The 56,718-nt window shown below is 41.9% G+C and carries 57 protein-coding genes, 20 tRNA genes, 1 rRNA gene and 1 riboswitch (1 of these 79 only partly in view); of the genes, 19 read left to right on the top strand and 59 right to left on the bottom strand.

The window, feature by feature from the left end:
* Positions 1-439 carry the start of an N-acetyl-gamma-glutamyl-phosphate reductase gene (gene argC / locus NRI27_RS04525; RefSeq protein ID WP_371389734.1) on the bottom strand. 596 nt of this gene lie to the left of the window's left edge, so the window shows 439 of its 1,035 coding nt (coding positions 1-439); it begins with the start codon at positions 437-439; its stop codon lies off the left edge, out of view.
* Positions 440-638: 199 nt separating this feature from the next.
* Here argC and NRI27_RS04520 point away from each other — a divergent pair, with 199 nt between their 5' ends.
* The 4 genes from NRI27_RS04520 to NRI27_RS04505 all read left to right on the top strand — a co-directional run bounded on the left by NRI27_RS04520 (position 639) and on the right by NRI27_RS04505 (position 4,777).
* The gene (locus tag NRI27_RS04520) at positions 639-1,418 is read left to right on the top strand and encodes an enoyl-ACP reductase FabI (RefSeq protein WP_317941911.1); all 780 of its coding nucleotides are present in this window, start codon (positions 639-641) and stop codon (positions 1,416-1,418) included.
* A gap of 285 nt (positions 1,419-1,703) precedes the next feature.
* Entirely contained in the window at positions 1,704-2,612 is a 909-nt protein-coding gene (locus tag NRI27_RS04515) for a DoxX-like family protein (RefSeq protein ID WP_371389733.1), read from the top strand.
* A 7-nt stretch (positions 2,613-2,619) separates the two neighbouring features.
* Positions 2,620-3,228 (top strand): DUF4166 domain-containing protein, encoded by a 609-nt coding sequence (locus NRI27_RS04510; protein WP_371389732.1) that lies wholly within the window; start codon positions 2,620-2,622, stop codon positions 3,226-3,228.
* The gene (locus NRI27_RS04505; RefSeq protein ID WP_371389731.1) at positions 3,221-4,777 is read left to right on the top strand and encodes a YndJ family protein; all 1,557 of its coding nucleotides are present in this window, start codon (positions 3,221-3,223) and stop codon (positions 4,775-4,777) included. Before NRI27_RS04510 ends, NRI27_RS04505 begins: the two co-directional genes overlap by 8 nt.
* Before the next feature lie 61 nt (positions 4,778-4,838).
* On the opposite strand, the gene argH is transcribed toward NRI27_RS04505, so the two are convergent.
* Positions 4,839-6,167 (bottom strand): argininosuccinate lyase, encoded by a 1,329-nt coding sequence (gene argH, locus NRI27_RS04500; protein ID WP_371389730.1) that lies wholly within the window; start codon positions 6,165-6,167, stop codon positions 4,839-4,841.
* Positions 6,168-7,390: 1,223 nt separating this feature from the next.
* Here argH and NRI27_RS04495 point away from each other — a divergent pair.
* The 3 genes from NRI27_RS04495 to NRI27_RS04485 all read left to right on the top strand — a co-directional run bounded on the left by NRI27_RS04495 (position 7,391) and on the right by NRI27_RS04485 (position 9,887).
* Positions 7,391-8,296, top strand: coding sequence for a cation diffusion facilitator family transporter (locus tag NRI27_RS04495; protein ID WP_371389729.1), 906 nt, complete (start codon positions 7,391-7,393; stop codon positions 8,294-8,296).
* 74 nt (positions 8,297-8,370) lie between these two features.
* Positions 8,371-8,934 carry a branched-chain amino acid aminotransferase gene (locus NRI27_RS04490; protein ID WP_371389728.1) on the top strand — a complete coding sequence of 188 codons (564 nt, stop codon included), beginning with the start codon at positions 8,371-8,373 and terminating at the stop codon, positions 8,932-8,934.
* A gap of 53 nt (positions 8,935-8,987) precedes the next feature.
* Positions 8,988-9,887 carry a TRM11 family SAM-dependent methyltransferase gene (locus NRI27_RS04485; protein WP_371390049.1) on the top strand — a complete coding sequence of 300 codons (900 nt, stop codon included), beginning with the start codon at positions 8,988-8,990 and terminating at the stop codon, positions 9,885-9,887.
* Between the two features lie 43 nt (positions 9,888-9,930).
* On the opposite strand, the gene NRI27_RS04480 is transcribed toward NRI27_RS04485, so the two are convergent.
* From NRI27_RS04480 to NRI27_RS04470, 3 genes are all read right to left on the bottom strand, one after another.
* Positions 9,931-11,307 (bottom strand): leucyl aminopeptidase family protein, encoded by a 1,377-nt coding sequence (locus NRI27_RS04480; protein ID WP_371389727.1) that lies wholly within the window; start codon positions 11,305-11,307, stop codon positions 9,931-9,933.
* 70 nt (positions 11,308-11,377) lie between these two features.
* The gene (locus NRI27_RS04475; protein ID WP_371389726.1) at positions 11,378-11,533 is read right to left on the bottom strand and encodes a hypothetical protein; all 156 of its coding nucleotides are present in this window, start codon (positions 11,531-11,533) and stop codon (positions 11,378-11,380) included.
* Positions 11,534-11,546: 13 nt separating this feature from the next.
* The gene (locus NRI27_RS04470) at positions 11,547-11,993 is read right to left on the bottom strand and encodes a hypothetical protein (RefSeq protein WP_371389724.1); all 447 of its coding nucleotides are present in this window, start codon (positions 11,991-11,993) and stop codon (positions 11,547-11,549) included.
* Between the two features lie 167 nt (positions 11,994-12,160).
* Here NRI27_RS04470 and NRI27_RS04465 point away from each other — a divergent pair, with 167 nt between their 5' ends.
* The 5 genes from NRI27_RS04465 (at position 12,161) to NRI27_RS04445 (ending at position 16,006) form a co-directional block, all read left to right on the top strand.
* Positions 12,161-12,484 carry a PadR family transcriptional regulator gene (locus NRI27_RS04465; RefSeq protein ID WP_371389723.1) on the top strand — a complete coding sequence of 108 codons (324 nt, stop codon included), beginning with the start codon at positions 12,161-12,163 and terminating at the stop codon, positions 12,482-12,484.
* Complete coding sequence (locus NRI27_RS04460; protein ID WP_371389722.1) at positions 12,477-13,505, top strand: DUF4097 family beta strand repeat-containing protein; 1,029 nt, start codon at positions 12,477-12,479, stop codon at positions 13,503-13,505. Before NRI27_RS04465 ends, NRI27_RS04460 begins: the two co-directional genes overlap by 8 nt.
* 226 nt (positions 13,506-13,731) lie before the next feature.
* Positions 13,732-14,184 (top strand): YaiI/YqxD family protein, encoded by a 453-nt coding sequence (locus NRI27_RS04455; RefSeq protein WP_317941920.1) that lies wholly within the window; start codon positions 13,732-13,734, stop codon positions 14,182-14,184.
* A 199-nt stretch (positions 14,185-14,383) separates the two neighbouring features.
* On the top strand, positions 14,384-15,463 hold the full coding sequence (locus NRI27_RS04450; protein ID WP_371389721.1) for a type III polyketide synthase: 1,080 nt from the start codon (positions 14,384-14,386) through the stop codon (positions 15,461-15,463).
* A gap of 15 nt (positions 15,464-15,478) precedes the next feature.
* Positions 15,479-16,006: an isoprenylcysteine carboxyl methyltransferase family protein gene (locus NRI27_RS04445; protein WP_371389720.1), complete on the top strand. Its 528-nt coding sequence runs from the start codon at positions 15,479-15,481 to the stop codon at positions 16,004-16,006.
* A gap of 328 nt (positions 16,007-16,334) precedes the next feature.
* Here NRI27_RS04445 and nhaC read toward each other — a convergent pair whose 3' ends face one another.
* The 16 genes from nhaC to NRI27_RS04365 all read right to left on the bottom strand — a co-directional run bounded on the left by nhaC (position 16,335) and on the right by NRI27_RS04365 (position 30,129).
* Positions 16,335-17,714 carry a Na+/H+ antiporter NhaC gene (gene nhaC / locus NRI27_RS04440; RefSeq protein WP_371389719.1) on the bottom strand — a complete coding sequence of 460 codons (1,380 nt, stop codon included), beginning with the start codon at positions 17,712-17,714 and terminating at the stop codon, positions 16,335-16,337.
* Positions 17,715-18,087: 373 nt separating this feature from the next.
* Complete coding sequence (locus NRI27_RS04435) at positions 18,088-18,249, bottom strand: hypothetical protein (protein WP_317941924.1); 162 nt, start codon at positions 18,247-18,249, stop codon at positions 18,088-18,090.
* A 271-nt stretch (positions 18,250-18,520) separates the two neighbouring features.
* On the bottom strand, positions 18,521-19,564 hold the full coding sequence (locus tag NRI27_RS04430; RefSeq protein WP_371389718.1) for an aminoglycoside phosphotransferase/kinase family protein: 1,044 nt from the start codon (positions 19,562-19,564) through the stop codon (positions 18,521-18,523).
* Between the two features lie 151 nt (positions 19,565-19,715).
* Positions 19,716-20,339 (bottom strand): putative zinc-binding metallopeptidase, encoded by a 624-nt coding sequence (locus tag NRI27_RS04425; protein ID WP_371389717.1) that lies wholly within the window; start codon positions 20,337-20,339, stop codon positions 19,716-19,718.
* Between the two features lie 56 nt (positions 20,340-20,395).
* Complete coding sequence (locus tag NRI27_RS04420) at positions 20,396-20,740, bottom strand: hypothetical protein (protein ID WP_371389716.1); 345 nt, start codon at positions 20,738-20,740, stop codon at positions 20,396-20,398.
* Between the two features lie 478 nt (positions 20,741-21,218).
* Positions 21,219-21,329, bottom strand: coding sequence for a putative holin-like toxin (locus NRI27_RS04415; protein WP_371389714.1), 111 nt, complete (start codon positions 21,327-21,329; stop codon positions 21,219-21,221).
* Positions 21,330-21,526: 197 nt separating this feature from the next.
* Positions 21,527-23,587, bottom strand: coding sequence for a catalase (locus NRI27_RS04410; RefSeq protein ID WP_371389713.1), 2,061 nt, complete (start codon positions 23,585-23,587; stop codon positions 21,527-21,529).
* A gap of 72 nt (positions 23,588-23,659) precedes the next feature.
* Positions 23,660-24,019 (bottom strand): fluoride efflux transporter FluC, encoded by a 360-nt coding sequence (locus NRI27_RS04405; RefSeq protein ID WP_371389712.1) that lies wholly within the window; start codon positions 24,017-24,019, stop codon positions 23,660-23,662.
* Complete coding sequence (locus NRI27_RS04400; protein ID WP_371389711.1) at positions 24,016-24,393, bottom strand: fluoride efflux transporter FluC; 378 nt, start codon at positions 24,391-24,393, stop codon at positions 24,016-24,018. The genes NRI27_RS04405 and NRI27_RS04400 overlap by 4 nt, the downstream gene beginning before the upstream one ends.
* Entirely contained in the window at positions 24,390-26,546 is a 2,157-nt protein-coding gene (locus NRI27_RS04395) for an ATP-dependent helicase (RefSeq protein WP_371389710.1), read from the bottom strand. Before NRI27_RS04395 ends, NRI27_RS04400 begins: the two co-directional genes overlap by 4 nt.
* A 148-nt stretch (positions 26,547-26,694) precedes the next feature.
* On the bottom strand, positions 26,695-26,880 hold the full coding sequence (locus tag NRI27_RS04390; protein WP_317946488.1) for a hypothetical protein: 186 nt from the start codon (positions 26,878-26,880) through the stop codon (positions 26,695-26,697).
* A gap of 57 nt (positions 26,881-26,937) precedes the next feature.
* A complete protein-coding gene (locus tag NRI27_RS04385) occupies positions 26,938-27,480 on the bottom strand; it encodes a GNAT family N-acetyltransferase (protein WP_371389708.1) in 543 nt (180 codons plus the stop codon).
* A gap of 20 nt (positions 27,481-27,500) precedes the next feature.
* Complete coding sequence (locus NRI27_RS04380) at positions 27,501-28,058, bottom strand: nucleoside/nucleotide kinase family protein (protein ID WP_371389707.1); 558 nt, start codon at positions 28,056-28,058, stop codon at positions 27,501-27,503.
* Positions 28,059-28,586 (bottom strand): signal peptidase I, encoded by a 528-nt coding sequence (gene lepB, locus NRI27_RS04375; protein WP_371389706.1) that lies wholly within the window; start codon positions 28,584-28,586, stop codon positions 28,059-28,061.
* A gap of 154 nt (positions 28,587-28,740) precedes the next feature.
* Entirely contained in the window at positions 28,741-29,316 is a 576-nt protein-coding gene (locus NRI27_RS04370) for a histidine phosphatase family protein (protein WP_371389705.1), read from the bottom strand.
* Positions 29,317-29,340: 24 nt separating this feature from the next.
* Positions 29,341-30,129 (bottom strand): alpha/beta hydrolase, encoded by a 789-nt coding sequence (locus NRI27_RS04365; RefSeq protein WP_371389704.1) that lies wholly within the window; start codon positions 30,127-30,129, stop codon positions 29,341-29,343.
* Between the two features lie 108 nt (positions 30,130-30,237).
* On the opposite strand from NRI27_RS04365, the gene NRI27_RS04360 reads away from it, so the two are divergent.
* Positions 30,238-30,750, top strand: coding sequence for a gamma carbonic anhydrase (locus tag NRI27_RS04360; RefSeq protein ID WP_371389703.1), 513 nt, complete (start codon positions 30,238-30,240; stop codon positions 30,748-30,750).
* 312 nt (positions 30,751-31,062) lie between these two features.
* On the opposite strand, the gene metK is transcribed toward NRI27_RS04360, so the two are convergent.
* Entirely contained in the window at positions 31,063-32,268 is a 1,206-nt protein-coding gene (metK, locus tag NRI27_RS04355) for a methionine adenosyltransferase (RefSeq protein ID WP_371389702.1), read from the bottom strand.
* A 320-nt stretch (positions 32,269-32,588) separates the two neighbouring features.
* A riboswitch (SAM riboswitch) is annotated at positions 32,589-32,704 on the bottom strand.
* 173 nt (positions 32,705-32,877) lie between these two features.
* Here metK and pckA point away from each other — a divergent pair.
* Positions 32,878-34,464, top strand: coding sequence for a phosphoenolpyruvate carboxykinase (ATP) (gene pckA, locus NRI27_RS04350; RefSeq protein WP_371389701.1), 1,587 nt, complete (start codon positions 32,878-32,880; stop codon positions 34,462-34,464).
* A gap of 644 nt (positions 34,465-35,108) precedes the next feature.
* Entirely contained in the window at positions 35,109-35,423 is a 315-nt protein-coding gene (locus NRI27_RS04345; protein WP_317946461.1) for a hypothetical protein, read from the top strand.
* Positions 35,424-35,623: 200 nt separating this feature from the next.
* Here NRI27_RS04345 and NRI27_RS04340 read toward each other — a convergent pair whose 3' ends face one another.
* The 11 genes from NRI27_RS04340 to NRI27_RS04290 all read right to left on the bottom strand — a co-directional run bounded on the left by NRI27_RS04340 (position 35,624) and on the right by NRI27_RS04290 (position 43,676).
* Positions 35,624-37,192, bottom strand: coding sequence for an ABC transporter permease (locus NRI27_RS04340; RefSeq protein WP_371389700.1), 1,569 nt, complete (start codon positions 37,190-37,192; stop codon positions 35,624-35,626).
* A 32-nt stretch (positions 37,193-37,224) separates the two neighbouring features.
* Positions 37,225-38,112 carry an ABC transporter ATP-binding protein gene (locus NRI27_RS04335; RefSeq protein WP_371389699.1) on the bottom strand — a complete coding sequence of 296 codons (888 nt, stop codon included), beginning with the start codon at positions 38,110-38,112 and terminating at the stop codon, positions 37,225-37,227.
* A gap of 1 nt (position 38,113) precedes the next feature.
* Positions 38,114-38,740, bottom strand: coding sequence for a TetR/AcrR family transcriptional regulator (locus NRI27_RS04330; RefSeq protein WP_371389698.1), 627 nt, complete (start codon positions 38,738-38,740; stop codon positions 38,114-38,116).
* A gap of 135 nt (positions 38,741-38,875) precedes the next feature.
* Complete coding sequence (locus NRI27_RS04325; protein WP_371389696.1) at positions 38,876-39,547, bottom strand: GNAT family N-acetyltransferase; 672 nt, start codon at positions 39,545-39,547, stop codon at positions 38,876-38,878.
* A 23-nt stretch (positions 39,548-39,570) separates the two neighbouring features.
* Complete coding sequence (locus NRI27_RS04320; RefSeq protein ID WP_371389695.1) at positions 39,571-40,239, bottom strand: GNAT family N-acetyltransferase; 669 nt, start codon at positions 40,237-40,239, stop codon at positions 39,571-39,573.
* Positions 40,223-41,119 (bottom strand): carbon-nitrogen hydrolase family protein, encoded by an 897-nt coding sequence (locus NRI27_RS04315; protein WP_371389694.1) that lies wholly within the window; start codon positions 41,117-41,119, stop codon positions 40,223-40,225. The genes NRI27_RS04320 and NRI27_RS04315 overlap by 17 nt, the downstream gene beginning before the upstream one ends.
* A gap of 114 nt (positions 41,120-41,233) precedes the next feature.
* Complete coding sequence (locus NRI27_RS04310; RefSeq protein WP_371389692.1) at positions 41,234-42,028, bottom strand: alpha/beta hydrolase family protein; 795 nt, start codon at positions 42,026-42,028, stop codon at positions 41,234-41,236.
* On the bottom strand, positions 42,018-42,482 hold the full coding sequence (locus NRI27_RS04305) for an NUDIX domain-containing protein (protein WP_371389691.1): 465 nt from the start codon (positions 42,480-42,482) through the stop codon (positions 42,018-42,020). The genes NRI27_RS04310 and NRI27_RS04305 overlap by 11 nt, the downstream gene beginning before the upstream one ends.
* 56 nt (positions 42,483-42,538) lie before the next feature.
* The gene (locus NRI27_RS04300; RefSeq protein ID WP_317946443.1) at positions 42,539-42,868 is read right to left on the bottom strand and encodes a transposase; all 330 of its coding nucleotides are present in this window, start codon (positions 42,866-42,868) and stop codon (positions 42,539-42,541) included.
* A 116-nt stretch (positions 42,869-42,984) separates the two neighbouring features.
* Positions 42,985-43,170: a putative motility protein gene (locus NRI27_RS04295; protein ID WP_371389690.1), complete on the bottom strand. Its 186-nt coding sequence runs from the start codon at positions 43,168-43,170 to the stop codon at positions 42,985-42,987.
* A gap of 56 nt (positions 43,171-43,226) precedes the next feature.
* The gene (locus NRI27_RS04290) at positions 43,227-43,676 is read right to left on the bottom strand and encodes a Dps family protein (RefSeq protein ID WP_371389689.1); all 450 of its coding nucleotides are present in this window, start codon (positions 43,674-43,676) and stop codon (positions 43,227-43,229) included.
* Positions 43,677-43,770: 94 nt separating this feature from the next.
* Between NRI27_RS04290 and yidD the strand changes: the two genes are divergently transcribed.
* Together yidD and NRI27_RS04280 are read left to right on the top strand one after the other, a co-directional pair.
* Positions 43,771-44,004 (top strand): membrane protein insertion efficiency factor YidD, encoded by a 234-nt coding sequence (gene yidD, locus NRI27_RS04285; RefSeq protein ID WP_317946438.1) that lies wholly within the window; start codon positions 43,771-43,773, stop codon positions 44,002-44,004.
* A 113-nt stretch (positions 44,005-44,117) separates the two neighbouring features.
* Positions 44,118-45,236, top strand: coding sequence for a metal ABC transporter solute-binding protein, Zn/Mn family (locus tag NRI27_RS04280; RefSeq protein WP_371389688.1), 1,119 nt, complete (start codon positions 44,118-44,120; stop codon positions 45,234-45,236).
* A gap of 203 nt (positions 45,237-45,439) precedes the next feature.
* Here the strand turns inward: NRI27_RS04280 and NRI27_RS04275 are convergent, their stop codons facing one another.
* The 5 genes from NRI27_RS04275 to NRI27_RS04255 form a co-directional block, all read right to left on the bottom strand.
* Positions 45,440-46,873 (bottom strand): o-succinylbenzoate--CoA ligase, encoded by a 1,434-nt coding sequence (locus tag NRI27_RS04275; protein WP_371389687.1) that lies wholly within the window; start codon positions 46,871-46,873, stop codon positions 45,440-45,442.
* A gap of 100 nt (positions 46,874-46,973) precedes the next feature.
* On the bottom strand, positions 46,974-47,792 hold the full coding sequence (gene menB / locus NRI27_RS04270; RefSeq protein WP_317946432.1) for a 1,4-dihydroxy-2-naphthoyl-CoA synthase: 819 nt from the start codon (positions 47,790-47,792) through the stop codon (positions 46,974-46,976).
* Between the two features lies 1 nt (position 47,793).
* A complete protein-coding gene (menH, locus tag NRI27_RS04265; protein ID WP_371389686.1) occupies positions 47,794-48,633 on the bottom strand; it encodes a 2-succinyl-6-hydroxy-2,4-cyclohexadiene-1-carboxylate synthase in 840 nt (279 codons plus the stop codon).
* Positions 48,626-50,338, bottom strand: coding sequence for a 2-succinyl-5-enolpyruvyl-6-hydroxy-3-cyclohexene-1-carboxylic-acid synthase (menD, locus tag NRI27_RS04260; protein ID WP_371389685.1), 1,713 nt, complete (start codon positions 50,336-50,338; stop codon positions 48,626-48,628). Before menD ends, menH begins: the two co-directional genes overlap by 8 nt.
* Positions 50,331-51,716 carry an isochorismate synthase gene (locus NRI27_RS04255; protein ID WP_371389684.1) on the bottom strand — a complete coding sequence of 462 codons (1,386 nt, stop codon included), beginning with the start codon at positions 51,714-51,716 and terminating at the stop codon, positions 50,331-50,333. The genes menD and NRI27_RS04255 overlap by 8 nt, the downstream gene beginning before the upstream one ends.
* A 148-nt stretch (positions 51,717-51,864) precedes the next feature.
* Here NRI27_RS04255 and NRI27_RS04250 point away from each other — a divergent pair, with 148 nt between their 5' ends.
* Together NRI27_RS04250 and NRI27_RS04245 are read left to right on the top strand one after the other, a co-directional pair.
* On the top strand, positions 51,865-52,812 hold the full coding sequence (locus NRI27_RS04250; protein WP_371389683.1) for a 1,4-dihydroxy-2-naphthoate polyprenyltransferase: 948 nt from the start codon (positions 51,865-51,867) through the stop codon (positions 52,810-52,812).
* Between the two features lie 225 nt (positions 52,813-53,037).
* Positions 53,038-53,772: a TraR/DksA C4-type zinc finger protein gene (locus tag NRI27_RS04245; protein ID WP_317946423.1), complete on the top strand. Its 735-nt coding sequence runs from the start codon at positions 53,038-53,040 to the stop codon at positions 53,770-53,772.
* A gap of 553 nt (positions 53,773-54,325) precedes the next feature.
* Here the strand turns inward: NRI27_RS04245 and NRI27_RS04240 are convergent.
* The 21 genes from NRI27_RS04240 to rrf form a co-directional block, all read right to left on the bottom strand.
* Positions 54,326-54,397 (bottom strand) — tRNA-Glu (locus tag NRI27_RS04240).
* A gap of 7 nt (positions 54,398-54,404) precedes the next feature.
* Positions 54,405-54,495: transfer RNA gene (locus NRI27_RS04235), tRNA-Ser, on the bottom strand.
* Between the two features lie 9 nt (positions 54,496-54,504).
* Positions 54,505-54,579: transfer RNA gene (locus tag NRI27_RS04230), tRNA-Asn, on the bottom strand.
* Positions 54,580-54,582: 3 nt separating this feature from the next.
* Positions 54,583-54,659 (bottom strand) — tRNA-Ile (locus NRI27_RS04225).
* A gap of 1 nt (position 54,660) precedes the next feature.
* Positions 54,661-54,734, bottom strand: a tRNA-Gly gene (locus NRI27_RS04220).
* Between the two features lie 6 nt (positions 54,735-54,740).
* Positions 54,741-54,816, bottom strand: a tRNA-Phe gene (locus NRI27_RS04215).
* 79 nt (positions 54,817-54,895) lie between these two features.
* Positions 54,896-54,971 (bottom strand) — tRNA-Asp (locus tag NRI27_RS04210).
* 2 nt (positions 54,972-54,973) lie between these two features.
* A tRNA-Met gene (locus NRI27_RS04205) sits at positions 54,974-55,048 on the bottom strand.
* Between the two features lie 200 nt (positions 55,049-55,248).
* Positions 55,249-55,341 (bottom strand) — tRNA-Ser (locus tag NRI27_RS04200).
* Positions 55,342-55,360: 19 nt separating this feature from the next.
* Positions 55,361-55,437: transfer RNA gene (locus tag NRI27_RS04195), tRNA-Ile, on the bottom strand.
* A 7-nt stretch (positions 55,438-55,444) separates the two neighbouring features.
* Positions 55,445-55,518: transfer RNA gene (locus NRI27_RS04190), tRNA-Met, on the bottom strand.
* A 22-nt stretch (positions 55,519-55,540) separates the two neighbouring features.
* Positions 55,541-55,616 (bottom strand) — tRNA-Ala (locus NRI27_RS04185).
* 7 nt (positions 55,617-55,623) lie between these two features.
* Positions 55,624-55,700 (bottom strand) — tRNA-Pro (locus tag NRI27_RS04180).
* Positions 55,701-55,713: 13 nt separating this feature from the next.
* Positions 55,714-55,790 (bottom strand) — tRNA-Arg (locus NRI27_RS04175).
* Between the two features lie 28 nt (positions 55,791-55,818).
* Positions 55,819-55,907, bottom strand: a tRNA-Leu gene (locus NRI27_RS04170).
* Between the two features lie 11 nt (positions 55,908-55,918).
* Positions 55,919-55,993, bottom strand: a tRNA-Gly gene (locus NRI27_RS04165).
* 8 nt (positions 55,994-56,001) lie between these two features.
* Positions 56,002-56,083, bottom strand: a tRNA-Leu gene (locus tag NRI27_RS04160).
* Between the two features lie 28 nt (positions 56,084-56,111).
* Positions 56,112-56,187 (bottom strand) — tRNA-Lys (locus NRI27_RS04155).
* Positions 56,188-56,192: 5 nt separating this feature from the next.
* Positions 56,193-56,268 (bottom strand) — tRNA-Thr (locus NRI27_RS04150).
* A 22-nt stretch (positions 56,269-56,290) separates the two neighbouring features.
* Positions 56,291-56,366: transfer RNA gene (locus NRI27_RS04145), tRNA-Val, on the bottom strand.
* Between the two features lie 131 nt (positions 56,367-56,497).
* Positions 56,498-56,613 (bottom strand): 5S ribosomal RNA (gene rrf / locus NRI27_RS04140).
* Positions 56,614-56,718 lie beyond the last annotated feature (105 nt).

Raw genomic sequence — 56,718 nt, 5'->3', positions numbered from 1 at the left:
CCGGATTTGCGAGGAGACGAGCTTGTCGGATTGCATCCCTGTTCCACTCCGTTAATCCATATGTCGCTTGTTCAATCACTTCGATCGGCGCAGGCTCTTTCTTGTACCAGTGCTTATAGACAGCTGGGTCCTTTAATCGAAAATCACCGGACAAATCGATGAGCCGCCGTTCCTCACTGATGAGTGGAGGCAGTAACTCACTTGTCACGCCAGCAGGGGTACTTGCAAAAACGACATTACAACTACTTAACGAATCTTCATTAATTCCTTTTAGTGCACGGTCATACAATGTTAACGTATGAGGAAATTTCGCTGAGAACATAGACCCTTCTTCCGACGAAGTGAATAAATCAATTTGTTCGACTTCCGGATGCTGATGTAGCAAACGGATTAGTTCGAGCCCACCATACCCAGAAGCACCAACGATTCCAATCTTCATAACGGCCACCCCTTTTATCGTTAGACCTAGTATACGTATGCATATTTATAAAGTCAACTGTATTTTTATAAGTTTATAGATTTTTTATTTGTGAATTAATCCTTTCATAGTTTTGTAACGCAAGCGAATATGGTATACTGAATTTATTATCTGGTACTAATATAAGGTGATAGGTTTTTTACCGATTGAGGAGGCTATTATGGAAGACTTATTGAAGTTAAAAGGGAAAAATATTGTAGTCATGGGTGTAGCGAACGAACGAAGCATCGCATGGGGCGTCGCTAAATCACTGTTTGAAGTTGGTGCAAACGTCATTTTCACGTACCGTAAAGAACGCTCTCTTGCAAAACTTGAAAAAGCATTAGATAGCAATGGACTAGCAGCAAAAATGATTGTCCAATGTGATGTCAATGAAGATGAAAGCATCCAACAAGCATTCGCTACAATTGGTGAACAACTCGGAACGATCCACGGACTCGTCCACTCTGTCGCTTTCGCGCATGCAGAAGACCTTCACAACGATTTCGTTGAAACAACAAGAAGTGGTTATGCATTTGCACAAGATTCAAGTGCTTACTCACTAGTAGCAACTGCACGGGAAGCTCGTAAATACATGACCGACGGCGGATCCATCATTACGATGAGTTATTTAGGAGCTGAGCGCGTTCTTGACGGATACAACGTCATGGGTGTGGCAAAAGCTGCACTTGAGGCATCTATGCGCTACTTAGCAAACGACTTAGGAAAAGACGCAATCCGCGTAAATGCAATTTCTGCCGGCGCTGTCCGTACGCTTTCTGCAAAAGGTGTGCCTTCCTTCAACACGATCCTAGGTCAAATTGAAGAAAAAGCTCCATTAAAACGCAATATTACAAATGAAGAAGTTGCGAAAATGTCAATTGCTATGCTAAGCGACCTGTCCAGTGGCGTAACGGGCGAAGTCATCTACGTCGACGCAGGTTATCATATTATGGGATAAAGAAAAAGAAGCCGTTGGGGGCTTCTTTTTTTGATGGGTTAAAAAATTGTAGTAATTAGGCGTATACCGAGTGAACCCAAAGCACTAAAATGTTCGTTAGAATTGTGAAAGTGATTGATAGAACCGTCAAACTGAGCGATAGAACGTGTCAAGTGATTGATAGAAAGGCAAATTTGATTGATAGAGAAATTGGTGCGCAATGCAGAACTGATTATTTTATATTTTTAATTAAAACTATCCAATTTTGTAACTTCCACAAGTCAAAATCGTCCTACTAGTGAGGTGATGACATTGAAAAGTAAGCCGATTTACGTGGAAATTGACATTCAGGCAACAATGGATGATGTGTGGCAAGCGACGCAAGAACCTGACTTGCATGCAAAATGGGATGTTCGGTTTTCGTCCATTACGTATTTGCCGAAAAAAGCTGATGAACCGCAAGCTTTCACTTATGAGCGACGAGTTGCTCCTTTTCTTACGGTAAAAGGCTGGGGGAAGAGTTCGGGGGCTACTAACAATTCAAATGGCTCACGGTCATCCGCTCTTCATTTTGGGACTGACCAATGGTTTTCCCCTATCCGAGAAGGGAGAGGATACTGGAAGTATGTGCCGATTCAAGGGGGCGTGAAGTTTTTAACACAGTATGATTATGAACCGAATTTCTCGTCATTCGGAAAAATCGTCGATCGTTGCATTTTCAAGCCAATGATGGGCTGGGCTACTGCGTTAAGTTTTGATGTCTTAAAAAGATGGCTTGAACAGGGGGAGGCTCCTCGCTCGCAATACATACGATTTTTTTACTCATATGGTCTCGCCCTATTGTTTGCATTTGTATGGATGTACCAAGGACTCATCCCCAAAATACTCGCCAAACATCCTGAAGAAATGGCGATGGTGGCAAGCGCGTTTTCCACTAGTCCGGCGCAAACTTTGTCAATTGTGTTTGGCATTGGGATTGCCGAAGTGCTCTTCGGATTACTTTGGCTGTTCTATCGAAAGAAAAAGCACTTATTTGCGTTACAGCTTGCGATTTTTCCATTGTTGACAATTGCCGCGATTGGAGCTGTTCCTGAGACTGCAGTTCATCCATTCAATCCTGTAACATTCAATGTGGCTTTACTAACCCTATCACTCATCGGCTATTTTAGTAGTGGTGATGTTCCAACCGCTAAAAGTTGCAAAAGAAAAAGGTGATTCGACAATGTCTATCTACAAACATGTTTTAGGTGATGACTTCACTAAACTGCATCCTATGCTGCAAAAGCGTTATCACATTGAACCGGATACCCCTTTTCACGGAAAGGGTACTATGACAGCCATTACAGGTGGGCAGAAATGGCTATATCCTCTTTTCAAGTTAGGAGTCGGCTGGAAACTGTTATTTCCTGAACGTGGAGAGAACATCCCTTTTACGATTACAAACAATGCGCGATTCGGCGCAAATGGAGAGGCGCAAATTCATTGGGAACGGGTTTTTCATTTTGGTTCTACGCATCGATATTTCAATGCATTAATGAGTTTGGATGGGAAACGTGGGATCATTAAAGATTATCTCGGGGAACCTGCATTGCTGTATGCAGACTTGGCGTTTACTGTAAAAGATGATGGCGCGCTCACGATTGAGTCTTTGCAACAACGACTCGTACTCGGAAAGATTGAAATTCCACTTCCTCGATTGTTGCAAGGTTTGGCGACAGTGACCGAAAGCTATGACGATGAACTGGAAGTGTATCGCATTGCTGTAACTGTTCGGAATCCTTTGATTGGCAATCTATTTTCGTATGAAGGGGAGTTTGTTCAACATGCGTAAATTCGCTTTCTTTCATAGCTTTTTATTCATCGTTATCGCATTCCTTTCAAAAGATCCTTGGCCCTATCTCTTATTAACAGTTGCTCAACTTGTCTATGTGCCGATTGCGTTGAAGATGGTCATGAACAAGTCAGATTGGTTTTCCAAATACTATTCTTTCTTTAGCATCCCTGCCTATGTGTCAATCGCGATTTTACAAACAACAACACCAACATTTCCGGCACTATTCGCTTTCATCTATTTTGCATTTACCGTTTGTATCGCTTTGTATGGATTGACACGATTTTTGAATAGGGGTTTTTCGAATTGTGAAGAATTCGCGATTGACCTCGGTATGATGTATATCGCTTTAGGAGGAGGCTGGTATTTCGCCTATATTGCTGGAATAGATACAGGTTTTACACCACTAATCACTTGGTTAACCGGTATTCATTTTCACTATTCCGCTTTTCTATTGCCCATTTTCATCGGTTTGGTAGGCAGATTGTATAAGCCCCGTTCGTACCGATTTTTTAGTACGTTATTGCTCGTTGCTCCTATGATTGTGGCAATCGGCATCACTTTTTCGAGATGGATTGAATTGTTTGCAGTCCTTTTATACATCGTCGGGTTAGCGGGGATGATTGGAATTGCATGGCGTGCACGTTATACAAGCCGTATGCAAAAATGGCTACTCGTCACGTCGTTCACTTCTTTAGGCGTCACAATCATTTTTTCGCTTCTCTATGTGCTTGGCAATGGCTTCGGACTCACATCGATTACGATCGACTTTATGCTCCGATTTCATGGTGTTTTGAATTGCATTGTCTTTGCACTGCTAGGTATTATCGGGTGGTCTTTGACCATTCCACATTCCAACGTCCACAGACCCTCATTTTCAGTTAGTCGTATTAGAGGCAAACAATCGGTGACGAAACTTGCCGTGGCCGGGGAACAACGTGGCCTTGTAGATGCAATGGATATTTACAACGTAGACATTGCCCCTACTATAGCCGATTTCTATGAAAACACGACGGACTATCGTCTATTTGCAACCGTTCGATGGAAAAAGTGGTTCAAACCGTTTGCTTTTATCTATTCATTCATTAGCCGAAAAACGGAGCAAATCAATTTACCCCTTCATGCAAATGAAATCGAGATGACTGGGGCAATTGTATCTGTGGATGAAATGGACGGCCGCATCAGCCCCCGCGCATGGATACGGAAGATTGAGGATGAACTGACTTTCATTGCAATTTACTCCTATCACGAAAAGAGTGACGGTCAAGTTTTTATGAATATTGCATTACCCCTCCCCTTCTCAACAATGACAGGCATTTTAGAAGTCTGTGCAGTTGGTGAACATTTGCAGCTCACGAGTAAGAAATCAGATGTGGCATCCGATGCTGGTATTTACCTTTCATCCAAATGGGGCGAGTACAGCAAACTGCCTATTGAAGAAGACTTCATTGTGAAAGAAGGTAAGGAGGGGCAATTGGTTGCGACACACAAAATGTGGTTGTTTTCCCTTCCATTCTTGACGATTGAATACACGATACAGAAAAAGTGAAAACCCGCGTGTAGCCAAGATTGTCTTGGTCTCACGCGGGTTTTTTCATTTTTCGAGTGATTTATTCACCAATTTCCTTCATCAAGCCTTTATTTCCTTTTGTCAAAATGCTTTCGTAGTCAATATAGGCGTAAATATCATCTGCAATATGCGGGCTGAATTGAGCAAGTTCTTCTACAGTCAACTCTTCAATCGCTTTCTTTTCTTTTTCACAATAAATGATGATTTTCCCTACAATTTCATGGGCATCGCGGAATGCAGTCCCTTTGCTCACTAAGTAATCCGCCACTTCCGTTGCATTCAGGAATCCGGCTTTAATCGCCGCTTTCATGTTCTCTTCATTGACCGTCAACGTGTCAATCATCTTCGACATAATTTCCATGCAATCCAAGACGGTATCCAACGCATCGAAAAATTGTTCTTTGTCTTCCTGCATGTCTTTGTTATACGTTAACGGCAACCCTTTTAAGGTTGTTAATAAAGCGAATAATGAGCCGTATACGCGACCTGTCTTCCCTCTTATTAACTCGGCCGCATCGGGATTTTTCTTCTGTGGCATAATACTGCTTCCTGTTGAATAAGCATCCGCCATTGTGATGAACTTGAATTCTTGGCTACTCCACAAAATCAATTCTTCACTTAAACGGCTTAAATGCATCATGATGATGGAGAAATCAGACATCAGCTCAAGCATGTAATCCCGATCACTGACACCGTCCAAGAAATTATCAACCGGCTTTGCAAAACGCAACAGTTCAGTCGTAACGTTCCGGTCGATTGCATGTGTCGTCCCAGCTAACGCACCACAGCCTAACGGGTTTTCATCCAATAGTTCAAGTGCGTTGCTAACACGTTTTTTATCCCGCTTGAACATTTGCTCATAAGCACCTAAATGATGGCCGAATGTCACAACTTGCGCACGTTGTAAATGTGTGTAGCCCGGCATAATGACATTGTTCGTTTTTCCTTTTTCATGTAACGAATCAATTAACGTTTGTAAGCCATTCATCACGTCGACTGCTTTATTTTTTGCATAAAGGCGCATATCGACAGCGACTTGGTCATTCCTGCTCCGTGCTGTATGCAATTTCTTACCGGTTTCACCAATTCTTTCGGTCAAATGCATTTCAACAAATGAATGGATATCTTCGTAATCCCCTTCGATGACGAGCGCACCCGATTCAATATCTTGTAAAATGGATTCAAGACCTTGTACTAACAGATCCCCTTCCTCCGGTGTTAGTAAGTCACAATGAACCAACATCGTAACGTGAGCAAGGCTACCCGCAATATCCTCTTTGTATAGTCGATAATCTACAGGCAAAGATGTATTGAACTGTTCCATTATTTCATCCGCACGACTAGAAAAACGTCCTCCCCAAAGCTTCATCTATAATCAACCTCTCGTATGTATTTTTATTCACTTTATTGTATTATAATGATTTGATGTATGGATTGCAATGACGCGATTGTTTTCACTTAAGTATACATTATTAGCTTTGATATGTTTGTTTCGAAATCCTGGTTACATCCTTCAAACTCTTGGTCTTTTGGTTATCTGCTTGCGCAGTCCTAGAGCGTTGTCGTTCATAAGCTGCTTTTTGTTAAAAGGGACTTTTCGCTGCCTCCATGTACAAGATAACATTGATAATTCTCCATTAACGGGAAAAATATATTTCTAACTTACCGTTGTTCACGTTTTGTAGCACTTGCAGGCATTTAGAATACTTCTATTTGACCGTTACTCACGTTTTGTAGCACTGACGGGCATTTAGATCACTTCTATTTGACCGAGGTTTGAGTTTTGTAGTGCTAGCGGGCATTTAGATCACTTCTATTTGACCGTTACTCACGTTTTGTAGCACTGACGGGCATTTAGAACTCTTCTATTTGACCGTTACTCACGTTTTGTAGCACTGACGGGCACTTAGAACGCTTCTATTTGACCGTTACTCACGTTTTGTAGCACTGACGGGCATTTAGATCACTTCTATTTGACCGTTACTCACGTTTTGTAGCACTGACGGGCATTTAGAACTCTTCTATTTGACCGAGGCTTGCGTTTTGTAGCACTGGCGGGCATTTAGAACGCTTCTATTTGACCGTCAATCACGTTTTGTAGCACTGACGGGCATTTAGAACTCATCTCTTACAATTAAAATACCAATGTACAGTTTTTTACTTAGACAGGGGTGTTAAACCGCTTTTCATGACGCGCTAACAACCTTTTTCCTCGTCAACGTGTCATAAAACGTTTTTATCGACGCGTCAGCAAACATTTTTCACTCTAACGTTTCATTAAACCTCTTATAATGACGCGACAGCAAGTATTTTTCACTCTAAAGTGTCTTTAAACTACTTTTAGTGACGCACACCATACTTTCCTGTAACTCAATCATCCTAAAAAAAACAATCAATAGCATTTCGCTTTGTCAAATTGTTGCTCGGTTAGTTACATAGTGATATGCTTGTAAGACTAACCGATAAATGAGTGATCAGAATGATACTGACAATAAAAGACGCCACTAATCTAATTTTTCCATTCATCCCTTGACAGAACGTTGTCAGGGGTTTTTCTTTCCTCTAGGAAAACTTTCAACAGGAGGTTGTACAATGACAAATAAGCATTCACATTCCATCGCTTCCATTTTTGCCATTTGGATCAGTTTAATGAGTAACATCGTGTTGACTGTCGTTAAAATTCTTGTAGGGGTTCTCTTTAATAGTCCCGTTTTGCTTGCTGACGGCTTTCATAACGCGGGAGATGTTGTCGCTTCCGCTGCAGCCTTGACCTCGATGCGATTCTCACAAAGACCGGCTGATGAAGACCATCCATATGGACACGGAAAAGCTGAAGTGATTGGATCGGGACTTGTTGCAATTATTTTAGGGATCGCTGCCATTTATATTGGTTTTGAAGCGGTCAAAACATTTTTTGAGGAGCCCGCAAAAGCGAGTGTTATTGCGTTAATTACGGCAATTGTTTCCCTTGTCTGGAAACAGGTTCTCTATGTGTATACGATGCGCGTCGGTAAGAAAGCAAATAGTAAGGGGTTGATTGCGACTGCTTATGATCACCTTGCAGATGTGTATGCATCGCTTGCGGCTGTTGTCGGAATCGGGTTGGCTTTGATCGGGGATGCATATGCCATTCCTTTTCTTTCATACGGGGATCCATTTGCCGGTGTGATTGTTTCCATTCTCGTGCTCCGTTTAGCTTATGGAATGGGGATCGAGGCAATGGATGTATTAATGGAGAAAAATGTACCTGAAGCGCGTTTGCAGGAGTTTGCCGCATTGATTCGCACGGTGCCTGAAGTGAAGCGAATTGATCGACTTCGTGCTCGAGAACACGGCCATTATGTGCTCGTCGATTTACGGATTGGTATTCCTGGGACGTTGACCATCCAACAAGGTCACGACGTATCGAGTAAAATTCGTAATATGATTATTGAAGCCCATGCTGATGTGGATGAAGTGCTCATCCATCTGAATCCATGGTATCCAGATGAAAATTAATTCTTCATACTGTGCAGAACGAAACTTCATACGCACAAATGAGGTATACTGTTGAATGAAAAGGAGTGTCACACATGCTAAAAGAAAAACTTGCACATACGATAGAGCAACAACCAATTGCGCTATTTTCAATTGAAAAAGAATATGCCGAAAGAAATGGTCTGCTGTCAGCTAATCAGTTGGTCCAACCAAAACAATGGGATTTCTCCGCCATCGAGTTATGCTTAAAAGAGACAGAAGAAATGCTTGAAGAAAAGGCGCCCTCATTCATGAATGAGCCGGTATCCTATTTCGGTGTTAACATTGATCAATTTGTCTATGTCGAGTCAGAAGCATTTACTACAATCGGTGTCGATGCGATGGCAATTGAAATGGACGATGTCTTTCAAACCATTACAGTATTATTCGGATTAAAGCTTCAGAAGAAATGGGGAGCTTTCATTAAGGAGCATTTGGAAACGAACGTCGGTCTAAAAACGTATAGTGCGATGTTCTCGGATCAGGACGGTCTATGGGACATTAACATACCGCTTGATGCACTTGAAGGATTCCACAAAGATTTACCAATAAAAGATGCGGTTGATCTCGCTTATCGCTTCATTTTCAACATGCTCGCAGCACTTGAGGCGACAAATTGAAGCAGGCATTTGAAACACATCAACGTGAGTATGCCTACACGTATATCCGGCAAATGGATGAACACGATCTTTGCCGTTTGGAAATGCGGTCGTTCTTCGGGTACGACAGTCCATCAAATGCCTTGATTAGCAAAGTAGCCATTGACCCTAGCCGCAGCCCTTTTATGAAGGAGCGATTGGAAATAGTGTGGACAGCACACGATTGGGCAGATTTACTTGCACAAGCTGAAGGGTTCGTCAGTCACTCGACATTTAAAGTCACTTGTATGAATGACATCGCATTGAATGACACGGCTAAAATTCATCATCCAGAACGAAGAGCGATGGAACGAGAAATCGGTGAAAAAATTGAGGGAGAAGCAGATTTAGACAATCCGGCAGTCAATTTTGGCATTCTCTCTCTCGATGGACGTTGGTATTTCGGCATCCTTCAAGTCAGTGAACCGATTTGGCGATACCATATGCAAAAACCGCATATGTATTCGACTGCTTTAAGTACACGCGTCGCTCGCGCGTTGGCTAATATTGCAGTTCCTCATCCTGAAGGGGTCCGTGCGATTGACCCGTGTTGTGGAATTGGTACGGTGTTAGTCGAAGCACGTTCAATGGGGATTGATATGGTTGGGAGAGATATTAATCCACTTGTCTGCCTTGGTTCCCGCAAAAATCTTGCCCATTTCGGTTTGGCTGGTGAAGTCGTTAAAGGTCCTATCGCTGAAGTGACAACTACATATGATGCTGCAATTATTGACATGCCGTATAATTTGTTTACCCATATTACTGCTGAAGGACAATTGGATATTTTAAAGAATGCCCGACGCATTACGTCAAAACTCGTCGTCGCCACCATTGAACCGATGGACGATATGATCGAGGAAGCCGGTTTCCAAATTGTCGATCGGTGCGTTGCCAAGAAAGGAACGTTTGAGAGGCAAATTCTTGTTTGTATATGAATTACTAAAGCGTGCTCCCACAAATTGGGAAGCACGCTTTTCTTCACTCCGAAATCTTCACAGCATAGTCAGCGAGCAAACGTGCTCCATACCCTGTTGCGGATTTAGCATAGTAACCAGAATTACTTGATTTGCTCATCATGCCGGCCATGTCTACGTGAAGCCATTTACTGTCTTTTGGAACAAATCGACGAAGGAATAGAGCAGCTGTGATTGAACCGCCATAGCTCAATGAACTGATGTTGTTCATGTCTGCATAGTCACTCGCCAATGATTTGTCATACGCTTCGACTAACGGCATTGGCCATACGAAATCACCGTTTTCATCTCCGACTTTTTTCAGGATGAATGCCTGCTCTTCATCGCCAAATACACCACCGATTTCCGTTCCTAACGCATTGACGACTGCACCCGTAAGTGTCGCGATGTCCACGATGTATTCTGCATTCAACTCACCTGCACGAATGAGGGCATCCGCCAAGATGAGACGACCTTCTGCATCGGTATTTCCGACTTGTACTGTCGTACCGTTTTTGTACGTAATTACTTCACCAGGAAATACGGATGTGTTGTCCGGCGTATTTTCAACCATCGGGATGAGTGCAACGACATTCACTTTCGCTTCCGTTTTTGCTAACAACTGCATTGCACCAGCTACCGCAGCCGAACCGCCCATATCCATACGCATGTCACTTAAATCTTTCCCACTCTTCAAGCTGATGCCGCCCGTATCGAATGTGACTCCTTTCCCGACAAGCGCCACTAATGGTTTTGACGTATCTCCGACATACTTCATTTCTACGAATGAAGGGCTGTATTTACTACCGCGACAAACAGTCAACACGCCGTTCATGCCCATCTCTTCAATTTCCTTTTTTCGATACACCGTCACTTCGATTCCTGTGTCTGCATATTGTTTTTTCAGAACATCAGGATACGTTTCAGGATTTAACACATCAGACACTTCATTCATCAAGTCGCGGGAAAACGCAGTAGCAGCGGCACGGATTTTTCCGAGTTCGACAGCAGATTGGACGTCCTTCCCTTCTACTTCTAGTGTAGTTTGGAATGACTCTTCTTTTGATTTATACGTAAGGAATTGGTATGAACCAAGATCCCAACCTTCTGCAAATGCCGTGTATACTGTTTCTTTTGTAAGGTGTTCGAAAGCTGTTTCCAACGTTCCCTCTAGTACAACTGCTTTCTCCACTTTTTGACTCGCAAGATCACGTGCAATGTTTCCTGCTGTTGCACGTACTTTTTCGATATCCGCTTCTTTTGCAACTTTCACGACAACGTACTGCGTTTCATTGACCAAAACAGAACAATGCGCCCCTTTTTGTTGGTCGACAAATTTCTTTAAAGGCTCATTTCCAGCAATCAATTCATTGCTCGCACAAATCACTTTCACTTCTGTCATACTCGTTTCCCCCTACTTATCTATTTCGATACTAGAAATAGTTTACCATAACAATGTCAAAATGAAAGAATTATCTTTTTTCTGCAATGACTAGACAGAACGTTGCAAAAGGGCCCAGGAGTAATGACAACAAAAACCAATTCAATCCACTTCTATTCTTCCCTTGCGCGATACCCGCATTAATGAGTGCCAACGTACCCCAACCGACAAAATATTCGCTTTCCATTATTTTTCCTCCTTCACAAAGTTGCTTGTTCCTGTAAAAATGCTTTTGCCTCAGCTATATCATTTGTACACAAAAGTATTTTTGCAGCATTAAATACAGCCCGATCTTCTGCATCTATGTAGTCAAACAATGGAATGGTATTAAAGAACTTTTTCCATTTATGCTTTTGCTCGAGCGCTTTAATTTCAATATTAATCGCTTCATAATCAATTTCATTTATCATGAAAAAAGTTTTAGACTGATCCACATTTAGGAATCGCTCTCCTAAAATATTTAGCTGTTCTTGATCCCATTCATTATGAACAATCGAACTCGTCGATCCTACATTATCCGCTACATCCATTAGTTCATCAGACCAATCTGAGTATTGTTCATCTGTCAAATCTTCGATCCAAACAATCCCTACACTAAAAAGCCGCTGATCCGATTTGTCTTTCTGCTTCTTTTTCCTACCAAACATACGAAACACCTCCAGTAACTCTCTTTTTATACGCATCAATATTAGGGAAAGTTTCAATATTTTTATAGTACCTTGCATTAAACAATACTACATGATATATTACTCTTAACCAGTACATTAATTAACACGGTAGTGTTTATTAAACAGTACCAGAAAGGAGTGAACGTATGAACATTCAATTTAAAAAAGGCGTTTTGAATTTATGCGTGCTCGTTCTTTTAGATAAACAAGATCGATACGGTTATGAACTGGTTCAAAAGATATCGGATCAGATTTCCATCTCTGAAGGATCTGTTTATCCCTTATTGCGCCGCTTGACGAAAGAAGGCTATTTCACAACTTACTTACAAGAGTCAACAGAAGGCCCACCCCGAAAATATTACAAACTTACGGATAGTGGAAGGGAATATCTCCAAGAACAACTTCAAGAATGGCGGAGTTTTACAGAAGGTGTCAATACATTAATTGAGGAGAGTGTTACACATGACTGAAAACCAATTTATTCAAGAACTTGAACTAGCCTTGAGCAGGCTTCCTGAGGATGAAAAAAGAGATATTTTGAATGATATTCGTGAATATTTTGCGGATGGCCGCGAGGATGGAAAATCTGAGCAGGAAATCGCTAATTCCCTTGGCTCACCTGGAAAAATCGCATCAGAACTAGTAGAAACCTATCCATTTAAGGCTGACAACAAGAAAACAGAAGTAACTAGTAAAGTGTTGAAAATTTCGGACAACAACTTTACAAAAGTAGAGATCGATGTTCAACACGGCGCTCTTTTTCTATCCCCTTCCGATACGAATGAAACCACAATAGAACTAAGTGGTGCAACGGAAAAACTTGAACTAATTGCAGACGTAATACATGATACATTAACCATTAAACTTAAGAACAAGGGACACTGGCTATTCTTTTTCAATTTTAATATGAAAGCGGTGAATCTAAACGTGTTTATCCCCAAAAAGCTCTATCAATCTATTTCCATGAAGTCGGACAACGGGCGAATTCAAGCTGAAAAAATGATTAGCAAACGAATCCAAGCGAACACGGATAACGGTCGCATTTGTTTAACGGAACTTGCAGCTTCTTCCCTTGAAGCTGAGACGGATAATGGGCGAATTGAACTGACAAGAGTACAGTCAGACCAACTAAAGACAAAAACAGACAATGGACGGATACTCATGAATCATGTCGAAGCGGATACTATTCATGCTGAGTCAGATAATGGACGAATTGAGATGTCACAAGTGGACGGTGAGCTTGTAGCAACAACCGACAATGGACGCATTACTTTGGATACGGAAACGATTGATCGGAACATAGATTTTAAAACGGATAATGGCAGCATTGAAATAAATTCTACATGCCGCCCGACAAATGCTTCGATTTTAGCTAAAACAGGGCATGGGAGAATCGATATTTACGGAGAAAGAAATTCACGGACTGATTTTGGTGCTCAACAATATACAATCCGTTTGAAGTCAGGTAACGGGAGAATTACGGTTCGGTAGTAGATGAAATAGGAATTGGTTAAAGGGGCAGAGTTGGTCACAACTCCTGCCCTTTCATGATTGTTACCTCAACATATGCCCCTCTCAACTCCACTCTCTGTATGAGAAAGAGCTTTCTCCTTAGGTTAGAATTAATAATTTTCCGGTGAATATGATATAGTGAGACATTAATCCTTCCTATTTTTTACGAGCACTTATCTACTTCATACGGAAAAGGGGTTCTGTCATGGTAACGATTTTTGTAGATGCTGATGGCTGTCCTGTTGTGAATGAAACGATTTCCATTGCCAAGAAATTCAAGATGCCTTGTACCCTTATTTGTGACACAGCCCATGAAATGCATCGGGACGGGGCCGATACAGTCATCGTTTCAAAAGGCGCGGATGCAGTCGACTTTGTATTAGTGAACAAAGTGAACAAAGGCGATATTGTCGTCACGCAGGATTATGGGCTAGCGGCAATGGTTTTAGCGAAACAAGGTCATCCGATCGATCAAAACGGAAGACGCTATACGAATGACAATATTGATCAACTCCTATTAGCAAGACATACCGCCCAAAAAATCAGGATGGCCGGTGGTCGCCTAAAAGGACCTAAAAAACGATCAAAAGAAAGCAATGAGAAATTCATCAATAGTTTGCGGGAATTATGTCAATTTTTATTATCCCAGAAACAATGAGCCCTCCTTTACTGGTGGGCTTTCATATTTGCCAAAATCCTTTCATATAATGAGGCATGTCTTTCCTTCTCCAACTACTAAGTATTGTTTGAGATTGCGATTAAAAAGAGAATTTGATTCAAATTTAGCAACAGGCTTTCCAATGTTTATGTACAAGCTTACGAGGTTAAAGAATGATAAACGTTCCGGAGGTTACAAAATGCCAAAAATCCTATCCGTCAGTACCGTTCTCCCTCCCTATGAAGTAAAACAGCAAGAAGCTGTTGAACTGACCCGCTCCCTTTTTAGCAACAGGTTTAAAGACATTGAGCGTCTATTAAAAGTATTTCAAAACGGTGATATCGAAAAACGAGATGTTTGTATGCCGTTGGAATGGTATGGACAAGAACACGATTTTGAAGAACGCAACGATTTGTATATTCACCATGCAACGCATTTAGGCATTAAAGCCATTCAATCTTGCCTGCAACAATCGGACTTTTTACAGACAGATGTTTCTCCTTCTGAAATTGATGCCATCATCTTTGTTTCCAGCACAGGCATTTCCACGCCAAGTATCGATGCACGCATTATGAATGAACTTCCTTTTCGGGACGACGTTAAACGGATCCCGTTATGGGGATTGGGTTGCGCTGGAGGCGCTGCCGGTTTAAGTCGCGCATTTGAATATTGCAAAGCATTTCCGAAAGAAAATGTACTCGTCTTGGCGGTTGAGTTATGCAGTTTAACGTTCCAAAAAGACGATTATTCAAAGAGCAATCTCGTCGGTGTCTCATTATTTTCTGACGGCGTCGCATGCGCACTCATCGCTGGTGATCAATCTGAAATTGCCGTCGCTGGTGCTGTTCCTACAATCGTCGCAACTACATCAAAACTAATGCCCAATTCAGAAGATGTGATGGGTTGGGATGTTAAAAATAATGGTCTACACGTCGTATTTTCAAAAAGCATTCCTTCAATCATTACAGAGTGGTTAGGACCATTTGTACATGAATTCCTGTCTACTCACGGTTTGACGAAAGATGACATTGCGCACTTTGTCGCTCATCCAGGAGGAAAGAAAGTGTTGGCTGCCTATGAACAGGCTTTAGGATTCGATGCATCCATGACGGAAATTTCGCGTGATGTACTCCGGAATAACGGCAATATGTCCTCACCAACTGTCTTGTATGTCCTTCAACAATTCATGGCATTGACGCCCCAAGCTGGTGAATATGGCATCGTCGCTGCATTAGGACCAGGATTTTGTGGAGAATTACTCCTCATCCAGTGGGATTGAGGTGACTTCAACTTGATGATTCCAATCGTACTTTCTGTTGTCATCCTTCAACGCATTGTCGAATTATTCATCGCAAAACGGAATGAAAGATGGATGAAGCGCCAAGGCGCATTTGAAGCAGGTGCTCAGCATTACCCTTTCATGGTTGCCATGCACGTCTGTTTCTTTCTCTCATTGCTCATCGAAATCTACATCTTTAACCGCCCGCTATCACCGATTTGGGGCTTGCTCTTATCGATCTTCCTTCTTACACAACTATTGCGAATCTGGTGCCTCACTTCACTAGGAAAATATTGGAACACAAAAATCATTGTCCTACCTAATGCCACAGTTGTACGAAAAGGGCCTTACAAATGGATTCGGCACCCGAACTATGTCATCGTCGCAACTGAATTACTCGTCTTGCCATTACTGTTCAGCGCTTATTTCACAGCAATTCTCTTCACAATCCTTAACGTATGGATGATGTCCGTCCGTATACCGGCAGAAGAGAAAGCACTAAAAGATGCTACAAATTATCGTGAAGAATTTTCGATTGATTAACGCATAAAGGCTGAGACAAAAAATGTCTCAGCCTTTCATTATATTTGCCCATCTTGGAAAAGCGCTCAAACTCCTGGATTGGCGCAAGGAATAGATTCTTTTTTAAAAAAACCTTTAGTTTGTCAAAACCATTTTTAACGCAACAAATTTATCCAGCAAATACACTTTCCCGCGGTACAAGCAATCAAACGGCTCATAAGTTCTCCAAACGCCGCATACTTCAGAAGAATGCAGCATATCCAAGCAAAACGCGGCATTATTCCGAAGAACGCCGCATTCCCCTACTGAACACAGCATAACGCTAAAAATCGCCGCATAATCTCATTCATCAATCAACCCGTGTCAACGTCTTCCCAACATATCCATAGCCAATCGTCAAAATCGGCGACAGCAAACAGAAAAACGCAAACGGTAAATAAGCAAGTGGCGATACACCTAGCACATCTGCGATGAAAATCCCACATACACTCCACGGAACGAGTGGATTCACCACAGTTCCCGCATCCTCCATAACACGGCTCAAGTTTTTATTCGCAAGTCCAACTTTTTCATACGGCTTTCTAAACGCTTGCCCCGTCAATAATATTGATAAATACTGTTCGCCAATCAAAAAGTTAATGCTGATCGCGGTCAATGCAGACGCCAATATAACGGATGACACTTTCTTCAAAAGTGCTTCAATTGTTGCCAATAAACGTTGTACAATGCCAAGCGTGAACAACAATCCGCCCATACTTAATGCCAATAATACTAAACCGACCGTGAACATCATGCTGTTCATTCCACCGCGTGACAACAAGACATCCACTTCTTCCACTCCTGTCGAAGAAACAAATCCTTTAAATAAAATGCCCATCACTTCCGATACACCATACTGGTGATGGAAATAGGAAAGCCCAATCGCAACAGCAGAACTAATTGCCAGTGTAACAAGTGCAGGTACCTTCTTCATGCTCAATGCAAATAACACGAAAAGCGGAATAATCGTATACCAATGAACGAGCTCCGTTTTGAGGAGCGTTTCTTGAAAGAGCGTAATTTTGTTAAACTCTCCTCCACTAACGGAAGGCGAAAGAATGCCAAACAACAGTAGCGACAACAGAAACGCTGGAATCGTCGTCCATCCCATATTGCGGATATGCGTAAACAAATCGACGCCAACAATCGATGATGCTAAGTTGGTCGTATCCGACAATGGAGACATTTTATCCCCAAAGAAAGCACCGGACACAATCGCACCTGCAGCTAATGGCAAAGACAGTTCCAGCACATCAGCCATACCAATGAAAGCTACGCCAATTGTCGCAACGGTTGTCAATGAACTACCGATGGAAATCCCGACGATCGACGTGACGACGAAGACGATGGCGAAAAAGAAAGCAGGTGTAATGAGATGAAATCCTGCATAAATCAATGTCGGAATCGTACCGCTCATCATCCAACTACTAATGAGAATGCCGATAAAGAAGAACAAAAACACTGCACTCATCCCTGCTCCGGCACCTTCCACCAAACCTTTTTCCAAATCTTTAAAAGGAATCTTTTTAAAGAATCCGTATCCCAATAACAACAAGATTGAAAACAAAATTGGTATATGCGGGACAGATTCGAAAATAATGATACTTGTACTCATCAATACGACAATACTAAAAGTAAGTAGTGCGGATGCTACTACTGAAGGCGAATGGATCGCTTTAATTTGAAACATCATGGATTCCTCCCCAATTGTATTTTGAACATAAAAAACCCCTTCCATCCCTAAAAAAGGGACGAAGGAGTTCTCCGCGATACCACCCTAGTTGACGATAGGCACACCTATCATCCACTTCATTGCAATTGGAGAAAAGCTGTTGATGTACTTCACCTTTGTTGCTGCCTGAATTTCCACTGTCCATTCAGTCTCTGTTTGCTGCCCACAACAAGATTACTAGGTCAACTCTCCATTTTTATATTAAGAAATGCTTACTGGATTGTTCATGTATGTTTGATATACTACCATGTCTGTGATAGAAGTCAATAGTCTGTGTTGAGTGGCTATAACATTTGATGTAACAATTAGATTGACATTGAGCTTAGAAAATTTATAATTCCCTTTCCTTTTCAAGCTTTTTCATCTCTAATTCTAACTTCTTTTGCTCCAACTCTATTTGTTTTCCTTTTAATTCGTAGCTTTTCTTTTTATCATAACCATAATAAATAAGAGAAAAACCTGTTATGATTGTTATATAAAACCAAATACTCACCACTTCACCTCCAATACTTCCAGAACTTTACTTACGGTTGACTACCCATTCACTTCTTAAAAAAGACAATGTTGTCCTATTTAAATGCTAGTACTTTGAAAATATGCTACCTAATCGTATAACAGAAGTTGAAGAACTTATACACTATTTGAATTGCCCGCAAACATTAACAATAATTATAATTCATCTTAATTAATTTCAAATTCACACAACGCCAAAAACTGTAAAAATCGCTAACTCCATATAAGTTAGAAGTTTTATACATTCATTCTTACGAGCCTAGCACTTTCCAATTCAACTCGCATTGTTCATCAAAATCATTTCTCACTAAACTAGTGTAGATTTCATGTAATAGCCTTCCCACTTTTTCTTTCTCATTACGCTCTATTAACTTTTCCAATGAATGTTCATCGTATTTTATCTTCGTAAACCAAAAAGCAAATGCAATTGAATAAATGTCACTTAACACATTTTTTTCGTCCACTGTTAAAGGTCTTTCAGTAAGATATCCCTGAATAAAATGCTGAAAAAGACTAGCTCGATCGTTATCTGTTAATCCAAAAGATAAATCCATTTCATATGCTAGTAACAATCCCTCTAGTACCATGTCACCAACAAGCGTTTCATCACCTGCAATGTTATAGTCAAAAATACCAATGGTGTCGCCTACGTACGTCAAATTATTAATGGAAATGTCACCTTGTGTTGCAAACCTCGGTAACGTGTTCCAATGTACCCTAATTTTTTCTAGCCTCTTATGATAGAGCTCTTTTATTTTCTGGTACATTGTCACATCTATGTTGTGGGTTTCACTTAGCTCGCAAAACGTATTGTACCCACTGACTTCGTTATATCCAAGTAAATCGAATATCGTACTTTGTCCAATTAGACAGTTTCCATTCTCTGAAAGTGTATGTATTTTCCCCATCAATTCCCCTACTTTCATGGCAAGATGAGCGTCAAGAGTTCGTATTTCCTCACCTATGTAATCCTCAACGGTAATATCTACATACATATAATCCAGTTTATATTGAATACAGTACTTATCTTCGCTCAAATATCTTCTTGGCGTCGAAATCCCTTGACTTCTCAAGTATTCAGAAAAGGCACTTTGAGATTCAATAATATGGGAAGGATGTTTATCTTCCCTTACGAATTTTATTACGAGCGAATCTCTATCGGTAAAATCCACTTTAGATATTATTTTTAATTCGTTCTCATCACGATAATGAATAAAATCATAAACAGTAGTCACTTGTCCTTTAATGTTATAAAGAGACAATACTTCTTTTATAATTTCCAATCCGATGGTCATAGAACTCTCCCCCTTGAGTCATAGCTGAGTTTCTTTAGAAAGGCACGATTGATTCATATTCGATATTTACAATACGTTTTATCGCCAACCAGTTAAAAAGTAGAGCCGTCAACCAATTTTAAAAATATTAAACCCATGCCACTTGCTCGCCTCAGTAAAAAGATAACATCTCGTCTTTTCGATCTTTCAATTCCTTCAGTACGAATGCGCGATGTGCTACAAGTTCAGGAAACTGGTAGAAGAAATTCACTTTTCTTTCTGGTACAGTTTGTGGATTATCATTGTATGGCGTTAACATAAAATGAGAAAAAGTTTCTGCTATATCTTCATAAGGATGTACCGTAGCATACGTTGACACGAAAGAATCTTTTTGTTCTTCATAAAAAGCAAGTCTTTCTTCAATAGTCCCGTAACCAGTTTGCAGCCATTGCTCGTCATAATCCTTCCAAAAAGCTTCATAAAATAGGGTCATATAACTGTCATCGTTATAACACTCTTTGAATGGAATGGAATGATAGCGATCTGCAGCACAGTTATCCGATTTGACGAAATCCGTTTCATTCCATGTCAGCATATGGCCAAATTCATGCATGAGAATTCTGATCATATCTGCTTGCAACGTTTGTGTGATCATATTTGAAGGTAACACCAATTTCCTTTCATATATATCAACATGTGGGTACACATCCTCCTGGAACACAATCATTTGAATATTAGCTTTGTCTCGATCGAACAACACACTCACAAGCTCAACTAGGTTCTTAAAAATACTCACTTCTTCACCCTGTGTTCTAACAAATGCGTTGTCTACTAATTCATAGCGAGCGCTAATTATTTTTTCGTCTTCTGTGTTACGCGCCGAAATTTAGAAGGATCATCACTTGTATTCACTTTCAAATAGGACATGTGATTGGTAGTTTTCAGGAAACCATAAAAACTAATAAAATGTTCATCTCCATATGTGTCCCCTAGATCACGGCACTCGCCAACTGTTTGACAGATCTCTGATTCAATCGACATTGACCAATAATGATCATCGACTTTTGCATCTGCTTGACCGTCCACAACTGCACTCTCTTTCTCTTCCGAGTCTACTGCTGGCTTTTCATCCTCCACACATCCAGCGAGTAAAATTCCAAACGCCGCTACCATCGCTGCGATTTTTCTTTTGAACATATCCTTTCCCCCTCGTTCAATTACATTGATAGGTGTCGTGTTCTTTACAATCTAAAAGAGTACACTGCCTAATTCTTCTTCCATATATTATAAAAAATTACACCTGATGTATTAGTTTTATAATATCAAACTTTTCGCAATTATTCAGACAAAATCTTTTACACAATAAGGCCAACACTATTAAGTTGACAAATTCCTCATTCTTTATTCTTCAGCTTTATATTTTAGGTCCAAATGGAGATGTAATACTATTGAAAAGGCCAAACAGAAACGTTTAATCTAGTTTGTTAAAAACACTCCTTAAACATGTGTCTACTTAGCATAATTGTGGTAAACTAAGGATATACTAAAAAAGACTAGGTGCGCTAACACCCAGTCAATGCAGCTGACATCCGCATGAAGTGCGGTTGACCAGTTGATAAGATGTTTGAATAGAAAAAGTAACCACCTCATCTACTTTGGTCGTAGCGGAGGGTGGTTACTTTTTTCTGTTGATGAATAGAGCAATTATCGCTACAACCGCTGTTACCGTTGCTACGAGAAACATTCCAAATTGGAATAACATATTCATTGCATCGTATGTCACCATATAAACACCCCCTTTCTCAAGGGAGTGTCAACCGCCCATCCGCTTTATGTAGCTGCTTATACCATTCTAGCACGTTTATGTATTGTTAGCAGGTTAGTTAGATTAATGACCTCTGCAATAAATTTCAGCAATCTTTTTTTGAAATAAATTCATAAAAAAACCGCCAACCCCATACAGGTTGACAGTTTTCTCATTTTTCATCCTTCCCAGCCAAACACTTTCCGATCCCAATGGCGATGTGCCGCCACTGCATCGACAAATGCTTTGCCGAACTTAGAAGAATCTTCTCCTTTAATGACTCCCGGGCCTTCTTCTGCGTCAGAAGCTTCAAAGAACGTTTTTCCAGTAGATGCAACGGCAATCGGTTTGTAATGCTTATACGCTTCGTTGATGAACTCTACTGTATCCATCGTGAATTTTTTCATGTTGTCAGCTTCTCCACCGACTACATAAATAGCGTCATACAACGTCGAATGGACAGTTAAAAATGTTTCATCGACTTCAACTGCCAAGTCGTTTTTACCGTAAACAACACCAAATTTATCGCTGACGACGTCAACGGTCATGCCAGCTTCCACACATGCATTGACGACTGACTCTACTTCCTCACCGTCAAATCCTTTGCCGATCAGCACGGCCACTTTTCGTGTGTTTGGAAGTTTCGCTGTCGTCAGTTGGCTTAATGCCGGTGACGTCTCGGTCACTTGAGATTCTTCAACATCTGTCGGGAACTCAGCCCCTACTGCTTCCGCCACTGCTGTTGCTAGACCGACATCGACATTCGCAAACATGTCGACAACTTGCTGGCGAATCTCTTTGTTTTTCACTTTCCCGACTTCGAAACTGAATGCATCGACAATATGTTTTTTCTCGGTTTTCGACATACTGTTCCAGAACAACTTCGCTTGGGAGAAATGATCTTTGAATGAATCGCTTCGTGCCTGGATTTTCCGTCCTTCTACTTTTTCTTCATAATGCACATATCCACCCTCTTCTTCACTCGAGGTGGAAGGTGTATTATCCGCTAAAGAGTTTTTATGGTAACTTACTTGGCCGACATTGATTGTCTGCCTGCCATAACCGTCCCGCTGATTATTATGGAACGGACAAACAGGGCGATTAATCGGCAACTCGTGGAAATTCGGTCCGCCTAACCGAATCAGTTGTGTATCCGTATAGGAGAACAATCTGCCTTGTAGCAGTGGATCATTCGTAAAGTCGATACCCGGTACAACATGACCAGGATGGAATGCGACTTGTTCGGTTTCAGCGAAAACATTGTCCACATTACGGTTTAACGTCATCTTCCCGATAATTTTTACAGGAACTTGTTCTTCAGGCCAAATCTTTGTCGGATCGAGAATATCGAAGTCAAACATGAATTCATCTTTCTCGTCAATGAGTTGGACACCTAATTCAAATTCCACAAAATCTCCATTTTCAATCGCTTCCCATAAGTCGCGACGATGGAAGTCGGGGTCTTTCCCACTAATTTTTTGTGCTTCATCCCACACTAATGAATGCACACCTAGTTTCGGCTTCCAATGGAATTTCACGAAATGCGCTTTCCCTTCCGCATTCACAAAACGGAACGTATGGACACCGAAACCTTCCATCATTCTAAAACTGCGTGGGATGGCACGGTCCGATAGATGCCACATGATCATATGGGCAGACTCTTGGTTGTTCGCGACAAAATCCCAAAACGTATCATGGGCGGAAGCTGCTTGAGGCATTTCATTATGGGGTTCAGGCTTTACTGCGTGAATTAAATCCGGGAATTTAATGGCATCTTGAATGAAAAATACAGGCATATTATTGCCGACTAAATCGTAATTCCCTTCCTCTGTGTAAAATTTCACGGCAAATCCTCGCACATCACGAACCGTCTCAGCCGATCCCCGACTCCCTGCCACTGTAGAAAAACGCGTAAAAACAGGCGTTTTGGATCCAGGTTTTTGCAAAAATGCTGCCTTTGTATAGTCTTTCATTGACTCGTATAATTCAAACTCGCCATGAGCAGCAAATCCTCTTGCGTGGACGACACGCTCTGGAATACGCTCATGGTCAAAGTGTGTCATTTTTTCACGGAAATGAAAATCCTCCATTAACGTCGGTCCTCTGGAACCGGCTTTCAAGGAATGTTCGTCTTCGGATATTTTTAATCCTTGATTGGTCGTCATTTTCTTCCCTTTATCGAGTGAACGATACTGATCGAGCTGTTTGTCTTTGCTTAAGCGTTCATTGTTTGCGGTCAAAACAATTCCTCCAGTCGATTTTGTAGTCACCTACTCTATTCCCGACTGGACCGACTCAAAACGTATAAAATTTTACACATTCACACCAACAGAATAGCCGATCAACGCACTAAACAAACCCAACCCGTATGTAGAGAGAATATATCCTACAAACGCCTTCCGATTTCCACTCTCCCATAACAACACAAACTCCTTATTCAACGTGGAGAAAGTGGTTAGAGAACCTGCTAAACCGGAAACGAGAAAGAGCGTCCAAAGCAGCGATAGTTGTAAGCCGAAAACAACACCAAGTAGTAATGATCCTGTTACATTGACGACAAGTGTACCAATCGGAAGCCCGTCCTCTTTGTTTAACTTAGCGGAGAAAAAATAACGGACAATCGCACCGATACATCCACCCATCGCTACAACAACACCCTCCATCATCGTCATGCCCGCACCCACTTTCGACCGAGCCGCATACCGACAAACCCTAAATAGAGCCCTACGGTAACACTTGCCAATAAATAGCTACTAGCAATCATTCCATTACCTCTTTGGAATAAATCAACCGTTTCCATACTGACTGCGGAAAACGTCGTAAAGGAGCCAAAAAAACCTGTCGTCACAGCAGTTTGAGCTGTACCATTTTGAACGAACCGTTGCAAAAGCCCTCCTCCAAGTAAACAAAGGAGGAACGTACCGATCATGTTTGCGATGAATGTGGCAAGCGGAAATACGGTTAATCCATGCAAAAACTCCCCTATAGCCACTCGGCTGAGTGCACCGATCGCTCCTGCTATGCCAACATATAACGCTACCTTCATACGTCCACCTCTTCCAGTAAGCGTCGCGTTAAAATCATTTCAAGAGAAAGGCGTTTTTCAGACTTATCAAATTGAATGTGGATGTCGGCTTCCCCGATGTCAACAATCGTTCCTCGCCCAAAAACGCGATGGGAAACGGGCATACCGACTGCTAACTTTCCTCTCTCACTAATACCATTTGGATTGTCGGCTTCATTCACTTTTTTACGTTTCAATAATTTCTCTTTTTCAATGATGCGATCTTCCGGTTTCATGAGGATGGCCCGCACTTCATTGACAAACTGGGAATCCTCTTTCGATTTCCCATTGTGCTGTTGGTACGAAAGTAATTCTAACCGTTCTTTTGCACGTGTCATCCCGACGTAAAATAACCTGCGTGCTTCTTCCAACAGGAGTGGATCCGTCTCATCCTCTTCAGACGGAATGACCCCTTTTACTAAGTCGATCATGAAGACGCGTCTAAATTCCAACCCTTTTGCGCTATGGAAAGTGGATAACGTCAACGCATTTGCCGGGGGATTAAATTTTGCTTGTTGGACAGCTACTTCCAACTCTTTCAATCGATTTGCAAATTCCACCATCGTCCGTACTTGCGACGCAATGCCTTCAAGCGTATCCAAAATTCCGAGAAGGTGTTCAATCCGGTAACCGAATTTTTCTGCACGGCTTTTTAGCGCATCTTCATATTCCAATTCGTAACGAATGACTCGAATCACTTGAGCCGGGCGCATGTCAGGAATCTTTTTGTATACAGCTTTATAAGCAGTGAGCTTATCCTTTTGTGTATTTTTCAGTTGGACGGTTTGCATAAAAGCATCAAATACATTGCCATCCGTGTCTTTTCCAAGGAATTCATTGAGCATCGTACGGGAAATGAATAGATTGAGCTTCATAGCGATTTTTGCAAAAATGTCTTTCCGTTCGACATTGAAACTGAGGCGCATAAAGTTCAGCATATCTTCAACGACCCAATGGGAGAAGAATTTGTCGTCAGCGTCTTTCATGTAAAACGGAATGCCTCTACGATGCAGTTCATTCACATACAATGTCGAAGACGCATTATTGCGGAATAAAATCGCGATTTCGTTCAAATGCTGCTCATTTAACAATTCATACGTAATGTATTCAAGTTGACGTTTCTGATCTTCAAATTGCCGAATATGTATGGGTCCTGCATCGCCATTTGCGGTCATCATTTCTTTCTCATAGCGGTGTTTATTTCGCTTAATAAATTTTGCAGCAGTCTCAACAATTTCTTTTGAAGAACGATAGTTTTGTTCCATCATGAGCAGTTGTGCATCGGGATAAACCTTTTTGAAATCGAGCAAGTATTGAGGGTCTGCCCCGCGCCACGTATAGATCGATTGGTCATCATCCGCCACAACACAGAGATTTCCATGATGGGCGACTAAGTGCTCTACTATTCGGTGCTGTACAAGTGACGTATCTTGGCTTTCATCCGTCAACAAGTAATCGTATTGTTGTCGGAATCGATCTGCAATCTGCTCATCTGTCCGTAAAGCTTGTTCCGCAATCGTTAACATATCATCGAAATCAAGCAACAGATGCCCCGGTGTTTTTGATTTCAATTGCTCATATTTCAACGCAATTTCACCAGCCCGACCAAACGGGCAAGAAACGTTTTCCCAGTCTTTGAAAGGGACCATCTGATTTTTCAACGCACTAATGAATGTGGAGAGCGCATTCAATTCATCCTCTGTTCCATCGTCTTTTAACACTTGTTTATACAGATTTTTTAGGATTTGTGATTTGTGGAGTCCTGTTTTCCCTCTCCCACCTTCAATTAATTCATACGAGACGCCAGTCTTTGTCATGTACGTTCGCGTAATGGCAAATCCTAAGCTATGGATTGTTGAAAAGTCAATCGGTGGGTGTTGAGGAAAAAGACGTTTGAAACGTTCGGTCATGTCTTTTGCAGCCGATTTACTGAACGTAATCGCTTTGATGCGGGATGGATGCACGTTTTGCTCTTCGATTAAATAGCCGATTCGCATAATCATCGTCGTTGTTTTCCCTGAACCTGGGCAAGCTAATAACAACAGCGGACCATCCGTCTGGACGACTGCCTGCTGCTGGACGCTATTCAATTCAATTTGTAATTCGTTCTTTTTCCTAGTAAAAAAATCAGTCATGCATAGATACTCCTTCTTCTGACGTTGTATATAATTTACCATATGTATGTACAATTGTAGAGCTGATGCTCCATCGAACACAGTTCCATGAAAAAAGTAGAAGTTCGGATGATGAACAACCCGAACTTCTACTTCCCATTATACGATGTTAAAAGCCACCTGATTCAAGGCGATCGTTTTGGATATCCACTTTTTCCTTCTTGCTACCTTGGTACGCAGTCGACGCCACTTCATTCGTTCTTCGTTGTTCGTCTGTATACTCGGTCTCTGTAAACTCTGCTCGGTTCGTGTCGGTTTGACCTGTTTGCTTGTTGTGTTTGTCCTGTTTTGTCATGGTCATCACTCCTTCATGAGTAGTCTTATTCAGAATACCCGAAAGAAGAAGATTTACTCATGACAAGTCCATTCCGTATGCAACAAGGAAAAGTTGGGCATCATACGACTTCCCGCCTTGCCTTAAATAGCTACGGAGGATCCCTTCTTTTTGAAACCCGAATTTCTCTAAAAGACCAATGGAAGCACTATTTTCTAAAAACGTGACAGCACCCATTCGATGTAGGCCTAATTCTTTAAAAGAATAGGTCAATACTGCTTGTAGTGCTTCAGATGTAATTCCACTACGCCAATAGCCCGGATGGATTTCATAACCGATTTCTGCCCGTTTCATGCCCATCGACAAAAGATTTAATCCAATCGTTCCAACGAAATGTTGCTCATCCTTCAATAGGATTGCCCAGCGTATTCCTCGTTTTGCTTCATAGCTTGAGTTGAAATGATGCACCAGTTTTTCTGCTTGACCAACTTCTGTCATCGGCTCGCTACCATAATATTGAAGTAGTTTCTGGTTGGAAAAATTTTTGAATAAGGCTGGTGCATGTTCTACCTTCACTTCAACTAATTGAAGCCGCTCTGTCGTCAATTCAGGGAATGTCATCTGCAACTACCTCCGATTTACTACGAATGGGTAATGACTGTATGTGCAAGCTTGATTGGATTGTATTCCTTTACATACTGTTCTTCTGCTGGAAAATACCTATTTTCATATTTTGCAAGAATAGCCGCTTTGTCACCTATATAGCCATCTCGGTCAAGAACACGCGCTAGTCGGGTTTCTTTATTAACATCGATATAGTACACATGCGAAAAATAGGATCGAAGTGTGGCACGTTGAAGAAATACGCCTTCAAGAATAACCGTTGACCCTACCGGAATTTGTATTCTTTTTAAATCGTACGTATCGGTTTCTTTATGATAAAATTGGATGATTTGGTCAATCGGTTCACCGTCAAACAGAGGACGGATGAGTGTTTGCAACAAATAGTCATACCGCCACTGAGCGTGGTAGTAAGCTTCCCATTCTTCGTATTTTTCGTCGTAACGAATTTTTCGCGGGTGTATAAAATCATCCAAGTGAAACAAGTACGCTCTCTTAAATGTTTGTTGCAACCTTTTCGAAAAAGTCGTTTTTCCTGACCCGCCTAATCCATCCACTCCAATAATGGTCGTTTTCACTTATTTCGGAATCCCGATTGAATTAAATGGATAAAACCTAAAGCCTACTTTTCCAACGACTGCACTTTCATCGATACAACCTATTGTTCTACTATCTGTACTATTTCGTCGGTTATCCCCTAATACAAACAATTGTCCTTCCGGCACGGTAACTTCAAAGTCCTCAGTCAGTTTCTGATTTTCGAAAATCCGTTCTTTGTTCGCTTGGACATACGTCTCTTCATATTCTTTTCCATTAATGAAGAGTTTGTCATCTTTCATGACAACTGTATCGCCTGGTAGTCCAATGACGCGCTTAATATAGTCTTCCTTTGAACCAGGTGCATGGAAGACGATCAGATCAAAATGATCGAGTTTGTGGATCTTGGAGATGACAACTCGGTTTTCCGATTCAAAAGTCGGTTCCATTGATTGACCTGACACGAGGACGGGTGCAAAGAGGAATTGTCGGATGACAAAAACAAGTACACATGCAATGACGATGGATTTAATCCAGGACCAAACTTCTTTTTTCGTTTCTGTTTTCAATGAAAAGCCTCCCATTCCAATACGTCGTTGGAAAACGTATCGGTTCGTTCTCTTATTCTATGTTTATCGATGAAACAACTTGCTCTCTTTTTAGCATGAGCATTGACCAAGGACCCGTTGACGCGTGTCTCTTGCTTGTCTAACAGTCAATTAATTACGATAAATGTTTTGTACAATTGAACAGTTCACATCGGTTTTTATCATCCGCTAGTTCAATTACCGTTAGTGATGTATTCGCTAAACTTTTTTCATAGGCAGGATCAGGGACAAGTGCTTGGATCATTCGCTTTATGAAACTGCCATGACTAACAACTAACACTCTTTTTCCTTTGTGTTGTTGTTGGATTTCCGTTAAGCATTCCGTACCTCTTGCAAGAATTAATTCGGCAGGTTCAAAGCCCATATCGAGTTGTCTCCAGCCTTCTCCCCACTTTTCAATCCGTTCTGCTTCTGTCGTCCCTTCAATCTTTCCGCCTCCCACTTCACGGAGGCGAGGATCAATCCGAACGTCCACATTCCCCATTTTTTGCGCAATGACTTCAGCAGTTTGCTTTGCTCGGAGTTGCTGGCTTGAATAGATGACGTCCCATTGTTCATCCGCCAAACGATCAGCAACACGCGCTGCCATCTCAAATCCCTCTTCGTCTAACGGGATATCAGAGCTCCCTTGGGCCCTTCCTTCCTTATTCCAAGCTGTTACACCATGTCTTACAAATCCAATAATTGTCATTCGAATCCCCCTCATGTCATTGTACTACACGATATAGCCGAGTGAACGGAGAACATTATTCATGAACGATTCGGTGTACAAGTAAACTTCTTCCCGTTCAGGCTCTTGATACAAATCATGGTAGAGATGCTTCCATTGTTTATATTGAAACTCGGTTAGTTGTTGTTTTAGTAACCATTTCTTAGCAAACGCCGTTTCTGTAAGTTTGTCATTGCCGCCTGTTTGCAGTAAGACGGGGACGTTAAAGATCGTGTCCTCATGAATATTAATAGACTTCATCATCGCTTGTAGCTCACGATACCAAGAAGCAACAACTGTGGAACTATAATGCCTATCGTTTTGAAACTCGACATACATATCATAGTTGCGCGTCAACAATTCAATCGTCACGTCATGCTTCACTTTCATGGAGCTCGACAACTTTGTTAACATCCCTGAAAGTCTCGGGGGTTGATGGGACAGTGCTAGCCATGGAGAACTGAGGATTACGCCCGCACATTCCAGTTTTTCTTTTTGCAAAATGTCCATAACCAATGTTGCACCGAGACCATGCCCTACTACAAAAAGAGGCAAATTGTCTTGCAATGCTACTTCTATTAATTTCTTAATGTGCTCTATGTAAGAAGCAAACGATTCATCATGCGTCTTTCTTCCACTTTCGGCACCATGTCCAGGCAAGTCAGTCGTGACAACATGAAAACCGCCATTACGCAGCTTTTGAATGAGCCATGCATACCTCCTATGATGTTCATATGCACTATGGACAATGACGACGACTGCTTTTGGCTGTCCTTCCGCTTCCCATTTCCACATGCGTCTCACCTCCGTTCCTTTCGCTACAAGAAAGAGATTCCCTTTCTGTACGGAAAGGATTTATGATACGATAAATTATACACGATTTTAAGGAAAGAGGAGATGTTGATGATTTATCCATACAATGGAAAGTCACCACAAATCGATCCTTCTGTCTATGTGGCAGAATACGCGACAATTACTGGGGATGTCACGATTGGCGCAAACAGTTCGATTTGGTTTAATACGGTCATTCGTGGTGATGTTGCGCCAACAATTATTGGTGAACGAGTTAGCATTCAAGACCTCAGTTGTCTTCATCAAAGTCCAGGGAAGACACTACTCATTGAAGACGATGTAACAGTTGGCCATAAAGCATTATTACATAGCTGTATTATTCGAAAAGGAGCGCTCATTGGAATGGGTTCCATTATTCTCGATGGTGCTGAAATTGGTGAAGGTGCCTTCATCGGCGCAGGAGCGCTTGTTCCTCCGGGTAAGAAAATCCCACCTGGTTGCCTTGCATTAGGGTCTCCTGCCAAAGTTGTCCGCGATTTAAATGAAGAGGATCGCAAAGAAATGGAACGCGTTGTCAACAGTTACATCGAAAAAGGGCAAATATATAAGCAAATGCAAAAGTAAACGGGTCGTTAGAGACGAATTGTGATAGCTTGTAACATTAAAATACCATTTAAGACTGAAACAGGTGCTGCTCACTCGAGCTGCACCTTTATTTCTTAACTGCTACTAATAGGATGATAATCGCTGCTATGCTAACTAGTGCTATCCCGCCAATGACCAATAATAATAAAATGCTCAAAGCCAACTACACCCCTCACCCTCCTCCGACTTATAGATTTAGACGCTTTGCTAATGGAATAGTTTCCTACTATTACGGTGTCCACTGTAGCCAAAAAAACCGAGAAGCAAGGATGCTTCCCGGTTTGTAGATACTTATTGCGTGACAACGCCAGCTTTTTCCACTAACGCAGCCGCTTTATCTGTTTGTTCCCATGGCAATTCGATATCCGTACGCCCAAAATGTCCATAAGCAGCTGTTTGTTTGTAGATTGGACGACGAAGGTCAAGCATTTTAATGATGCCTGCTGGACGAAGGTCGAACAATTCTCGAACAATTTCAACGAGCTTGCTTTCAGCGACTTTTCCTGTGCCGAATGTATCGATGGAAATGGATACTGGCTTAGCAACACCAATTGCATATGCGAGTTGCACTTCACAACGTTCAGCCAATCCTGCTGCTACGATATTTTTTGCCACATAGCGTGCCGCGTAAGATGCAGAGCGGTCCACTTTTGTCGCGTCTTTCCCTGAAAATGCACCGCCACCATGACGGGCGTAACCGCCATACGTATCAACGATGATTTTCCGTCCTGTTAGACCAGCGTCCCCTTGAGGTCCACCGATAACGAAACGGCCAGATGGATTAATGAAGTATTTTGTTTCATCATCTAACAATTCCGCAGGGACGACTGGCAGAATAACATGCTCTTTTATTTCTTTTTGTATTTGTGCAAGTGGCGTATCCGGGTGATGTTGTGTTGAGATAACAATTGTATCGATGCGAACTGGTTTGTCGTTTTCGTCATACTCAACGGTCACTTGCGTTTTACCGTCCGGACGTAAATAGGAAAGAATTTCTTCTTTACGCACGTACGCTAGTCTACGTGAAAGTTTATGGGATAAACTAATTGGCAACGGCATGAGTTCAGGTGTTTCATTACACGCAAAACCGAACATTAATCCTTGGTCCCCAGCTCCAATTGCTTCAAGTTCCTCATCTGTCATTGTTCCTTCACGCGCTTCAAGTGCTTGGTCGACACTTGCTGCAATATCCGGTGACTGTTCATCGATCGATGTCAAGACGGAAGATGTCTCCCAATCGAAACCAAATTTAGCACGCGTGTACCCAATTTCCTTCACAGTATCACGAACAACTTTTGGAATATCCACATACGTTGTTGTAGTAATTTCCCCAATGACGAGCACGAGACCAGTTGTAATGGTCGTTTCACACGCAACACGTGCATTCGGGTCTTCTTCAAGGATTGCATCCAAAATGGCATCCGAGATTTGGTCACACATTTTGTCAGGATGTCCTTCAGTTACCGATTCTGATGTAAACAAACGGCGATTAGTCAATGTAATTTCCTCCTTAACAGCTTGCAAATATTGATACGGTACTCTATTTGTCCCAGTTTTGTTCCACGCCTGAAGAGAGTCGACGTCAACATACACAAGGATTAAGGGCATATAAAATCGATTAGGCCTCGGCAAATTTTGACTTCCGCCGTAGGCTTATATTTATTTAGTAGGCATTTCAAACGCCAGCTAGAGGTTCGTTGACCGTCTTACACGTCTCTCCCTCTACAATCATTGACATAAAGCTAAATAAATATAAAAAGCCCTTCGCTCACGTAAATACATGAGGAAAGGCATGATTTCAAAAGCAGCACCTTTCACTCTTATCGTCCAAGGAATCGTACCTTGCTCCAGGTTTGGCACCTTTTCGCAGACAATGTCCGCGCAGGTTGCCGGGCTTCATAGGGCCTGTCCCTCCGCCAGCTCGGGATAAGAGTATCCGTTCATTTACCTATGCTACGAAAAAGATTGGATTTTGTCAAATCTTTTCTGAGTTTAGTGCTTGAGTTTTTAATTAGTATAGATTATTATTCTAAATGTGTTATACTATTTACGGAAATGTGATGAAACCCACACGATGGGATTACATGCAAAGGACGGTAAGATACTATGATCTCAGCGAAAATTGAAAATGGACTAAACGAGTTGCTCTCAGGCAACAACGTCAATGTACAGCCTTCAGTGGCGGAATTGGTTGAAAAGGCGACTGCTCGCGGAGAAGCGAAACTTTCATCAGATGGCGCAATTACTGCAAAAACTGGAAAGTACACTGGCCGTTCACCAGAAGATAAATATATTGTAGAAGAAGCTTCAACAAAAGATAAAATCGATTGGGGCAAAGTGAATCGCCCGATCTCATCTGAAATTTTCGATTCCCTATATACGAAAGTACTAAATCACTTGAAAACGAAAGACGAATTGTTCGTATTCAAAGGCTTTGCAGGTGCAGATAAAGACTCTCAATTGTCACTTCAAGTGATTAATGAATACGCGTGGCAAAACTTGTTTGTCCACAATCTATTCATCCGCCCAACTGCGGAAGAGTTGAAAACACACGAAGCACAATTTACGATTCTTGCTGCTCCATCTTTCAAAGCAGATCCTGCTGTTGACGGCACAAAATCCGAAACATTTATCATTGTATCACTTGAGAAGCGAATTGTGTTAATTGGTGGCACAGAATATGCTGGAGAAATGAAAAAATCTATTTTCTCTGTTATGAACTACTTGCTTCCTGAACAAGGAATTCTTCCAATGCATTGCTCCGCAAACGTTGGAGAAGAAGGCGACGTAGCTTTATTCTTTGGATTATCAGGTACTGGTAAAACTACCCTATCAGCAGATGCTCACCGTAAATTGATCGGTGATGATGAGCACGGTTGGTCAGATAATGGCGTATTCAATATCGAAGGTGGATGTTACGCGAAATGTATCAATTTATCACAAGAAAAAGAACCTGAAATCTTTGGTGCAATCCAATTTGGTTCAGTTTTAGAGAACGTAGTGGTAGACGAAGAAACACGAGTACCGGACTATGACGATAATTCATTGACTGAAAACACACGTGCGGCATATCCGATCCACAACATTGAAAACATCGTGACACCTTCTGTCGCTGGTCATCCGAAAGCAATCGTATTCTTGACTGCGGACGCATTCGGCGTATTGCCTCCAATCTCTAAATTGACGAAAGAGCAAGCGATGTACCACTTCCTAAGTGGCTTCACGTCCAAACTTGCAGGAACAGAGCGTGGTGTCACATCACCAGAAGCGACATTCTCAACTTGTTTCGGATCTCCTTTCCTACCATTGCCAGCAACTGTGTATGCTGAAATGCTAGGAAAGAAAATTGACAAACACGATGCACAAGTATTCCTCGTCAATACAGGCTGGACAGGTGGCGTTTACGGCGTCGGACAACGTATGTCGTTAAAACACACACGTACAATGGTTCGCGCTGCAATCGCAGGTGAATTGAATGACGTTGAATACGAAATCAACGAAGTATTCGGTTTGGCTATGCCAAAAGCAATCGAAGGTGTTCCAACAGAAGTGTTGAACCCGCGCAACGCTTGGGCTGATCCAGCAGCATACGACGAAAAAGCAAACGAACTTGCGGACTTGTTCCGTGAAAACTTCAAGAAGTTCGGTCACGTTTCAGAAGAAATCACGCTTAAAGGTGGACCAACTGCTTAATAAATACCGAAAAATCCAAGTGCTCATTGCGAGCCTTGGATTTTTTGTTTGTTATAGTGTATTTCTCAACTCAACTAGTTGTAAAACTAGTATTTAACGTAGATTTGTTCAGGGGACCCCATTCACGCTAAGAATATCCACTGTATCTTTGTAAACCGATATACAATTCTAATCCCTGTTTCTATCTTTACATCCTGCTAGTTTCATCTCTCTTATTCGCGATCTCATCAGCACGGTTTGCTATTTCGCGTTTCAACACTTTTGTTCGTCTGTATGCAAGGTTCCATTTACTGACGAGCTGTTGAAATAGTTCTTTGAAATTTTCATATGGTGGATTCTGAAGCTTTTTTACTGCTGTTGAATTTTTAACTGATGCCAAGTCGATGGAATTCTTATTTAAAAATAGCCAATAAACAAGCCTGTGTCTTTGAATACATATTGTTTTGTGATGGACAATAGGGTAAAGTTAACATAATTTTATAAATATAACTAGATAAGCATTGCAAATCAATCATAGTCATTTGATTCCTAACAATATCCGTGACGTTTGATACATCCTACATAAAAAATAGGGAGGGTTATTCATCAAAAGGATTTTATTTTCAAGTGTAATCTGTCTCTTGTTCTTAACGGGTTGCAGTAATTTGTCAGCCACAAGTGAGGAAACAACTAGGTTTCCTGGCCATAAAAGCGCGTGGGAAGATCCTATAAATATTACACAAGAGGATGCAGAACGAATCGCATTAGATCAAGCTAAATTAGATGGACACGACTCACCTAAAATTTCTTCCGACTGGAATACAATGATGCAAAGTGTATACTCTATAAAATATGAACGGGATGTTTTAGTATATAGAATCCATGTAAATTCTGCTGAAGGACCTGCTAAAGAGTACTTATTCGATGTTTTATACTATATAAGTACTAATAGTGGAGAAATAATTGTTTCAAATCATTAAATATTGATTAATAGACTTATAACAAAAAAGTCATGTTCTGTGATATAACGTCAGAACATGACTTTTTATTGATTTTCGTATCATCTATCCACTCTAACAAAATGGAAGTAAGAATGGTTGGTTTGGGCGTGGGAAGGCTTGTTTTACACGATTTCCATGAGTAAAAGGTGATATACTAGGACATCACCCATCTACTCCCCCTATTGAAGATCTCTTTTACTAAACATTTTCATCCCGAATGCTATCAAGACGATTCCGAGTAGTACGACCAAACTAGCTATTGTACCATTCACCTGTTCAATCGGCACCTTTGGGACATAGCCGAAGGGAGATAGCTTGCCTAGCCAGTCTGGGAATTGCAGCAGACCGCCCATATAGACGACAATAAAAGAATAGATCAAATAGACCCATATCGCGTTTGAGCGCGACGGCAACAGCCCAATTAGAAGGACTACCATCCCAATCATCACAAGAATCGCAGGGACATTTACGTATACCGCTTTCAGTAACAAACCAATCGACAGATTTTCTGTTAATACGGCAGAACTAGCACTCCATAATCCAAGAGCACCCACACCTAACATGACGATGGAAGTTAGAAAGGATAATAGGACGTATTCGCTCAGTAATCGAATCCTTGAAACCGAGCGACTGAGTATTGCATCTAACCGTCCTTTCTTTTCCTCACGTCTCACTTTAAGCATGACCATTAAGACAGGAATTGTACCAATCATGGCGATGACCGACATGAGCATCGGAATGAATTGTTCCAGTAATGAGAACCCTTCTACAGGCTGTAGCATTTGTGCGAGCATTTCATTTTCCAAGAAAAATGATTCCAAGTCTCCTAAGACGGATCCATATGAAAGACCTAGAACGAACATACCGATTGCCCACGAATAGAGGGCTGTTCTCTGGAGCCTGAAAGCAAGGCCAAATGAAGTTTGCAGGAAAACAGAGGCACTTTTCCTCCCTCTCCTCGCTCGTATGTATCCTGCCCCTAGATCACGTAAAGCGTGCAAGTAGAAGGCAATACAAGCGATCACTAATGCGCCTGCCAACGTAAGCACAATTGGCCACCAATAATTATTCACAAATACTTCTGCTGCTAACACCCAACCTAGAGGTGAGAACCAGGAAAGAATAGCGTTTCCTGCGTCTCCGACAGCTCGAAGCAAATAAGCTAATCCAAGGATTGAAAATGACAAACCAATCGTACCTCTCGCACTTTCAGAAAGCTGGGCAAAGAGAGCAGTAACTACTCCAAAGAAAATTCCAGTTACACCTAACGCTGCACCGTACAGCATTGAACCGACTAGATCGATACTTTCAATCTGTAAAGCGAGTAGACCAATTGCTGTTACGATCGCTAACAATACGTTGAAAGCTCCATTTAGTAACAGTGTCGCCCCAATATTTGTTAACCCACCGACTGGCAATGCCCGAAGCAATTCGAAACGACCATCTTCTTCCTCTGCTCTTGTATGTCGGTTGACAAACAAAATACTCATAATGGCAACTGCCACTGCTGTAAACAACAACATTTGATGAGCAAGCATCGCGCCAGTTGTATAGGCATCTAGTCCGTATCCTTTTCCTATCATTGCCGACATGGCTGGATTTTTCATTGTTTCTGCAATGGCTTGTCGCTCTTGTTCAGTTTGATAAAGACCTGTAAACGAAATCGCGGTCAACCATGTCAGCGCACTTATTGAAAATAGCCACACGAATAACCTGACACGATCTCTACGGAGGATAAACCGACTCATTGTGAATAGATTCCTAAACATCTCGGTTCGCATTAGGAATCAGCCCCTTCATAATGGCGCATGAACAAATCCTCCAGTGTCGGCGGGGCACTTTCCAATGAAACAATTCCAAATGTGCTGATCGTTGCCATTACATGCTCCATTACATCAGCATCTACTTGAAATGAATAAGCATTTCCAGTTTGATTGATTTGGTGAACTCCCTGCATTGTATGAAGGGCAGTAAGGGGCTCTCTCGTTTGAACGACAAGATGTACACGGGTTAAATGACGTAATTCATCCAATGTACCGGCTTCTATAATTTCGCCTTGACGGATGATGGCAACCTTGTCACAAAGTCGTTCTACTTCGGATAAAATATGACTGGATAAGAAAATGCTTTTCCCTTCACGCTTCAATTCCTTGACACTTTCTTGAAAAACCTTTTCCATTAACGGGTCTAAGCCGGATGTCGGTTCATCGAAAATGAACAAATCGGCGTTTGAAGAGAAGGCTGCTACAAGCGCAACCTTTTGGCGGTTTCCTTTTGAATACGTTCGGCACTTCTTTGTAGGATCAAGACCAAAGCGCTCCAGCCATTCACTCCGCCGATTTGAAACATTTTCACCTCGAAGCTTGGTAAACAAATCAATAACTTCGCCTCCGGTCAAATTGGGCCATAAATTTACATCCCCAGGGACATAGGCCAGACGTTTATGGATTTCAACCGCATCCTTCCATGCATCCATTCCAAAAATTGTGGACTGTCCGCTTGTCGCCCTCAACATGCCAAGTAAAAGTCGAATCGTTGTTGACTTACCAGCCCCATTTGGCCCAATAAAACCATATACCTCCCCTTCTTCAACCGACATACTTACTTTGTTCAGTGCTGTGAAATTCCCAAAACGCTTCGTTAGTTCAATCGTCTCCAACACCGCCATCTTAATGGCCCCCCTTATAAAATGCTTTTTTCATGACGCCAACATATTCATGAAACTCCGCAAAATAGTTCTCCAAGTTTCGCACATCTATGTTTTCATTCTGCAGTCGAACCGTTATTTCTTCTTCGTATCCGCGAAACGCCCATTGAATAATTTTGATCGCTTTCTCTGAATCAATCTCTTCACGAAACAAGTCCGTATCAATTTTGGAATACAAACGTTGATGTGTTTTTTGCTCCAACACTCGAATTTTTTCTTTTATGGTTTCATCGAGCTGCTCCGCATCATTGATCATTACTTTCGCCATGAAATTCATTGCATTCGGATACTGTGTTAAAAATGCCAACTTTTGAATGGCTACGTTTTTAAATCGTTCAAACAAATCAGGTGCATCAGACAGTTTATTTAAAAACTCCTTTTCCGTCTTTTCAATTGCATACTCAATAAGGAATAAAAACAGCTCATGCTTGTTCGTAAAGTAATAAAACAACATCCCCTTTCCAATCCCTGCATTTTTCACAATTTGGTTAGTAGAAGCTAATTCATAGCCTTTTTCAGTAAATTCATTGAATGCTGCGTTTATGATTTTTTGTCGTTTTTCAACTTCTAGATTAGAAAATGCCTTCATCGTTTACCCACCTTTACCCATTAGACCGATGTGGTCGAATCCACTATATCAATCATCGACCACATTGGTCAATACAAATTTTTCAGAACATACAAAAACCCTTCACTCGTATTGAGCAAAGGGCTTGAACATTTTTTACAAAGGCAGTAATTTCACTGTATCTTTCTGTTTTAACATATCGATCATTTTCAACCACTTGTCTGGTTTGTTGGAGAGGACGGAATAGTAGTCCGTTAGAAAATCAACAATGAGTGTAGATTGAACAGCATTTGTCTCTTCATCCATCGGCATAAAACAGAAATCTAAGCCTTCCACTGCTTCCCCATCATTTTTCCAAGATGGATGCACGTAGGAGAAGTCTAAGCGTTTGTAGCCAAGATGCGACAACACTTCCCGGCGAACATACGGATTCATCGCATACACATTTCCGAATGCAAAATCTTCACGTGCTTGCGGATTATAAATTTCGGCAAACATCCCGAACAATACTTTACCGTTTTCTGCTGCTAACTGTTTTAAATCCTCTTCACGCTTTTTCGCGAGGAATCGACCAATGCCCAACCCTGTTTTCCCAATAATCGTAAAATCGGTCATTGCAATATTCCATTGCGGATAATAGCGGTATTCTGTAGACCCAACGACTTCCCCATCATGTACTGCAACAAACACCCGGATGCTTGGATCTTCCAATGGTTCTTTCCAAAGATTGAATTCCAACACTTCTTCAGGTGGAAACACTTCACCGAGTAACGTATGCATTTTCGGAAACAATGGATCTTCAATTGATGTGATGCGAACATATTCCATGTACAATTCCCCCTAATTGACAGTTACGTATGGAACGGATTTTTCCATTCCATGAGCAACGCATAATTTTTTGATGCTTCATCTTCCAAGTAATCTTCTATAAGCATGACTGGCATTCTACCCGTCGTTAATAGAAAGGAAACGACTGGATCTCGAAGCGTCCCTGCGACTACTTTTTCAATGTATTGAGCTGCAGTCATTTCGTTCGCAACTGCCCCATATCCTGGCATCCTGCCGCCACCGAGTACTCGTTGCACGTCGAGTTTGATGACAAGGTGGTACATTGCGTTCATGAGCCATTTTCCAAGCCCCGCTTTCCGAAATGCAGGATGAATACAAATGTCGACAATATACAATGCATTGCCGTTTGGATCGTGCGTTCGAATATAGCCGTTATCCGTTACTACTTCCCAACGATGTGACAGATCATTATCGTTCATTGAAACACGTAAACTCGTAATTGAGCCGATGAGTGTGCCGTTGCTTTCAATACAAATCGCACCTTCAGGAAACCGTTGTACATGTTCAATCAGTTGCTGACGATTCCACCACAATTCTTCCGGAAAGGGCGGCGGAAAACAAGCTGCTTGCAAAGCAATCATCTCGTCAAAATCAGCCTCTGTATAATTTCGGATTACTATCGGCATGAACGTCCCTTCAAACAGAACAAATTGTTCACTGCGATACGTCATTGACTGTACCTCTTTGTGTACTGGAACCCCAATCTGTATACAAATCTGTCCGACGATCTCGCCATGTCGTGACAGAACCTTTTTCCCGTACTTCGTACAATAATGACAAATCCAAGTCAGCCGTCACCAACATATCGTTATTCAGTTCTCCTTCTGCTGCAAGCCCTTTTGGTGGGAACGGGATGTCATTTGGCGTAATGATGGCTGCTTGCCCGAAGTTTGCACGCATTAAGTCGACTGTCGGCAATGAACCAACTGTCCCCGTCAAGACAACATAGACTTGGTTTTCGATGGCACGTGCGTGACTCGTATACCGAACACGATGAAAACCGTGACGGTCATCCGTACAAGAAGGACAGAAAATGACATCGGCACCTGCTGCTTTCACCATACGTACAATTTCCGGAAATTCGATATCATAGCACGTTAAAATAGCAATTCTTCCTTTTGCTGTATCAAAAACTTTCAATTCATCGCCCGCAGCCATATTCCAACCTTCGATTTCAAAAGGGGTAATATGCAGTTTCGCCTGTTCACCAATTGTACCGTCTGGGAAAAACAAATGAGCGACATTATAAAGGCGCCCCTCACGCTGAATGACATGAGTGCCGCCCACGATATGCATGTTATAGTGTGTTGCAAGCCTTATGAACAATTGAAGATATTGCTCCGTAAAGCCAGGTAATGCTTCAATCCCCATCGCTCTACCGTTTTCATCCCCAATTGAAAGCAATTGTGTGGTGAAAAATTCGGGGAACAAAACAAACTCCGCTTCATACTCCTGAGCATTCCGAATGTAATGCTCACATTGATTGGCAAACTCCTCAAAAGAACGAATGGAATGTAGATGATACTGAACAGCAGAAACTCGAAGTTTCATCGTCTGACCTCCCTTAAAAACTGTTTAGCCTCATCATAATATAGGACGCTCGGAAAGTCATTGGTTATTTGCACAATTTACTGTTCAATAAAAAATTTACAAGTGATTGTCCATTTAATGCGTCTGTTGCTGTTTCATCCATATACATAGGTCCCGCACAGTTTGTGCATTTTGAGCAGCCGGAAAGTAATGAGTATACTCCGGAAAATACCATGTCTCATACTTACGATCGTGTTCTCGTAACGCATCTTCCAATAGGATCGCCTGCTCGAATGACACATTCTCATCTTTCATCCCATGAATGATGAGAATTGGTGCATTAATCTCGTTTACTCTAAATAACGCCGTCCGTTCCCGATAGGCATCAGGCATATTAATAGGCGTTCCGCCAATAACCCTTTTCATCATACGTCGCATATCTTTTCGCTCATTGTATGTGAAAATCACATCTGAAATCCCTGCCCAAGTGACGATGGAAGTAATGTCTTCACGTAGGATGGCGGTCCAAAGCGCCATGATTCCCCCTCTTGAAAAAGCGAAAAGATGGATACGATCTTGTTGAACATTGGGTTGATGCTTCAAAACATCAACAGCAAAGATCGCATCTTGCCTATCGTTTCCAGCAAATTCATCCCGTCCTTCGCCTCCTCGATTGCCTCGATAATAAGGCGCAAAGACGACAAATCCTTGTGACGCAAATTGGGCGATGCGAGCTGGCCGTACCATGCCGATATGTTGCATGCCGCCTCTCAAATAGACAATGCCTTCATACTTCCTGTCAGCTTTAGGAGTAGCAAGCATCCCTTTAACCCTTAATCCTTCTGACATATACGTAATTTCTTCCAATCGAATATGTGGATTGGGTGATGGATAGCCTCTTCTATGTATAATTGTCGCATTAGGAACCATTGGCATTCACCCATTGCCGAATTTTCTGCATGCCTGCATCTTTCATATGAAAACTCAAGGTTGTACAACCCTGTAATTGTTCATCCGTCAACCAAAAAGCCCCTTCTGTTTCATGCAATGTCGGCTGTTCGTCGATATGTGTCACGGTTCCTGTAAACACTGCCTTACAAAAGGGCTCTTCTCCATTGACAATGTATTCCGCAAAACGGACGAGATTCGTTATCGTTACCCCAGTTTCTTCGATTGTTTCCCGAATGGCAGCATCGATCACGGACTCACCTACTTCAGCTTTCCCACCAGGAAATTCAATTCCACGAATGGAATGACGAGTTAATAACCATTTCCCTTCGTGCTTCACAACAACGAGCACATGCCTCGCTTCCATGCCAAATCGATTCTCTCCAAACGTCAGCTCAACATGTGCTCCTTTTAAATCTTTGTAAGTTGTAATCATCGCCATCATCGTCCTTTCATTCCGATCAACGGACGAAAAACGAGCGGCTCGTTCATTTACGGAAGTGCCGGTCTTGTGAAATACGGCAGTCCTTCAATGAACTTTTTCGTTTCTTCATCCGAAAATTCATGGATCAATGCATAGATTTTCATTGTTTTGTCGTCTACTTCGTGGTTGTTCTTATCATAATGATAAGGGACGTACGGCAAGTGTGCACGTAAGAAATTCCTGAACTCCAACCGATCCATCTCTCTGAAGATCTGTTCAAATATCGGAAGAAATTCTCTACTCATTTCCACTTCGTACTCCCATGGTGATGCGTATTTATGCGGATAAACTTGCTGGCTTTGAACGGACACGTACATTTTCACTTTATCGCTTTCCATATGAACCCCACCTTTTTTTCGTAGTATGGTTCTTCGGAACAAAACGATTCATGTACAATTGTAGCAGAATAAAAAGCACGAATTCCTTCTCTCATTGGAATTCGTGCTTTTATCAGTTACGCCTTTTGATCGACGACTAATCCTTTATGAGGATGGGATGCTGTGGATGGCTGATTCGGTAAGCTTTGCAACATATCAGTTGCTGCAGTCGTATTCATTGCCATCGCTTTATGCATGACACTCAATTGAACAGTCGATTGCAAACTTCTCAATTGACTTGCCATAATGGAATTTAACTCCATTGTCCATTCCTCCTTTCACACTTCTATTATCGGAGGAATTGGATGAGGATGAAGGATTATTTATTATCTTCACCAAGAAATGCATTGAGCATCCATTGATGTTTTTCAATGCTTTGATAGACCGCATTCAGAATATCTTCTGTCATATCGTCTCCATTGTCAGCAGCGAACTCCATTCCTTTTTTCAAGGATTTCATGATTTTCGCAAAATCGTCTGCAATGGTTTTAACCATTTCTTCCGCATTTTCTTTGCCTGTCGCTTCTTTGACGACGGACTCTTCCAAATGCTCCTTTAATGTTGCAGTTGGTTCTCCTCCGAGTGTTAGGATTCGTTCAGCAATTTCGTCCATATGAAGCGTCGCTTCGTTATACAGTTCTTCAAACTTCTCATGTAAGGTAAAAAATTGTTTACCTTTTACATACCAATGATAATTATGCAGTTTTGCATACATTACCGACCATGTAGACACTTGCTTATTCAATTCCATCATCAATTCTTTACTCATTGTAAAACCTCTCTTCGTTTATAATGCTTCTCCCTGTTAATTTACCACTAAAACAAATAAACTAAACATACAACAGAAAGCAAGGTGTTTAGAATTGAAGGCCATACTAATCGGTTTCATCAAAATCTATCAAAAAATCATTTCCCCTATTATGCCACCGACATGCCGATTTTACCCAACGTGTTCCCACTATGGTGTTGAAGCGATTGAAAAACACGGTGCGCTAAAAGGAGCATGGTTAGCAATACGTCGAATTTCTAAATGTCATCCTTTTCACGAAGGTGGTTTTGATCCAGTTCCTGAAAAAAATGAGAAGATTGTTAAATGATTGTGCCGGCAATTGCCGGTTTTTTTCTTTTTTTATTGCCAAACTAATAATCATCTTGTATAGTAGGTATTGTTCAAATCGTAATCATTACTATTATTAGTCGGAGGTACAATATGAAAAGAACAAAATGGCTACTATTTATCGGGCTTGTTCTGACATTAATTGTCGGAGCCTGTGGGCAAACAACCAAAAATGAGGAAGCAACAACGGTGACTGATGGTACATTATCCATCTATACGACTGTTTACCCGTTACAATTTTTCACGGAACAAATCGGTGGAGAGCATGTCCATGTTCAATCCATTTATCCTGCAGGAGCAGATGAGCATACATTCGATCCTACCCAAAAAGATATGATGGCATTAGCAGATGCAGACTTGTTCTTTTATATCGGACTTGGTCTTGAAGGTTTCGTCGAAAATGCACAAAAGACGTTAAAGAGCGAACACGTCGAAATGATTGCCACTGCAGAATCCATTTCGGAAGATCGTTTAGGGGAAAATCACCACCATCATGATGAAGACGGGCATGATGAGCATGGTGAGGACGAACATGGTCATGGTGAAGACGGGCATGATGAGCATGGTGAGGACGAACATGGTCATGGTGAAGACTGGCATGATGAGCACGGTGAGGACGAACATGGACATGGTGAAGAAGGACATGATGAGAATAGTGAGGAAGCTCACCACGACCATGACCATGGTGAATTTGATCCACATGTGTGGATTTCTCCAACGTTAAGCATTGAATTAGCAAACTCCATTAAAGAAGCTCTCATCGCAAAAATGCCTGAGCAAAAAGAAACATTCGAAAAGAATTATGATGCGCTTGCTGATCAATTAATGGATTTAGATGAACGATTTGCTGACATGGCAAATAAAGCCCCATCCAAAACCTTTTTTGTATCACATGCTGCTTTTGGTTATATTGCGAATGCATATGGATTAAATCAAGTAGCCATTGCTGGGTTGAATTCCCAAAGTGAACCTTCCCAAAAAGAGCTTACAAAAATCGTTGACCAAGCAAAAGAAGAAAACATCCAATACGTGTTGTTTGAGCAAAACGTATCGTCCAAACTGACCGATGTCGTCCGTAAAGAAATCGGTGCAGAATCTTTACAGCTTCATAACCTTGGCGTCCTTACGCCTGAAGATGTTCAGAATAATGAAACCTATTTTACTCTAATGGAACGAAATTTAAGCGTTTTTGAACAAGCGTTGAGTAAGTAAAGAGAAACCAGTGCGAAGAAGGTAATCGCACTGGTTTTGTTTGTGGTAATTTTTAGTCCAAAGGTCATGAAATGGCGAGTACTTTGTGAACTTGATTGATAACTATTCAAATACAATCGAAAAGATTGTGAACTCGATTGATAACTTTACCGAACTACTCGAGACTTCATCCAATTTAACCCTCTAATACGCCACAAAACACATTACAACCATTCCTTTAATTTACGTCGTACTAATTTATTCGAAGCATTACGCGGTAACTGTTCGACAAAATGAAACGCCTTCGGAACTTTGTAGCCCGCTAAATGTTGCTTACAATAAGCCACTAGATCGCTTTCTACAATTTTACCTTTACTGACAATAAATGCAACGGGTACGCTTCCCCACTTCTCATCTTCTTGACCACAAACCCCAGCTTCCACCACGAGCGGATGAGAGGCCAGGATATTCTCAATTTCAGCAGGATAAATGTTTTCGCCTCCTGAAATGATTAGATCTGAGCGTCGATCGACGATAAAAAGATATCCATCCTCATCAACATAGCCAATATCCCCTGTTGGGAACCAGCCATCAGTTGTGGGACTAACTGCAGCTGCATGTCCGATATACCCTGGAGTTACGTGCGGCCCCGCCACAAGTACTTCACCGACTGCGTCATTAGCTGAAACATCAATTTTAATTTGATTGAAAAAGAGCGGTTTGCCTGCTGAACCGATTTTACTTAAAGCATCTTCAGCAGATAGAGTCGCTGTTTGCGAACTCGTTTCCGTCATACCATACGTTTGTAGGACGGGCAATCTTCGTTCTCTCGCTCTTCGTAAATAGTCAACTGGGATGGGTCCCCCACCTGCCAACATCGTTAAAAAAGCTGTTGAGGCATACAGATTTTGTTCTTCCATAACCATTAAAAGCCGTTGCAAACTTGCCGCAACAACCGACATTCGTGTCACTTGCCCTCGCTGTATCTCATCTGCAACTGCATACTCATCAAATTTCTCATACAGACGTACAGTCATGCCGTAAATAACGGATCTGGCTAAAATTGAAAATCCGCTAATATGAAACAACGGCATTGTACATAGCCAACAATCATGTTCTGTCAAGCCTAGATTCAGAACGGAAGAAAGTGCACTGGACGTATGGTTCTCCGCTGTTTGTCGGACACCTTTCGGAAAACCTGTCGTCCCTGATGTGTACATAATCGTTAGCGTCTTGGAAGGCATCCACCTATCCACGATGGATAATTCGGATTTGCCACTTGCATGTATATCGGAAAAAGACAAGATCGGTTTCGATAAATTAGTAAACTGAAATGAACTCTGATCATCCAATAATAGAGCTACCGCCTCACTATCGGCCAACTGCCACTTCAATTCACTAGATGTCAGCCGTGCGTTTAGCATCACAATCTCAAGTCCTGCTAACAAACAGCCATGGATCATCAACACCATATCCGGTGTTGATGAACCTAGTAACGCAATACGTTGCCCATCCTGTAACCCATTTGTCCGTAGTTTTTGAGCTATGTTTGTTGCTTCGTCCAACAGCTGACGAAATGTCCACTCTTTCTTGTCAAATGAAAGTGCAATTCGATTCGGAGTTAAATTTGCTCTTTGTACCAACCAATTTGGAATCATCTTTTTCACCTCTATTCATCAGAAAAGCTGTTGAAAAAAGTGTAGACAAAGCCATATTTGACTTTGTCTACACCATTTTAATGAGTGCCTTGGAGTTGCATCAAGGGAAACGTGGGAACTGACCAAAATCAGGTTTACGCTTCTCTTTGAATGCGTCACGACCTTCTTTCGCTTCGTCCGTTGTGTAATAAAGGAGTGTAGCATCTCCAGCCATTTGTTGAAGACCAGCTAATCCGTCCGTATCAGCGTTCATTGCCGCTTTAATGAAACGGAGAGCTGTCGGGCTCATTGCAAGCATCTCTTCACACCATTGGACCGTTTCATCTTCTAATTGTTCATAAGGAACTACCGTATTGACGAGTCCCATATCCAACGCTTGTTGTGCATCATATTGTCGGCATAGATACCAGATTTCTCTCGCTTTCTTATGTCCGATAATACGTGCTAAATAACCTGATCCATAACCAGCGTCAAATGAACCAACTTTAGGACCTGTTTGGCCAAAACGTGCATTGTCTGCAGCAATTGTCAAATCACATACTACATGCAATACATGTCCACCACCAATTGCATAACCTGCAACCATTGCCACAACCGGTTTAGGTATTACACGGATCAGTCTTTGTAAGTCTAATACATTCAAACGTGGGATCTCGTCGTCTCCAACATAACCACCATGTCCGCGTACAGATTGGTCTCCACCTGAACAGAAGGCTTTTTCCCCTTCGCCAGTTAGAATGATAACACCGATACTTTCATCATCACGCGCCCGTGAAAATGCATCAATTAGCTCCATAACCGTTTTCGGTCTAAAAGCATTACGCACTTCTGGACGATTAATCGTCACTTTACCAATTCCATTGTACTTTTCGTATTTAATATCCTCATATGTACGGATAGTTTCCCATTGACGTGTCATACTAGTGCTCCTCCTTTTGTATAGCTAAAATAAATTCCTTTACCATTGTAGCAAACAATGACGGTTTTTCCACGTGAATTGCATGACCTGCTCCAGGTACGATCGTATGTTTCCACAACGATGCAATTTCGTTCATTTCCCGGGCAATAGTGACAAATTTTTCATCTAACTCTCCAGTAATCAACAATACGTTTTCCTTTAAATTACCAATTAATCCCCAATACGATGGTTGACTACCTGTCCCAATTCCACGCAAGCTGTTTGCTAAGCCTTGGCCGCTTTGTTGTAACCGCTCGTTTCTAATTTGGATACGTTTTTCTTCTGGTAACTTTTTTTGGGATTGAAACAACGGGATGTTTTCCCAATTATCGACAAAAGGACGAACACCTTCAGCTTCAATCCTACACGCTAACTTTTCATCTGCTTGGCGTCTTGCAATTCGTGCTTCTTCTGTAGCTAACCCTGGTGAAGCACTCTCTAACACAAGTGCTTGGATTTGTTCTGGGTATTGAATTGTATAGGCAAGCGCAATGCGTCCACCCATCGAATAACCGACTAACACGAAGGATTGCAAGGACAGCTTTTGAAATAACATATGTAAATCAGCAATCTGCTCTTCCATTGCATACCGGGCAGGAGCTTCAGGTACACCTGTCATGCCATGTCCAGTCAAATCAACAGCAATTGTTCTGAACTCACTTCCTACATGTTCAAGAACTTCTCGCCAAGTCGTTGTTGCACCTGTAAACCCATGTAGAAAGACGATTGTCGGTAATTGTGCATCTCCGTTCATGACAACGTGAATCGGTAATTCACGAACAGTAATTGTCAATTCAACCAATCGTCTTCACCCTTTCAACCACATCAGCCCAATAAGCACGGTGATTTTGTACATTTACAGGTCTGCTTGTAAATACTTCGATGATGCGGATAGGTTTAACTTTGTCCTTCTGTATTTCCTGCACAAACTCTTCTTTTGCGTGAACGGACGCATACTGTGCATCATACATTGCACCAATATGTTCAAACGTCAAGCCGGTCGGTGTCCCAAATAACTCCTCGAAGTGATTTGACTCAGATGCTTGTGGTAAATAAGAGAAAATACCACCACCATCGTTGTTTAAGATCACTATGGTTATACTCGTTTCGTGAAAACGCGACACAATTAGGCCATTAACGTCATGGAGAAATGCTAAGTCCCCAATAAGCAAAAATGTAGGTCTTTTACGAGCACGTTCGATGCCAAGCGCAGTTGACACAACTCCATCAATCCCGTTTGCACCCCGATTGGCAAAAACCATGAGTTCCTTTTCTGTTGCACAGAAAAACGTATCGAGGTCTCGGATTGGCATACTACTGCTGCTTATTAAGTCACTGCCAGTAGGAAGATTATCTAGTAGACATTTCACAATGATTCCTTCGTCGCCTAACGTCCCTTCATAATGACGTGTACATTGTTCGGCTTCTTGATTAGCTGTCGCCCATAACTTTGCATATTCCGTACGCTGAAGTTGATCAACAGCTGTAAACAAAGCATGCGGTGATGCTTGTACATGGTGCGTAACTACACCTAGCGAATCACGGAATTCAGGAGACTCATCAAACACGACATAAACTGTAGGCTTTGTTTTCTTTAAAAAAAGAGACAATGGTTTGGACACCGGTTGTGGGCCAAAACGAATAACCGTATCAGGCACTGCGATATCTGCAAAATGCTCACTCTTTAGCAATGCATCATAATGGGCTATGCACAGATGAAGACAATCTGTCGGAACCTCTGAACGTAAATTGGACAATGGATCACATAGTACTGGCCATTGCAGGGATTTAGCAAAATGCCAAAATGCTTTTTTATCAAAATTAATCGGCATTTCACCTACAATAAGCAAACCTTTTTTTGCATTCGCAATTAGATTATTTAGCTGTCCCTTCATTGGCAAAGAAAGTTCATTCTCTCCTACAATACGTTCCATAAACGTTATCGATGGTGCAGGTCTATCAAAATCGATCAGTAATGGTTCACGTAAAGGGATGTTTAAATGAATTGGTCCGATTGGCTGTGTCATTGCGATAGCAACTGCCCGTTGCGTATGCCGTTCAAGAAAAGTATCCAATTCATCATTATCCTCAGCCAGCGGTAAATCCACACTGAATTTTACATGCTTGCCATACATATTCAATTGGTCGATTGCTTGAGGGGCACCGACACCTCTAAGTTCGTGTGGTCTATCGGCAGTCATGACAATTAATGGTATGCGTGCATAATACGCTTCTGTCACTGCAGGATGATAATTGGAGGCTGCGGTTCCAGACGTACACAAAAGGACGACAGGATTGCCTGTCGCCTTTGCTAAGCCAAGTGCAAAATAACCAGCAGATCGTTCATCAACTTGCATGAAAGTTTGTATGTGTTCATTCGCTGCAAATGCATAAGCGAGCGGTGTTGATCGAGATCCTGGACTAATGACGACCGATTTCACTCCAGCTTGCATCAAAGTCTGCGTTAATCGTAATACATGGTTGGTTAACACTTTTCGTTCATCCATTCAACTTTCCTCCAAGCGCCCTTAACACCGGTCTAAACTTGACCCAAGTTTCTTCATATTCTTCTTCAGCAACAGAATCGGCCACAATTCCTCCACCTGCGTACAAATATGCTTTGTTTCCATCCAACAATGCAGATCGTATGCCGACAGCAAACTCACCATTCCCTGCCGTATCAGTCCAACCAATTGGCGCTGCATAATAACCACGATCTAATCCTTCCTCGTTCCGGATCATGTCAAGAGCAACCGTCGTCGGGACACCACCTAATGCAGGGGTCGGGTGCAATGCTTGTACAAATGAGAAAATGTCACTCTTCTGCTTAATTGTGCCTTGAACAGGTGTGTGCAAATGCTGGATATCCCGGATTTTCATTAACTTCGGCACTTTCGGAACGCACACATCTTCACAATACGCCTCAAATACATCAGATATCATACTCACTACATGTTGATGCTCTTCGCGATTTTTCGGATCGCCTAACAATCGCTCACCTAATTCTCGGTCTTCTTGAGCAGTTTTTCCCCTACGAATTGATCCAGCGACACAAGCGGAATAGGCTTCTCCATTTTTCACCTCAATTAAGCGTTCAGGTGTAGCACCAAAAAATAAGGACTTTCCTTGTTGAAGTCCAAAATGATAACTTTCTTGTTGTTCATTTGTAATGGATTGCAATGTACGTGCAACAGATACCTCTTGTTCAAATTCAAGTTCAATTGCTCGTGCAATGACAACTTTGTCCGCTTTTCCGAGTCGAATTTTTCCAGTCACATTTTCAACAGCTTTTAAATACGCCTCTTTGCCACGCTCGGTTGTTGCAATGACTTGATTTGTATCTGTGAATGAAAGCTCCTCCACTTGTGCAGTATGAATAAGTCTATCCCGTTCTTCACGTAGTTCATCAAAAGATGATAAAACATCTTTTTGATCCGTCACCATGTTAATCGAAATGTACGTCTTCCCATGTTCAATCTTTAATTGAAAGGCCGGAACAATAAAATAAGCAGATGGGAAGCCATCCCATTCTGACGACCGTCTGTTCCGTTCATCGTATGAAAAACCACCAAACAGAACTGGCTCGATATCTTTATCTTCTTTTACTAACAGTGCACACAACTGCTTCCACTTACTTGCGATCTCCTCATAACGCTTGTCCTGCTGTTCACTGACAATTGTATAGGCATGCCCCACACCGACAAGCGTCATCGTCTTATCAGCATTTTGCCAATAGAACCGCTCGTTCTTATAGTGCGATGCACCTGCTTCGAAAAATGATAAAGGAGAAATCCTACCAACCTCCACTGTCTCAGTGAAAAACTGGGTATGAGGAGACAGTGGCACTTGTTTCGTGCTGCTGACATCCGTTATTTTGTAGCTCATCATTTTCTCTCCTTCAGTGTAATCAATTAAAATTCCGTTCACCATATAAGTTGTTTTATTTACATCTTACTTACATTATACCGAAAATCATAAGAACACGCATATATAATGCAAAGAAGGATACCTCTTTTCGTCGATTTAGAGTACAATGAATAACGGAAACCTTAGAATAGGAGAGAGGAAATTGCAACATACTATTAAAGCAGACACCGGTTGGCGAATTTGGTGGCAATTGACAAGACCCCATACGTTAACAGCAGCATTCGCCCCCGTCTTTTTAGGGACAATGATCGCACTCACATACGGCGACCTACATTTCCCATTATTTTTGGCTATGCTTATCGCAAGCTTATTCATACAAATGGCAACTAATATGTTCAATGAATATTATGACTTCAAAAGAGGTCTGGACACAGAGCATTCTGTAGGTATTGGTGGAACGATTGTCCGAAATGGCATTAAAGCTCAAACCGTTTTAGCCATCGCCTTGGCACTTTACGCTGTTTCCATGTTGATTGGTGTATATATCTGTTCCCAAACCTCTTGGGGATTAGCACTTGTTGGGCTTGTGTCCATGCTGATCGGATACTTATATACAGGTGGACCTTACCCAATCGCCTATACACCATTTGGCGAACTTGTTTCAGGTGTCGTCATGGGGATGCTGCTCATATTAATTGCGTTTTATATTCAAACCGGTACAGTAACCGCACTAGCCATACTGATTTCAATTCCAAGCATGTTGCTCGTTGCAGCAATCATGTTAGCCAATAACATTCGGGATCTTGAAGGAGATAAAATCGGAGGCAGAAAAACACTTGCCATTCTCGTCGGCAGACCCGCTGCCATTAAAATACTTGCGACGTTTTTCTGCATCAGCTATTTATGGGTGATAGGTCTTGTTATTCTTGGTCAATTGACACCATGGGCATTACTTGTTCTAATCAGTATTCCTAAACCGATTAAAGCTATTACAATCTTCCATGCACATCTTCTCCCATTGGAGGTAATGCCTGCGATGAAGCATACAGCAGTGACCAATACAATATTCGGTCTACTGCTTGGAATTGGTATCCTGATTGGACATTTGGTCTAAACACCCATCATTTATGTCAATAAAACACATACGAAACCGCATGATGTCAAAGTTTGTTATACTTTGCGCCATGCGGTTTTTTTGATTAAATCTGACGAAGTTATCGATAAATGTTTAGTTTCTCTACAGCATAGGGAATTGAATACTACTTAGCATTATTTCTTAGCTATGAACTTGCATGAAATAGACCATACTACGAAAACAATTTCAAAGGAAGTGCTAATCATGTTAACAGATCACCAAAAAACGTCTCTTCGAGAAGAATTATTGCAATTGCGAACGCAGTTAACGAAAACTGAACAAGAAACTGACATTAAACAATCCTCTCAAAATGATGTTGGCGAATTATCCATGTACGACAATCATCCTGGTGACATGGGAACCGAATTATATGAACGGGAAAAGGATATGGCGATTAATGTACATGCTGGAGATGAATTAGAAAAGATTGAGCACGCTCTAGAAGCGATGAACGAAGGTACTTATGGCTATTGTCAAGAGTGTCAAACAGAAATCCCCTACGAGCGTTTGGAAGCAATTCCTTACACGTCCTATTGTTACGAACATGCAACTGAGCGATCCATTCCTGAAGACCGACCAGTTGAAGATGAATTATTGGTTATGGCAAAGGCAAATTCCTTTGCAGATCGAAGAGAAGGTATACGGAGAGACAGTGAAGACAGTTTTCAAGAAATCGCCAAATCAGGCACATCAGAAACACCATCAGATTTTATAGGAGACCATGATGACTATAATTCTTTATATGACGATGAAATACTTGATGGGGCAGCTGACCAAATGGAGGAATTCGTCAGCACAGATATTACCGGAGAAAAACGCGGTTTTGTGCGATCAGAGAAATCTGAGGAATACGAACAAACGTTAGATGATGAAGGGTTGGAGTCATCCATGGGCAATATCCCTTATCATCAAAAAGATAGCTATTTGAATGAAAGATGAGATGGTGATAATATGTTGAAGTCTACTGTTATTACTATTGACCCTGTAAAAGCAATAAAACCGTCAGTTCCTTTTCAAAGGGGCATGACGGTTTTTTCCTTAAAAATATAGCTAACTCAACGCTCCCTTCCTCATATCAACTCCAGACAACGAAAAAAATTGCATCCATATTGAACGAAGGAAACACTCTTGTATACTAGAGCTCAAGTAAACGATACGCTTTTAGCAATCAATACTTTATAAACTGTTCATCCGTCGATGTAACGAAAGTAATACGGATGCAGCGCTGAGGAAATTGAAGCATCCAGCATATTAAAGAAGCAACAGGCCAATCCATATCCATCAAGTGATCAATTGCACGATGTTAGGAATCGTAATTAATTGTCTAAATTGAGAGGAAAGGAAAGGGCAAGAGCAAAACAGAGAAAACACATGATGATGAATATGCCTACATGTATTATATTGAATTTGTACAAACACTCCAAGAAATATTATAGAAACAAAATAAAAAGAACTGCATTCGTATAAATGAATGCAGTTCTTTTTCTAGTTATGACCCCTACGGGATTCGAACCCGTGTTACCGCCGTGAAAGGGCGGTGTCTTAACCGCTTGACCAAGGGGCCAACAATATGGCGGAGAAGGAGGGATTCGAACCCTCGCACCGCTTTCGCGATCTACACCCTTAGCAGGGGCGCCTCTTGAGCCACTTGAGTACTTCCCCGAGTTAATATGGCTCCGCAGGTAGGACTCGAACCTACGACCGATCGGTTAACAGCCGATTGCTCTACCACTGAGCTACTGCGGAATATGGTGGGCCTAAGTGGACTCGAACCACCGACCTCACGCTTATCAGGCGTGCGCTCTAACCAGCTGAGCTATAGGCCCATGGAGCGGGTGAAGGGAATCGAACCCTCATCATCAGCTTGGAAGGCTGAGGTTTTACCACTAAACTACACCCGCAAATAATGGTGGCTCAGGACGGAATCGAACCGCCGACACAAGGATTTTCAGTCCTTTGCTCTACCGACTGAGCTACTGAGCCACAAGTGACTTAGAAAAAAGTTTCTATCTTTTAAGATCAACCTATTCTAAAATCGAAATCTTTATGTAGTACTAAAGAATGGCGGTCCCGACCGGGATCGAACCGGCGATCTCCTGCGTGACAGGCAGGCATGTTAACCGCTACACCACGGGACCTTTGGTTGCGGGGGCAGGATTTGAACCTGCGACCTTCGGGTTATGAGCCCGACGAGCTACCACTGCTCCACCCCGCGATAATATTAGTTGTAGGAACTTTAAATCCTACGCATTCGGTATTTCGTGAGACTTTGTTGTAATTTCCTTTTAGGAAATTACACAAATCACATTCTGCGTGATGTGATTTGCTCCACCCCGCAATAATATTAGTTGTAGAAAATTTAAATCCTACGCTATCAGTGTTTCATAAACCTTCCACTACTGTTTTAATACATTATGGCGGAGGAAGAGGGATTCGAACCCCCGCGGGCTTTAACACCCCTGTCGGTTTTCAAGACCGATCCCTTCAGCCAGACTTGGGTATTCCTCCGTATTCACTATTCAAATAGTGGTGGACCTTGCAGGACTCGAACCTGCGACCGGACGGTTATGAGCCGTCTGCTCTAACCAACTGAGCTAAAGGTCCTTTAGGATGGCGGCAGAGGGGATCGAACCCCCGACCTTACGGGTATGAACCGTACGCTCTAGCCAGCTGAGCTACGCCGCCAAGAAAAGTAATAATATTATATTGGTGGAGCCTAGCGGGATCGAACCGCTGACCTCCTGCGTGCAAGGCAGGCGCTCTCCCAGCTGAGCTAAGGCCCCAATATGATGGTCGGGAAGACAGGATTCGAACCTGCGACCCCTTGGTCCCAAACCAAGTGCTCTACCAAGCTGAGCTACTTCCCGTCGTTAAGCTTAATGGCGCGCCCGGCAGAAGTCGAATCCACAACCTTCTGATCCGTAGTCAGACGCTCTATCCAATTGAGCTACGGGCGCATATCGATGTTTCATTGACTAAAAATAATGGTGCCGAGGACCGGAATCGAACCGGTACGGTAGTCACCTACCGCAGGATTTTAAGTCCTGTGCGTCTGCCAGTTCCGCCACCCCGGCAATTATTCATATGGAGCGGAAGACGGGATTCGAACCCGCGACCCCGACCTTGGCAAGGTCGTATTCTACCACTGAACTACTTCCGCATTGAAAGTGCGGGTGAAGGGAGTCGAACCCCCACGCCTTGCGGCACTAGATCCTAAGTCTAGCGTGTCTGCCAGTTCCACCACACCCGCATAATTGGTTCAAAACAGAATTTATAAATGGTGAGCCATGCAGGATTCGAACCTGCGACCCTCTGATTAAAAGTCAGATGCTCTACCGACTGAGCTAATGGCTCAAAAGTGGTGCCGGCGAAAGGACTTGAACCCTCAACCTACTGATTACAAGTCAGTTGCTCTACCAGTTGAGCTACACCGGCTAAGTGTAATGTATAGATAATATGGTGGAGGATGACGGGTTCGAACCGCCGACCCCCTGCTTGTAAGGCAGGTGCTCTCCCAGCTGAGCTAATCCTCCATGGTTTAAATGTGATAAGCTGTGCACTTCTTTGTCAGCTTCATTCACTCAATCGTTTCTTCGATCCACTTGCTACTTCGCTTTAAACGGAAGTTGTCCTTGCGTGCTGCATTATGTAATGAATCTTGCAGGCCCGGCGACGTCCTACTCTCACAGGGGGAAGCCCCCTACTACCATCGGCGCTGAAGAGCTTAACTTCCGTGTTCGGTATGGGAACGGGTGTGACCTCTTCGCCATCATCACCAGACCTTCGTCTCGTTCAATGAGGACAATATTCATTATACCAACTTTGGTGAGTTTTACAAGCACTTTTTTTATAAAAGTATTTTCAAAAAACTCGATAGAACGAAAA

This window comes from Sporosarcina sp. OR05, assembly GCF_041414805.1.
GTDB lineage: Bacteria > Bacillota > Bacilli > Bacillales_A > Planococcaceae > Sporosarcina > Sporosarcina saromensis.
Note: the sequence above shows the minus strand (reverse complement) of the source record. Positions and strands in the feature narration are given on the sequence as shown.

What these genes read in the sequence shown, in the direction of transcription:
- NRI27_RS04520 (WP_317941911.1), top strand. Translation starts at nt 639, where the DNA reads ATGGAAGACTTATTGAAGTTAAAAGGGAAAAATATTGTAGTCATGGGT.
- NRI27_RS04515 (WP_371389733.1), top strand. Translation starts at nt 1,704, where the DNA reads ATGACATTGAAAAGTAAGCCGATTTACGTGGAAATTGACATTCAGGCA.
- NRI27_RS04510 (WP_371389732.1), top strand. Translation starts at nt 2,620, where the DNA reads ATGTCTATCTACAAACATGTTTTAGGTGATGACTTCACTAAACTGCAT.
- NRI27_RS04505 (WP_371389731.1), top strand. Translation starts at nt 3,221, where the DNA reads ATGCGTAAATTCGCTTTCTTTCATAGCTTTTTATTCATCGTTATCGCA.
- argH (WP_371389730.1), bottom strand. Translation starts at nt 6,167, where the DNA reads ATGAAGCTTTGGGGAGGACGTTTTTCTAGTCGTGCGGATGAAATAATG.
- NRI27_RS04495 (WP_371389729.1), top strand. Translation starts at nt 7,391, where the DNA reads ATGACAAATAAGCATTCACATTCCATCGCTTCCATTTTTGCCATTTGG.
- NRI27_RS04490 (WP_371389728.1), top strand. Translation starts at nt 8,371, where the DNA reads ATGCTAAAAGAAAAACTTGCACATACGATAGAGCAACAACCAATTGCG.
- NRI27_RS04485 (WP_371390049.1), top strand. Translation starts at nt 8,988, where the DNA reads ATGGATGAACACGATCTTTGCCGTTTGGAAATGCGGTCGTTCTTCGGG.
- NRI27_RS04480 (WP_371389727.1), bottom strand. Translation starts at nt 11,307, where the DNA reads ATGACAGAAGTGAAAGTGATTTGTGCGAGCAATGAATTGATTGCTGGA.
- NRI27_RS04475 (WP_371389726.1), bottom strand. Translation starts at nt 11,533, where the DNA reads ATGGAAAGCGAATATTTTGTCGGTTGGGGTACGTTGGCACTCATTAAT.
- NRI27_RS04470 (WP_371389724.1), bottom strand. Translation starts at nt 11,993, where the DNA reads ATGTTTGGTAGGAAAAAGAAGCAGAAAGACAAATCGGATCAGCGGCTT.
- NRI27_RS04465 (WP_371389723.1), top strand. Translation starts at nt 12,161, where the DNA reads ATGAACATTCAATTTAAAAAAGGCGTTTTGAATTTATGCGTGCTCGTT.
- NRI27_RS04460 (WP_371389722.1), top strand. Translation starts at nt 12,477, where the DNA reads ATGACTGAAAACCAATTTATTCAAGAACTTGAACTAGCCTTGAGCAGG.
- NRI27_RS04455 (WP_317941920.1), top strand. Translation starts at nt 13,732, where the DNA reads ATGGTAACGATTTTTGTAGATGCTGATGGCTGTCCTGTTGTGAATGAA.
- NRI27_RS04450 (WP_371389721.1), top strand. Translation starts at nt 14,384, where the DNA reads ATGCCAAAAATCCTATCCGTCAGTACCGTTCTCCCTCCCTATGAAGTA.
- NRI27_RS04445 (WP_371389720.1), top strand. Translation starts at nt 15,479, where the DNA reads ATGATTCCAATCGTACTTTCTGTTGTCATCCTTCAACGCATTGTCGAA.
- nhaC (WP_371389719.1), bottom strand. Translation starts at nt 17,714, where the DNA reads ATGTTTCAAATTAAAGCGATCCATTCGCCTTCAGTAGTAGCATCCGCA.
- NRI27_RS04430 (WP_371389718.1), bottom strand. Translation starts at nt 19,564, where the DNA reads ATGACCATCGGATTGGAAATTATAAAAGAAGTATTGTCTCTTTATAAC.
- NRI27_RS04420 (WP_371389716.1), bottom strand. Translation starts at nt 20,740, where the DNA reads ATGTTCAAAAGAAAAATCGCAGCGATGGTAGCGGCGTTTGGAATTTTA.
- NRI27_RS04415 (WP_371389714.1), bottom strand. Translation starts at nt 21,329, where the DNA reads ATGGTGACATACGATGCAATGAATATGTTATTCCAATTTGGAATGTTT.
- NRI27_RS04405 (WP_371389712.1), bottom strand. Translation starts at nt 24,019, where the DNA reads ATGACGATGATGGAGGGTGTTGTTGTAGCGATGGGTGGATGTATCGGT.
- NRI27_RS04400 (WP_371389711.1), bottom strand. Translation starts at nt 24,393, where the DNA reads ATGAAGGTAGCGTTATATGTTGGCATAGCAGGAGCGATCGGTGCACTC.
- NRI27_RS04395 (WP_371389710.1), bottom strand. Translation starts at nt 26,546, where the DNA reads ATGACTGATTTTTTTACTAGGAAAAAGAACGAATTACAAATTGAATTG.
- NRI27_RS04390 (WP_317946488.1), bottom strand. Translation starts at nt 26,880, where the DNA reads ATGACAAAACAGGACAAACACAACAAGCAAACAGGTCAAACCGACACG.
- NRI27_RS04385 (WP_371389708.1), bottom strand. Translation starts at nt 27,480, where the DNA reads ATGACATTCCCTGAATTGACGACAGAGCGGCTTCAATTAGTTGAAGTG.
- NRI27_RS04370 (WP_371389705.1), bottom strand. Translation starts at nt 29,316, where the DNA reads ATGACAATTATTGGATTTGTAAGACATGGTGTAACAGCTTGGAATAAG.
- NRI27_RS04365 (WP_371389704.1), bottom strand. Translation starts at nt 30,129, where the DNA reads ATGTGGAAATGGGAAGCGGAAGGACAGCCAAAAGCAGTCGTCGTCATT.
- NRI27_RS04360 (WP_371389703.1), top strand. Translation starts at nt 30,238, where the DNA reads ATGATTTATCCATACAATGGAAAGTCACCACAAATCGATCCTTCTGTC.
- pckA (WP_371389701.1), top strand. Translation starts at nt 32,878, where the DNA reads ATGATCTCAGCGAAAATTGAAAATGGACTAAACGAGTTGCTCTCAGGC.
- NRI27_RS04340 (WP_371389700.1), bottom strand. Translation starts at nt 37,192, where the DNA reads ATGAGTCGGTTTATCCTCCGTAGAGATCGTGTCAGGTTATTCGTGTGG.
- NRI27_RS04335 (WP_371389699.1), bottom strand. Translation starts at nt 38,112, where the DNA reads ATGGCGGTGTTGGAGACGATTGAACTAACGAAGCGTTTTGGGAATTTC.
- NRI27_RS04330 (WP_371389698.1), bottom strand. Translation starts at nt 38,740, where the DNA reads ATGAAGGCATTTTCTAATCTAGAAGTTGAAAAACGACAAAAAATCATA.
- NRI27_RS04325 (WP_371389696.1), bottom strand. Translation starts at nt 39,547, where the DNA reads ATGGAATATGTTCGCATCACATCAATTGAAGATCCATTGTTTCCGAAA.
- NRI27_RS04320 (WP_371389695.1), bottom strand. Translation starts at nt 40,239, where the DNA reads ATGACGTATCGCAGTGAACAATTTGTTCTGTTTGAAGGGACGTTCATG.
- NRI27_RS04315 (WP_371389694.1), bottom strand. Translation starts at nt 41,119, where the DNA reads ATGAAACTTCGAGTTTCTGCTGTTCAGTATCATCTACATTCCATTCGT.
- NRI27_RS04310 (WP_371389692.1), bottom strand. Translation starts at nt 42,028, where the DNA reads ATGGTTCCTAATGCGACAATTATACATAGAAGAGGCTATCCATCACCC.
- NRI27_RS04305 (WP_371389691.1), bottom strand. Translation starts at nt 42,482, where the DNA reads ATGATTACAACTTACAAAGATTTAAAAGGAGCACATGTTGAGCTGACG.
- NRI27_RS04300 (WP_317946443.1), bottom strand. Translation starts at nt 42,868, where the DNA reads ATGGAAAGCGATAAAGTGAAAATGTACGTGTCCGTTCAAAGCCAGCAA.
- NRI27_RS04295 (WP_371389690.1), bottom strand. Translation starts at nt 43,170, where the DNA reads ATGGAGTTAAATTCCATTATGGCAAGTCAATTGAGAAGTTTGCAATCG.
- NRI27_RS04290 (WP_371389689.1), bottom strand. Translation starts at nt 43,676, where the DNA reads ATGAGTAAAGAATTGATGATGGAATTGAATAAGCAAGTGTCTACATGG.
- NRI27_RS04280 (WP_371389688.1), top strand. Translation starts at nt 44,118, where the DNA reads ATGAAAAGAACAAAATGGCTACTATTTATCGGGCTTGTTCTGACATTA.
- NRI27_RS04275 (WP_371389687.1), bottom strand. Translation starts at nt 46,873, where the DNA reads ATGATTCCAAATTGGTTGGTACAAAGAGCAAATTTAACTCCGAATCGA.
- menB (WP_317946432.1), bottom strand. Translation starts at nt 47,792, where the DNA reads ATGACACGTCAATGGGAAACTATCCGTACATATGAGGATATTAAATAC.
- menD (WP_371389685.1), bottom strand. Translation starts at nt 50,338, where the DNA reads ATGGATGAACGAAAAGTGTTAACCAACCATGTATTACGATTAACGCAG.
- NRI27_RS04255 (WP_371389684.1), bottom strand. Translation starts at nt 51,716, where the DNA reads ATGAGCTACAAAATAACGGATGTCAGCAGCACGAAACAAGTGCCACTG.
- NRI27_RS04250 (WP_371389683.1), top strand. Translation starts at nt 51,865, where the DNA reads ATGAATAACGGAAACCTTAGAATAGGAGAGAGGAAATTGCAACATACT.
- NRI27_RS04245 (WP_317946423.1), top strand. Translation starts at nt 53,038, where the DNA reads ATGTTAACAGATCACCAAAAAACGTCTCTTCGAGAAGAATTATTGCAA.